General features: G+C 67.6%; 42 protein-coding genes and 1 pseudogene (1 of these 43 cut by a window edge). 23 read left to right on the top strand and 20 right to left on the bottom strand.

What is annotated here, in order from left to right; translation table 11 throughout:
• On the top strand, window positions 1–311 hold a 311-nt coding region (locus A5678_RS28255; RefSeq protein WP_304528367.1), incomplete at its 5' end, for a hypothetical protein.
• On the opposite strand, the gene A5678_RS14995 is transcribed toward A5678_RS28255, so the two are convergent.
• Window positions 303–1,475 (bottom strand): sulfotransferase, encoded by a 1,173-nt coding sequence (locus tag A5678_RS14995; RefSeq protein WP_068043580.1) that lies wholly within the window; start codon window positions 1,473–1,475, stop codon window positions 303–305. The two genes, A5678_RS28255 and A5678_RS14995, sit on opposite strands and share 9 nt — an antisense overlap.
• Complete coding sequence (locus tag A5678_RS14990; protein ID WP_068043578.1) at window positions 1,472–2,569, bottom strand: DUF1214 domain-containing protein; 1,098 nt, start codon at window positions 2,567–2,569, stop codon at window positions 1,472–1,474. The genes A5678_RS14995 and A5678_RS14990 overlap by 4 nt, the downstream gene beginning before the upstream one ends.
• A 58-nt stretch (window positions 2,570–2,627) precedes the next feature.
• On the opposite strand from A5678_RS14990, the gene A5678_RS14985 reads away from it, so the two are divergent.
• Complete coding sequence (locus A5678_RS14985; protein ID WP_068043576.1) at window positions 2,628–3,212, top strand: TetR family transcriptional regulator; 585 nt, start codon at window positions 2,628–2,630, stop codon at window positions 3,210–3,212.
• On the opposite strand, the gene A5678_RS14980 is transcribed toward A5678_RS14985, so the two are convergent.
• On the bottom strand, window positions 3,213–3,794 hold the full coding sequence (locus tag A5678_RS14980) for a TetR/AcrR family transcriptional regulator (protein ID WP_068043574.1): 582 nt from the start codon (window positions 3,792–3,794) through the stop codon (window positions 3,213–3,215).
• Between the two features lie 145 nt (window positions 3,795–3,939).
• Between A5678_RS14980 and A5678_RS14975 the strand changes: the two genes are divergently transcribed.
• The 9 genes from A5678_RS14975 (at window position 3,940) to A5678_RS14935 (ending at window position 14,284) form a co-directional block, all read left to right on the top strand.
• Window positions 3,940–6,165 (top strand): acyl-CoA dehydrogenase, encoded by a 2,226-nt coding sequence (locus A5678_RS14975; protein WP_068043572.1) that lies wholly within the window; start codon window positions 3,940–3,942, stop codon window positions 6,163–6,165.
• A gap of 8 nt (window positions 6,166–6,173) precedes the next feature.
• A complete protein-coding gene (locus A5678_RS14970; protein ID WP_068043569.1) occupies window positions 6,174–7,382 on the top strand; it encodes a thiolase family protein in 1,209 nt (402 codons plus the stop codon).
• A gap of 6 nt (window positions 7,383–7,388) precedes the next feature.
• A complete protein-coding gene (locus tag A5678_RS14965) occupies window positions 7,389–7,802 on the top strand; it encodes a Zn-ribbon domain-containing OB-fold protein (RefSeq protein WP_068043567.1) in 414 nt (137 codons plus the stop codon).
• 211 nt (window positions 7,803–8,013) lie between these two features.
• Complete coding sequence (locus A5678_RS14960; RefSeq protein WP_068043566.1) at window positions 8,014–9,351, top strand: amidohydrolase family protein; 1,338 nt, start codon at window positions 8,014–8,016, stop codon at window positions 9,349–9,351.
• Between the two features lie 2 nt (window positions 9,352–9,353).
• Window positions 9,354–11,681, top strand: coding sequence for a CoA transferase (locus A5678_RS14955; RefSeq protein WP_068043564.1), 2,328 nt, complete (start codon window positions 9,354–9,356; stop codon window positions 11,679–11,681).
• Between the two features lies 1 nt (window position 11,682).
• Window positions 11,683–12,024: a hypothetical protein gene (locus A5678_RS14950; RefSeq protein ID WP_068043562.1), complete on the top strand. Its 342-nt coding sequence runs from the start codon at window positions 11,683–11,685 to the stop codon at window positions 12,022–12,024.
• Window positions 12,025–12,040: 16 nt separating this feature from the next.
• On the top strand, window positions 12,041–13,204 hold the full coding sequence (locus A5678_RS14945) for a thiolase family protein (protein ID WP_068043559.1): 1,164 nt from the start codon (window positions 12,041–12,043) through the stop codon (window positions 13,202–13,204).
• Window positions 13,201–13,623, top strand: a complete 423-nt coding sequence (locus A5678_RS14940; RefSeq protein WP_068043557.1) for a Zn-ribbon domain-containing OB-fold protein — start codon at window positions 13,201–13,203, stop codon at window positions 13,621–13,623. Before A5678_RS14945 ends, A5678_RS14940 begins: the two co-directional genes overlap by 4 nt.
• A 7-nt stretch (window positions 13,624–13,630) precedes the next feature.
• Entirely contained in the window at window positions 13,631–14,284 is a 654-nt protein-coding gene (locus A5678_RS14935; RefSeq protein WP_068043555.1) for a MarR family transcriptional regulator, read from the top strand.
• Here A5678_RS14935 and fadD1 read toward each other — a convergent pair.
• From fadD1 to A5678_RS14920, 3 genes are all read right to left on the bottom strand, one after another.
• Window positions 14,223–15,866, bottom strand: a complete 1,644-nt coding sequence (fadD1, locus tag A5678_RS14930; RefSeq protein WP_068043552.1) for a fatty-acid--CoA ligase FadD1 — start codon at window positions 15,864–15,866, stop codon at window positions 14,223–14,225. The genes A5678_RS14935 and fadD1 overlap by 62 nt on opposite strands.
• 79 nt (window positions 15,867–15,945) lie before the next feature.
• The gene (locus A5678_RS14925; protein WP_068043550.1) at window positions 15,946–16,716 is read right to left on the bottom strand and encodes an SDR family NAD(P)-dependent oxidoreductase; all 771 of its coding nucleotides are present in this window, start codon (window positions 16,714–16,716) and stop codon (window positions 15,946–15,948) included.
• Between the two features lie 32 nt (window positions 16,717–16,748).
• Window positions 16,749–17,579: an alpha/beta fold hydrolase gene (locus A5678_RS14920; RefSeq protein ID WP_068043548.1), complete on the bottom strand. Its 831-nt coding sequence runs from the start codon at window positions 17,577–17,579 to the stop codon at window positions 16,749–16,751.
• A gap of 65 nt (window positions 17,580–17,644) precedes the next feature.
• Here A5678_RS14920 and A5678_RS14915 point away from each other — a divergent pair, with 65 nt between their 5' ends.
• Window positions 17,645–18,253 carry a TetR/AcrR family transcriptional regulator gene (locus A5678_RS14915; RefSeq protein ID WP_068043546.1) on the top strand — a complete coding sequence of 203 codons (609 nt, stop codon included), beginning with the start codon at window positions 17,645–17,647 and terminating at the stop codon, window positions 18,251–18,253.
• Here the strand turns inward: A5678_RS14915 and A5678_RS14910 are convergent.
• Window positions 18,215–21,190: an RND family transporter gene (locus A5678_RS14910; RefSeq protein ID WP_231983671.1), complete on the bottom strand. Its 2,976-nt coding sequence runs from the start codon at window positions 21,188–21,190 to the stop codon at window positions 18,215–18,217. The two genes, A5678_RS14915 and A5678_RS14910, sit on opposite strands and share 39 nt — an antisense overlap.
• A 220-nt stretch (window positions 21,191–21,410) precedes the next feature.
• Here A5678_RS14910 and A5678_RS14905 point away from each other — a divergent pair, with 220 nt between their 5' ends.
• The 3 genes and pseudogenes from A5678_RS14905 to A5678_RS14895 all read left to right on the top strand — a co-directional run bounded on the left by A5678_RS14905 (window position 21,411) and on the right by A5678_RS14895 (window position 22,864).
• Window positions 21,411–22,052: a TetR/AcrR family transcriptional regulator gene (locus A5678_RS14905; protein WP_068043542.1), complete on the top strand. Its 642-nt coding sequence runs from the start codon at window positions 21,411–21,413 to the stop codon at window positions 22,050–22,052.
• A 53-nt stretch (window positions 22,053–22,105) separates the two neighbouring features.
• Window positions 22,106–22,518: pseudogene (locus A5678_RS26560) on the top strand (MarR family winged helix-turn-helix transcriptional regulator).
• Window positions 22,519–22,594: 76 nt separating this feature from the next.
• Complete coding sequence (locus A5678_RS14895; protein WP_067209967.1) at window positions 22,595–22,864, top strand: DUF4242 domain-containing protein; 270 nt, start codon at window positions 22,595–22,597, stop codon at window positions 22,862–22,864.
• Between the two features lie 5 nt (window positions 22,865–22,869).
• Here the strand turns inward: A5678_RS14895 and A5678_RS28250 are convergent, their stop codons facing one another.
• Window positions 22,870–25,779, bottom strand: a complete 2,910-nt coding sequence (locus tag A5678_RS28250; RefSeq protein ID WP_068043538.1) for a helix-turn-helix transcriptional regulator — start codon at window positions 25,777–25,779, stop codon at window positions 22,870–22,872.
• Window positions 25,780–25,936: 157 nt separating this feature from the next.
• On the opposite strand from A5678_RS28250, the gene A5678_RS14885 reads away from it, so the two are divergent.
• Window positions 25,937–27,313: an FAD-binding oxidoreductase gene (locus A5678_RS14885; RefSeq protein ID WP_068043645.1), complete on the top strand. Its 1,377-nt coding sequence runs from the start codon at window positions 25,937–25,939 to the stop codon at window positions 27,311–27,313.
• Window positions 27,314–27,317: 4 nt separating this feature from the next.
• On the opposite strand, the gene A5678_RS14880 is transcribed toward A5678_RS14885, so the two are convergent.
• From A5678_RS14880 to A5678_RS14860, 5 genes are all read right to left on the bottom strand, one after another.
• Complete coding sequence (locus tag A5678_RS14880; RefSeq protein WP_068043536.1) at window positions 27,318–28,130, bottom strand: polysaccharide deacetylase family protein; 813 nt, start codon at window positions 28,128–28,130, stop codon at window positions 27,318–27,320.
• Window positions 28,131–28,336: 206 nt separating this feature from the next.
• Complete coding sequence (locus A5678_RS14875; protein ID WP_068043534.1) at window positions 28,337–29,728, bottom strand: alpha/beta hydrolase family protein; 1,392 nt, start codon at window positions 29,726–29,728, stop codon at window positions 28,337–28,339.
• A gap of 133 nt (window positions 29,729–29,861) precedes the next feature.
• Window positions 29,862–32,111: a cation-translocating P-type ATPase gene (locus A5678_RS14870; RefSeq protein WP_068043532.1), complete on the bottom strand. Its 2,250-nt coding sequence runs from the start codon at window positions 32,109–32,111 to the stop codon at window positions 29,862–29,864.
• Window positions 32,108–32,320 carry a heavy-metal-associated domain-containing protein gene (locus A5678_RS14865; RefSeq protein ID WP_068043530.1) on the bottom strand — a complete coding sequence of 71 codons (213 nt, stop codon included), beginning with the start codon at window positions 32,318–32,320 and terminating at the stop codon, window positions 32,108–32,110. The genes A5678_RS14870 and A5678_RS14865 overlap by 4 nt, the downstream gene beginning before the upstream one ends.
• A 193-nt stretch (window positions 32,321–32,513) precedes the next feature.
• Complete coding sequence (locus tag A5678_RS14860) at window positions 32,514–33,335, bottom strand: mycofactocin-coupled SDR family oxidoreductase (RefSeq protein WP_068043528.1); 822 nt, start codon at window positions 33,333–33,335, stop codon at window positions 32,514–32,516.
• Window positions 33,336–33,465: 130 nt separating this feature from the next.
• Between A5678_RS14860 and A5678_RS14855 the strand changes: the two genes are divergently transcribed.
• The 4 genes from A5678_RS14855 to A5678_RS14840 all read left to right on the top strand — a co-directional run bounded on the left by A5678_RS14855 (window position 33,466) and on the right by A5678_RS14840 (window position 36,196).
• A complete protein-coding gene (locus A5678_RS14855; protein WP_068043526.1) occupies window positions 33,466–33,939 on the top strand; it encodes an SRPBCC family protein in 474 nt (157 codons plus the stop codon).
• A 54-nt stretch (window positions 33,940–33,993) separates the two neighbouring features.
• Window positions 33,994–34,500: a DUF417 family protein gene (locus A5678_RS14850; RefSeq protein ID WP_231983675.1), complete on the top strand. Its 507-nt coding sequence runs from the start codon at window positions 33,994–33,996 to the stop codon at window positions 34,498–34,500.
• Between the two features lie 220 nt (window positions 34,501–34,720).
• The gene (locus A5678_RS14845; protein WP_068043525.1) at window positions 34,721–35,200 is read left to right on the top strand and encodes a hypothetical protein; all 480 of its coding nucleotides are present in this window, start codon (window positions 34,721–34,723) and stop codon (window positions 35,198–35,200) included.
• Between the two features lie 36 nt (window positions 35,201–35,236).
• Window positions 35,237–36,196: an alpha/beta hydrolase gene (locus A5678_RS14840; RefSeq protein ID WP_068043523.1), complete on the top strand. Its 960-nt coding sequence runs from the start codon at window positions 35,237–35,239 to the stop codon at window positions 36,194–36,196.
• Between the two features lie 15 nt (window positions 36,197–36,211).
• On the opposite strand, the gene A5678_RS14835 is transcribed toward A5678_RS14840, so the two are convergent.
• From A5678_RS14835 to A5678_RS14820, 4 genes are all read right to left on the bottom strand, one after another.
• A complete protein-coding gene (locus A5678_RS14835; protein WP_231983670.1) occupies window positions 36,212–37,741 on the bottom strand; it encodes an AMP-binding protein in 1,530 nt (509 codons plus the stop codon).
• Between the two features lie 92 nt (window positions 37,742–37,833).
• Complete coding sequence (locus A5678_RS14830) at window positions 37,834–39,093, bottom strand: cytochrome P450 (RefSeq protein ID WP_068043519.1); 1,260 nt, start codon at window positions 39,091–39,093, stop codon at window positions 37,834–37,836.
• 71 nt (window positions 39,094–39,164) lie between these two features.
• Window positions 39,165–39,800 (bottom strand): TetR/AcrR family transcriptional regulator, encoded by a 636-nt coding sequence (locus A5678_RS14825; RefSeq protein ID WP_068043517.1) that lies wholly within the window; start codon window positions 39,798–39,800, stop codon window positions 39,165–39,167.
• A gap of 109 nt (window positions 39,801–39,909) precedes the next feature.
• Entirely contained in the window at window positions 39,910–40,947 is a 1,038-nt protein-coding gene (locus tag A5678_RS14820) for an LLM class flavin-dependent oxidoreductase (protein ID WP_068043515.1), read from the bottom strand.
• 256 nt (window positions 40,948–41,203) lie between these two features.
• Between A5678_RS14820 and A5678_RS14815 the strand changes: the two genes are divergently transcribed.
• The 3 genes from A5678_RS14815 (at window position 41,204) to A5678_RS26555 (ending at window position 45,407) form a co-directional block, all read left to right on the top strand.
• Window positions 41,204–41,845, top strand: a complete 642-nt coding sequence (locus A5678_RS14815; RefSeq protein WP_068043513.1) for a TetR/AcrR family transcriptional regulator — start codon at window positions 41,204–41,206, stop codon at window positions 41,843–41,845.
• Between the two features lie 134 nt (window positions 41,846–41,979).
• Window positions 41,980–43,782 (top strand): NAD(P)/FAD-dependent oxidoreductase, encoded by a 1,803-nt coding sequence (locus tag A5678_RS14810; RefSeq protein WP_197502143.1) that lies wholly within the window; start codon window positions 41,980–41,982, stop codon window positions 43,780–43,782.
• Entirely contained in the window at window positions 43,779–45,407 is a 1,629-nt protein-coding gene (locus A5678_RS26555; RefSeq protein ID WP_082945567.1) for an NAD(P)/FAD-dependent oxidoreductase, read from the top strand. Before A5678_RS14810 ends, A5678_RS26555 begins: the two co-directional genes overlap by 4 nt.
• On the opposite strand, the gene A5678_RS14800 is transcribed toward A5678_RS26555, so the two are convergent.
• The 3 genes from A5678_RS14800 to A5678_RS14790 form a co-directional block, all read right to left on the bottom strand.
• Complete coding sequence (locus tag A5678_RS14800; RefSeq protein ID WP_068043639.1) at window positions 45,288–46,448, bottom strand: Zn-dependent alcohol dehydrogenase; 1,161 nt, start codon at window positions 46,446–46,448, stop codon at window positions 45,288–45,290. The two genes, A5678_RS26555 and A5678_RS14800, sit on opposite strands and share 120 nt — an antisense overlap.
• Before the next feature lie 62 nt (window positions 46,449–46,510).
• A complete protein-coding gene (locus tag A5678_RS14795; RefSeq protein WP_082945565.1) occupies window positions 46,511–47,350 on the bottom strand; it encodes an SDR family oxidoreductase in 840 nt (279 codons plus the stop codon).
• Between the two features lie 42 nt (window positions 47,351–47,392).
• On the bottom strand, window positions 47,393–50,360 hold the 3' portion of the coding sequence (locus tag A5678_RS14790) for an adenylate/guanylate cyclase domain-containing protein (RefSeq protein ID WP_068043506.1). Its footprint extends 194 nt past the window's final position; 2,968 of the gene's 3,162 nt are visible here — the last part of the coding sequence; its start codon lies beyond the right edge, outside the window; the stop codon is at window positions 47,393–47,395.

The following is a 50,360-nucleotide window of genomic DNA, read 5'->3' as shown; positions in this document are numbered from 1 at the left end:
TCCTCATCACCAGGATGCTGGTCCGCGAAGTGAGCACCACCAATACCGTTGCGCTGGGCCGCTTTTACGGGGCGCGCCCCCGCCGCAGCAGCCGCCACCCCCTGCGATTGGCCCTCAGCCGGGGGGAGCTGACGGCAGCGGCGGCGGTGGTGGCGCCGGCGGAACGGGCGGCACTGGTGGCGGTGGTGGCACCGCTGGTGGTGGTCCGGTGGAGCAGCCCCCGGCGCCACCTATGTCGCCCGGCTTTGTCAGGCTCGCACCGTGACACCGGAACCGCGATGGTCGGCCCACACCGACCGGAGTCACCTTAGGGTTTCGGCCGGTACCGCGTAGCGGTCCTGGTAGGCACGCACCCGCTCCCGCACCTCGCCCGCCGTGAGGCCGGTGTCCGACCAGGTGTAGCGGCCACGCCCACCGTCGCCGGGGTGGGCGGCAAGGAATTGACGCATCTTCTGCTCGGCGTCGGGCCGCAGCTCGCGGTCGAGCCGCTGGTAGATGTCCTTGATCGTGGTCCACGGGTCGTTGATGAAGTTGGTGTACTGCACGTCGATCACGCGGTCCGCCGGCACCGCCCCGCTGTCGCGCAGGGCCATCTCGCGCTCCAGTCCGACGACGATCTCCTCGTAGGATTGGGCCGCGCACTCGGCGATGCTGGACTCGTCGCTGCACATCCGGCGCAGGTGGTGGGTCAGGGCGGCGATCGACGAGATGACGTTGAGCGGGTCGCGATGGGTCTGGACGATCAACGCGTCGGGGTACTCGGCCAGCAGCGTGTCGAGCTGCCACAAATGCGCCGGAGACTTCAGCAACCACTGCCCGTCAACCCCGGATTGCAAGTGCTGCAGGAAGATTCGGTGGAATCGGTAGGCGCCCGCGTGGTCCGCCTCGTAGAGCAGCCAGCGATAGTAACTCGGCAGGCGGTACTGCACCGAAAAGATCATGCTGACGAACTCCGCGGCCGTGACGCGCACGCACTCCTGGCCGACGAGGGCGCCCATCGGATGAAACGCCAGAAACCCCGGCATGATCTGTTCGGACATGTCGATGGTGGCCTGCGTCTGCGCGATGCGCGGGTCGTCGTGATAGGTCTCCGGCTGCGGAACCGGACAGGGTTCGTCGACCTCCCAGGTCAGTGGTGGGCGCAACGCGGGGTCCTGGGCGAGCAGGTCGTACAGGATTGTTGTTCCGGTGCGCGGCTGGCCGACGATGAATATCGGCGCCGCAACAGGTTTCGTCGCGACCTCGGGATGCTGCTTGCGCCAGGCGATCACGCCCAGGCGATTTTTCAGGGCCCGCATGATGTCGAGGTGGGCGATCTCCACCCCGATGTCCGACAGCCGCGCGTCGTTGATCAGCCCGTCGGTGAGGCGGTGCAGCCCCGGCCGCCAGCCCTCGGCGCCGAAGTCGTCGGCTCCGATTTCCTCGCAGGCGGCGGCTATCAGCCGTTCGGGGGCGAAGCGGTCCTGCAGTGTCATGCCGGCTCCTCACATCGCTGCACCGCCACCTTCACGTCGGGAGGGCTGGGGTTGTCCAGCCAGCGCAGGACGACGAAGCCACGACGCCGGCCACCGGTGTCCAGCCAGTGGCCCACTCCGAAGTCCTTTGCGGAGACCGCGATCCGCACCCGGCCGTCCGCATCGGGTGCCACGCCACGGTTGGTCACCGAGCTGTGCCGGGCGCGCGGTTCCAGGCACTCGTGCCAGATGCTTTCCAGCGTGACGTTCCAATAGCGGGTATCGGGCGGAGCGATGTCGAGCACCAGGGCCTCGTTCGGTTCGAGCCGGTAGGTCCCGATCATGTACAGGTTGTCCGGGGTGGTGTCGGCGGCGCCCAGGTTGGCGGCCTCGGCGGTCAGCAACGTGTTGGGCGCGTCGAGCAGTTCGGGCTTGATGGTTCGGTGCAGCGTCGCGAGCTTCATCAACGACCACGCCATCGCGGTGAACTGATCGGCGAGCTCGCCGTCCGTCAGCGGCGCCAGTGGGCCGGAATCCAACGCCTCGATCCGCAGCGTGGCCAGCTCTTCGCGCGCGCGATCGCCGATGTACTCCCGGACCACCACCGAGGAGGCGTCCTCGGGAATCTTCACCCACTGTGCGCCGGCTAGGTCCGAGGGTTCGTTCGCCGACAGCACGAGCGCGAATTGGCCTGCGCGCAATGTCAAATCGACATCACTGACGTAACCCGCCATGCGGCGCGGGGTGAGCCCCGTCCCGGCCAGGATCTGCAGCCCGAGATAGGCGCTGGTGCCCCGGGATCCGGTGATCCGGTAGCTCCGGTCGCCACGAATCATCGCCAGGTAGTAGTTGCCGTCGGGATTGGGACCGCCGACCATGCGGTTCTCCGAACACATATCGAAGAAGGAGGGCCGCTTGGCATCTGCCTCGACGGACATCTGCGCGCACAGGGACGAGACGCGGGCGATCAAGCGCAGCCCTTCGAGCAGTTCCCGCTCGGACTCGGCGTCCTCGGTCACGACCTTGGTGATGTCCGCAAGCATCTGCTGGACGAACTGCCAGGCGGCCAGCGCCTTCGGGGCCGGCGGATCGGAGGAATCGGGATCGTGAGACATCGTCTCATGCTAAGACTATGTCTTACGATTTAGGTGTCGATTCGCGGAAAAGGTGGGAATGGCTGCCACGACGTCGTTGGCCGAACGCAAACGAACGGCGATGCGCCAACGCATCGCCGCCGCCGCGGCTCAGTTGGTCGCCGCGAGCGGTCTGGCGGGCACGACAGTGGACCGCATCGCCGAGGAGGCCGACATCGGGCGGGCAACATTTTTCCGCTACTTCAACTCCAAGGAAGACGCCGTCGCCGAGGGCATGACGGTCCACTGGCTCAACCGGATCACCACCGCGCTGGCGGCCCAGCCCGAGCACCTGAGCGCCACCGACGCCGTCATCGGCGCCTTCACGGACCTCGCCGGCGGGTTCGCCGACATCGAGGGGCGGATTCGCGAATTGGCCGTCCTGACGAGGTCTTCCGAGACATTGGATGCGTGGACGCTGCACATTTACGTGCGCTACGAGCTGGCTATCGCTGAGCTCATCGCTCCCCGGCTGCGGCGGTTGGCACCCCAAGACCCCACGCCGCGCCTGATCGGTGCGCTGGCCATGGCGACCGTGCGCATCGCCCTCGATGACTGGCTCAGCCGCGGGGGCTCCCTACCGGATCGGGTGCGTCAAGGGCTGGCCGCGATCACGATCAGGTGATCAGCCTTTGAGCGCCTCGACGATGAGCCGCGTCGTGCGTTCCGCCCGCCGCCGTGAGTAGGGCTGGGCGCCGGACAGGATCGGATACACCACACCGCCGACGATCGCGTCCGCGGCCGATTCGGCTGTGGCGGCGGCGATGCCCTCGGCGAGGAGCCGGGCCCGCACGCTCTCGTGCAGCGGCGCGCTGAACCCGGCGCGCAGCCGGACGGCAGTGTCCTCGTGTTCCATGCAGGCGACGGTCAGGGTTCGCAACATGGCGGAGCCGCGGGCGGTCGTCAGGCTGGTGACCAGCTTGCCGACCCAGCCCACCAGGTCGGCGGCCAGATCGTCGGTGTGATTCACCGACGCCAGCAGCCGGTCGGCGTCCTCGAGCATGACGTCGGCGACCAGGGCGGGGCGGCTCGGCCACCACCGGTAGATGGTCTGCTTGCCCACCCCGGCCCGGGCGGCGACCGCCTCGATGGTCAGACCGTCGAAGCCGCGCTCGAGAAGCAGCTCACGCGTCGCGGTGACGATTGCCGTGCGCGACTTCTCGCTGCGCCGCCTCGGCGGGCTCACCTGGGTGAGATCGCTTGGCATATGGTGATCCTCACTGCCGCCGGGGCCCGCTTTACATAGCCTGACTGCCCCCGGTAGTCTGCCACAAGACGAGACGGTCCGTCTTGTGAGTCTCGGAAGGATTTCAGTCCGTGCGGCCAGCCATAATCACCACTCGGCCGTCATCGTGACCCTGGGACTCAGCCCGGAGCAGCAGGATCTCAGCGATGCCGTCGGGCAGTTCGCCGGCCGCCACGCCCCCATCGCTGCCACTCGCGACAGTTTCGATGACCTCGCGGCGGGGCTGCGGCCCGGGTGGTGGGATGCCCTCGTCGGCAACGGCTTTCACGCGGTGCACTTGCCCGAAAGCCTGGGCGGCCAGGGCGGCCGGCTGATCGACGCGGCCTGCGTTCTGGAGGCGGCGGGGAAGGCGCTCTTGCCCGGACCGCTGCTGCCGACGGTCGCCGCGGGGGCCGTCGCCTTGCTGGCCGATCGCACACCGGCCGCCGAAGCGCTGCTGCGCGACCTGGCCGCCGGTGCCATCGCGGCCGTCGTGCTTCCCGACGACGGCGACTTCAGGGCGCACACCGATGGCAGAGGATGGCGGATCACCGGGGTTTCGGAAATCACCGCGGGTGTCTGCGCGGCGCGAACGGTCCTGGTCGCCGCCCGTTCGGAGGACAGCGGCGTGGTTTGGGCGGCCGTCGACAGCGAAAACCCCGCCATGACAGCGGAACCCGTCAACGGCACCGACCTGCTCGCGGACGCCGGCGTCTTGCGGCTCGACGACTACCGCGCCGCCGGCTCCGAAGTGCTCACCGGGATCGATCCCGAGCGTGCGCGGTGCATCACTATGGGCCTGCTGGCCAGCGCGATGGCCGGCATCGTGCGGTGGTGCGTCGAAGCGGTGACCGCGCACCTGCGGATCCGGGAACAGTTCGGCAAGGTGATTGGCACCTTCCAAGCGTTGCAGCACAACGCGGCGATGTTGCTGGTCAGCAGCGAGCTCGCCACCGCGGCGGCCTGGGATGCGGTGCGCGCCAACGACGAATCGCTCGACCAGCACCGCATGGCCGCCGCCGGCTCGGCGATGATCGCGATCGCGCCGGTGCCCGACCTCGTCCTCGACGCGTTGACCATGTTCGGCGCCATCGGTTTCACTTGGGAGCACGACCTGCACCTGTACTGGCGGCGGGCGATCAGTCTCGCGGCCTCGATCGGTCCGGCGAATCGCTGGGCCCGGCGCCTGGGCCGGCTGACCTGCACCCAGCAGCGCGACATGTCGGTCGACCTCGGCGACGCGGAATCGCAGTTCCGAGCGTGGGTGGCCGAGACCCTCGATGCCGCAATGCAATTGCGCAACGACAAGCCGGCACCGCACGGCGACTACCCGGACCAGGCCTCCGGGCCCCAGCGCACGTTGATGGCCGATGCCGGCCTGATGGCGCCGCACTGGCCGGCGCCGTGGGGCGTCGATGCGGGTCCCCTCAAACAGCTCATCGTCGACGAAGAGTTCGCCAAGCGACCAGGATTGGTCCGACCGTCGCTGAACATCGCCGAGTGGATCCTGCCCTCCGTGCTGGCCGCCGCACCAAAAGACTTGCAAGAAAAGCTGATTCCGCCGACCCAGCGCGGCGAGATTCATTGGTGCCAGTTGTTCAGTGAGCCAGGCGCCGGCTCCGACCTTGCGTCGCTGGCCACCCGGGCGACCAAGGTCGACGGTGGTTGGCGAATCAACGGCCACAAGATCTGGACGTCGTTGGCGCAGTACGCCGACCTTGGCGCCCTGCTGGCGCGCACCGACCCCGAAGCCGACAAGCATCGCGGCATCGGTTACTTCATCCTCGATATGCGCTCGCCCGGCATCGAAATCCAGCCGATCAAAACGGCCACCGGGCAGGCGCACTTCAACGAGGTGTTCCTCAACGACGTCTTCGTTCCCGACGAGATGTTGCTGGGAGCCCCCACCGACGGATGGAACCTCGCGATCGCGACCATGGCCGAAGAGCGCTCGGCCATCAGCGGCTACGTGAAGTTCGACCGGGCGGCAGCGCTGCGGCGGCTCGCGGCCGAACCGGGGCCCGACCGCGACGACGCGCTGCGCGCGCTGGGCGAATTGGACGCGTACGCCAACGCCATCAAGGCGCTGGGGGTACGGGAGACCATCCGGTTGCTCGACGGCCAGGCGTCGGGGCCCGCGTCCAGCATCGCCAAGGTGGCGATGAATGTGCTGCTGCGCCGAACCTTCGAGGCCACGCTGCGGTTGACCGGGCGCATGGCGATGGTTGCCGACTCCGACCCCGACGTCGTGGAGCGCTACCTGCACCTGCCCGCGGAGCTGATCGGCGGCGGAACCCGGGAGATCCAGCTGAACATCATCGCGCAGATGATCCTCGGACTCCCCCGAAAGTAGGATGGCCCATGGGATTACGTGGAGAAGCAGCGATCGTCGGCTATGTCGAGCTGCCGCCTGAGCGCCTCAACAAGGCCTCGCTCGCGCCGTTCGCGATCGAACAATGGGCGGAGCTCTCGGCGGCCGCGCTCGAGGACGCGGGGCTGCCCGGTGATGTCGTCGACGGGATCGTGGCGTCGCACCTGGCCGAGTCGGAGATCTTCGTGCCGTCCACCATCGCCGAATACCTCGGCGTGGGAGCGCGATTCGCCGAGCACGTCGACCTCGGCGGGGCCAGCGCGGCGGCCATGGTCTGGCGGGCGGCCGCGGCGATCGAGCTGGGCATCTGCGACGCGGTGTTGTGTGCGTTGCCGGCGCGCTACATCACCCCGTCATCGAAGAAGAAGCCCAGGCCGTTGGTGGACGCGATGTTCTTCGGCTCGTCGAGCAATCAATATGGCTCTCCCCAGGCGGAATTCGAGATTCCCTACGGCAACCTCGGCCAGAACGGCCCCTACGGTCAGGTGGCGCAGCGCTACGCGGCCGTCTATGGCTACGACGAGCGGGCGATGGCGAAGATCGTCGTGGACCAGCGGTTCAATGCCAACCACACCGAGGGAGCGATCTGGAAGGACAAGCCGCTCACGGTCGACGATGTCTTGGCCAGCCCGGTTATCGCCGATCCGCTGCACATGCTGGAGATCGTGATGCCCTGTGTAGGGGGCGCCGCGGTGGTGGTCGCCAACGCCGACCTTGCCAGGCGCGCGCGCCATCGGCCGGTGTGGGTCAAGGGATTCGGCGAACATGTGCCGTTCAAGACCCCGACCTACGCCAAGGACCTGTTGCACACCCCGATCGCGGAGGCCGCCGACACCGCGTTCGCCATGACGGAGCTGACCCGTGAGCAGATGGACATGGTGTCGATCTACGACTGCTACACCATCACCGTCCTGCTATCGCTCGAGGACGCGGGTTTCTGCGACAAGGGCAAGGGCATGGAGTTCGTCGCCAACCGCGACCTGACCTTCCGCGGCGACTTCCCGCTCAACACCGCGGGTGGGCAACTCGGCTTCGGCCAGGCCGGGCTGGCCGGCGGCATGCATCACGTCTGCGACGCCACCCGCCAGATCATGGGCCGCGCGGGTGCGGCGCAGGTCGCCGACTGTCACCGCGCATTCGTGTCGGGCAACGGCGGAATCCTGTCGGAACAGACCACGCTGATTCTCGAGGGAGATTGATCGGACATGGCCACCTTCGAGCGCCCGATGCCGGTCAAAACCCCGACCAGCGCACCGTTTTGGGACGCGCTGGCGCAGCATCGGATCGCCATCCAGTACTCGCCCTCGCTGGGAAGCTACGTGTTCTACCCGCGGGTGCGTGCGCCTCGCACCCTCGCCGACGACCTGGAATGGCGCGAGATCTCCGGCATGGGAACGCTGTATTCCTTCACCGTGGCGCGCCGGCCGGTCAGCCCGCACTTCGCCGACGCAGTTCCGCAACTGCTCGCCATCGTCGAATGGGACGAGGGGCCACGGTTTTCCACCGAGATGGTCAGCGTCGAACCCGAAGACCTGCGGGTCGGGATGCGGGTGAAGCCGGTGTTCTTCGACTACCCGGAGCACGACGTCACCATGCTGCGGTACGCGCCCGCCGACTGAGTCCGGGCGCGAAAATGCGGCCAGCCGCACGCTCGCCGTAGCGACTATTAGTCGCTACTTACCAACGGCTCGGCCGCAAAGCGTCGGGGGCCTCGACGGGTACCCGGTGTTGCAATACAACCGTTTAGCCGCGGCCGCGACCTGGCGGACCCGGTTGACACTGTGACGAGCACCATTATCTACTAGTCGCTAGATCAGCGAGGAGTGCGGCATGAACAAGGACGATTTGATCCTGATCAGCGTGGACGATCACATCGCCGAACCTGCCGACATGTTCGACGCGCACGTTCCCGCGAATTATAAGGACCGCGCCCCCCGAGTGGTCATCGAACCCGACGGCGTCCAGCAGTGGTACTACGGCGAGGTGCGCGGACGAAACATGGGCCTGAACGCCGTGGCGGGCAAGCCGCGCGAGATGTACAACATCGACGCCTCGCGCTACGACGAGATGCGGCCCGGTTGCTTCAACGTCGACGAGCGGGTCCGCGACATGAACGCTGGTGGCCAGCTGGCCGGCCTGAACTTCCCCAACTTCACCGGGTTCTCCGGGCAGGTCCTCAACCAGGGTCCCGACCGTGACGTCAACCTGGTAATGATCAAGGCTTACAACGACTGGCACATCGACGAGTGGTGCGCGGCCTACCCGGGCCGCTTCATTCCCTGCGGCATCCTGCCGCTTTTCGACGTGGCCGAGGCGGCGAAGGAAGTCGACCGCCTCGCTAAGAAGGGCTGCCACGCGGTGACGTTCTCGGAGAATCCAGAGGCGTTGCAGATGCCCAGCATTCACACCAAATACTGGTATCCATTGTTCGAGGCCGTCTGCGCGAACAAGACGGTGTTGTGCACGCATGTCGGCTCCGCGTCGCGCTCACCGCAGGTGTCGACGGATGCCCCGCCCAGTGTGCAGATGACGGCGTCGTCCATGATGAGCATGTTCACCTTCACCGAGCTGATCTGGGCGGAGTTCTGGGCCGACTTCCCGCAGCTGAAGTTCTCCCTCACCGAGGGCGACGTCGGCTGGATACCGTACTTCCTGTGGCGGGCCGAGCACGTCTACAACCGCCACTCGGGGTGGACGTTGGCCAAGTTCCCGCTCGGCTACAGCGGACCGGCCGACGTGTTCAAGCGGCACTTCTACACGTGCTTCATCAGCGACAAGGTCGGCGTGCGCAACATGGACTGGTTCAATGAGGACATGCTGTGCTGGGAGTCCGACTTTCCCCATTCCGACAGCAACTGGCCGTTCGCGCCCGAGGATGTCATCGAGACCATGGGGCATCTCGACGATTCGGTGATCAACAAGATCACGCACGAAAACGCCATGGCCGCCTACTCATTCGATCCGTTCCAGCACATCCCCAAGGAACACGCCCGCGCCGGGTATCTCCGCGCCCAGGCCACCGACGTCGACGTGGTGACGCATGTCGGGCGCCGGGCAAGCCAGCGCGACCGCGACGCGTGGACCCGAATGACCCAGTTCGCGCTCCAGGCGCAGGTGACGGCGGAAGCGGTCGGCATTGCGGGCCGGGCCACCACCCTGGGCAACTGAACGTGTCACCCCGGGCGCCGTTCGCGGACTGGCGCGTGCTGGAGCTGTCCAACGGAATCGCGGTGTCCTACTGCGGCAAGATGTTCGCCGACGCCGGCGCCGACGTCGTGAAAATCGAGTCCGCAGAGGGGGACTCGATTCGCGAGCGGTCGGCTGGCGGGTCACCCGGTGCGCTGTTCGGCTATCTGGCCGCGGGCAAGAAATCGGTGACCAACAGCGGCCAGGCGGAGATCGCCGCGTTGCTGGCCGGCGCCGACATCGTGATCACGGACCTGACCGACGGGTGGGCCCTCGACGAAATCACCGCCCACACGGGCGCTTCGGCCGTGGTGGTCGCCGTGACGCCATTCGGCGCAACGGGCCCCTACGTCGACGATCGGGTGGCAGCCAACGAGTTCATCCTGCAGGCCCTGTGCGGCTCGACCGCCGGCCGCGGCTGGCCGGAGGACGAACCGGTGCAGGCCGGCGGCCAACTCGGTGAGTGGTTGGCGGGCACCTTCGCCGCCGCGGTCGCCGCGGCGACCGCCCGGCATGCCGCGCGGAGCGGCCGCGGGGAGGTCATCGACGTGTCGACGTACGAGGCGATGGTCATCGCAATGGGCGGCCTGTCCGCCATGTCGGCCAGTGTGCTGGGCCCGGATTCCCTGTTGGGACAGCGCAGTTTGGAGCTGCCGTCGATCGTCCCAACGGCCGACGGCATGGTCGGGTTCTGCACCATCACCGCGCAGCAGTTCCAAGATTTCCTGGTGCTGATCGATCGGGCCGACCTCCTCGACGACGCCGAGCTGGCCTCGTTCGACGGCCGCGTCGCCCGCCGCGACGAGTTCCTTGGCATGGTCACGCAGTGGACGCAGTCCCGCACCACGCAAGAGATCGTCGACCTCGCCGTCGCCTTCCGGATCCCGGTCGCCCCGATCGCCACGCCCGAGATGTTGCCCACGATCGACCATTTCGTGGAGCGAGGCGTGTTCGCGGAATCCGGGGCGGGCCTGTTGCAGCCCCGGGTGCCGTATCGCGGCGACGCGATGGCGACCAAGCCGCCGGGCCGGGCCCCGCGCCTCGGCGCCGACAACGGGCGGGTTCGCTGGCCACCACGGCCGGCCACGCCCCCCGGCCCCGACACCCTCCCGTTGGCCGACACGCGGATCACCGATCTCACCGCCTTCTGGGCGGGACCGGTCGCCACCCAACTGCTGGGCTCGCTCGGCGCCGACGTGATCAAAGTCGAGGGCGTCCGCCGGCCCGACGGCATGCGGTTCTCCGCCGGCCGCCCGCCCAGCTGGGACCAGTGGTGGGAGTGGGGGCCGGTCTTCCTGTGCAGCAACAACAACAAGCGCGGCGTCAGCGTCGAGCTCAGCACCGGCGAGGGACGGGCCGTCGCGCTGGAGCTCATCGCCGCAAGCGACCTCGTCATCGAGAACTTCTCGCCCCGGGTGATGACGAACTTCGGTCTGGGCTGGGATGCCGTGCGCGCGGCCAACCCCCGCGCCATCATGGTGCGGATGCCCGCCTTCGGTCTGGACGGGCCCTGGCGCGACCGGGTGGGCTTCGCCCAGACGATGGAGCAGGCGACCGGCATGGCGTGGATGACCGGACACGCCGACGGCCCCCCGGTGATTCCGCGCGGCGTGTGCGACCCGATCGCCGGCCTGCACGCGGCCTTCGCCGCCGTGGCCGCGCTGGTGGTACGCGACCGCGACGGAACCGGGATGCACGTGGAATCCACCATGGTGGAGGCGGCGCTGAACGTGGCCGCCGAGATGCTGGTGGAGTACTCCCGCAACGGAATAGAAATGCGCCGCAACGGGAATCGCGGCCCCGGTGCCGCCCCGCAGGGGGTCTACCGCTGCCGCGGTGACGACGACTGGGTCGCGCTGGCCGCGATGGACGATGCCGCCCGCGCGTGCCTGGCCGCGCTGCTGGGTCAACCGGATCTTCGCGGCGGTGACTGGCTGGAGCACGCGGACGATATCGACAAACTCATCTCGGACTGGACCGCACGCCAGTCGGTGGCCGAAGCGGTCGAAGCGCTGCGCGACGCCGGGGTGGCCGCGGCGCGCGTCACGCCGGCCCCCGACCTCCTGCGCGACCCGCACCTGCACGCGCGGGGCTTCTGGGAAACCGTCGACCACCCCGTCGCCGGCACCTTTCTGTGCACCGGAATGCCTTTCGCGTTCCTCGGCAGACCGCGGCGCTGGATCCGGCGAGTGCCGCCGCTGTACGGGCAGCACACCGGCGAGGTGCTGACGGACCTGCTGGGGCGCAGCGAAGAAGAGTTGTCCGCGTTGCGGCGGTCGGGGACCATCAGCACCCGGCCGGCGGGCCTGTGACATGGCGGTGACCCTCTGCGTGCCGCCCCGCGCCGGCGAATTATGCGCACCGGTGCTCTTTTTGGTGCGCGAGGACTCGGTGGTGATGGAACTGACCGCCCGGCACCGCATCACCAGCGTCGAATGGGACGAGCACGAGCGCGCGGTGGCGATGGTCGTCGAGATCACCGACCCGCAGACGGCCCGACCCGTGGACGTGCGGATTGATGTCTTAAAAAGGGGAGCGGCTGCCGGCGCGGGGCCCACCGACGCCCGAACCAAAACGATTGGGACCATCACCCGCGACGGGCGACCCTACGACGTGATGGGCACCTACCTCGGTGTCGTGGCTGACGAAAACTAAACCCGAAGGATCGAGGATGGTGGCAGGCACTAAACGCACGGCGGCGATCGTCGGGGTGCACAACACCCGGCAGGGCCGCCGCCTGGACGGCGAGACCTCACGCAGCCTGGCGCTGGCGGCCATCCGCGGCGCGCTCGACGACGCGGGCCTCGGCCTGGACGACGTCGACGGGATCAGCGCCGGGCCGTTGTCCACCGCGCTCATCTACGACCTGCGCCTGGGCCCGGCCTGGCAGGGCCTCGCCTTCGGCGTCGGCATGATCACCGAGGCGGTCACCGCCATCGAACACGGCATGGCCGACGTGGTGGTGCTGGTGGCCGCGCAGGCCGGCGAGTACCGCGACCACGAGGCGACGGCGCCGTGGACCCGCCCCGAGAACGAATTCGTCGCGCCGTGGGGCATGTTCACGACCGCCGAGTTCGCACTCATCGCACGCCGGCACATGCACATTTACGGCACCACCCGCGAACAACTTTCGATCGTGGCGGCGACCATCCGCAACAACGGATCGCGCAACCCCGAAGCCGTGTACTACCAACGCGGGCCCTTCGCGCCCGACGACATCACCGCGTCCCGGCCCATCGCCGACCCGTTTCACCTCCTCGACTGCGCCACCACCTCCGAAGGCGGGTGCGCACTGGTCGTGGCGAACCTCGAAAAGACCCACGGCGCAAGCCAACCCGTCTACGTGCTGGGCAGCGGCGCCGACTTCCATGGCCCGTCCTACCAGCACCCGCCGGCTTGGGACCTCGCCGGGCGACGGGACGGACACGTCAACGGCGTGGTCGGTAGGCGCGCCGCCGAGCGCGCGTTCGACCACGCCGGGCTGCGGCCCGACGATGTCGACGTGCTGGAACTGTATGACCCGTTCTCCTTCGAAATCATCCGCCAGCTCGAGGCTTTCGGGTTCTGCGGCGAGGGTGAGGGCGGACCATTCGTCGCCGATGGCCACATCGCCATCGACGGGAGCCATCCGATCACGACCGACGGAGGGACCATGTCGTTCAGCCACGCGGGTTCCAATCCGCAAATGATGCAGCGCGCCATCCGGGCCGTCCAGCAGCTGCGCGGACAGGCGGGCGACCTTCAGGTTCCCGACGCGCACATCGCGTTGTGCAGCAACGGGGGAGCGGGCGCCTTGTTCACCACACTGCTGATTCTGGGGGACGAGCCGCTGTGACTTCCGATGCCTTGCGCCCACAAAGCGGCCCAGTGCCCCACGCGAGCAGCCACCTCAGCGTTCCCTTCTGGGAGGGTTGCCGGTCCGGCGAATTGCGGTATCAACGCTGCGCGGCGTGCGGCCTGGCGAACTTCCCGCCGACCGAGCACTGCCGCCAATGCCTTTCGGCGCAGGTGCATTGGGAGCTCAGCTCAGGGCTGGGCGAGGTTTACAGCTGGACGGTGGTTCATCGGCCGGTGACGGCGGAATTCGAACCGCCCTATGCGCCCGCGATCGTCACGCTGGACGAGGGCTACCAGATGTTGACCAACGTCGTCGGCGTCGCGCCGGAGGACTTGCGGATCGGCATGCGCGTGGGCGTGCAGTTCCACGCCGTCGGCCCCGATGTGATGCTGCCGTACTTCACCGGCCAGAAGTAGACGACCGATGAGCCCTCGCGGCACCAGCAACGGCCTCCCGGTAACCGCCTACCTGGTGTTGGGTGTGCTGGCCGCCAACGACGAGCAGCTCACCGCGGGCGAGATCAAGATGCGCGCCGAGTTGTCGGTGGGCCACTTCTACTGGTCCCCGTCGGTCAGTCACGTACGGCGCGAACTGAACCGCTTGCTGGCGCGCGGCATGGTGAGCGAAATCGGCGCCCAGTCCGGCAAGCGGTCGATCACGCTGTACGAGACCACCGACGCCGGGCTCGATGCACTGCGCCGGTGGGTGCAACACTTCCCGGGCGAGGACCAGGTCGTCATCAAGCACCCGGTCATCCTCAGAACCTGGCTGGCCCGTGGCGAGGACCCCGAACGCATCGTCGACACGCTGGACCGGCACCTCGAGGCGACGCGGGCGCGGCTGGACGAGGCGTTGTGGTCGCGGCAGCGGTCGCGGGAACTCGGCATCACCGACGACCCCGACCAGCGCTTCTCGTTCGCCGTGCTGGATTACGCGATCCGCGGCCTGTATGCGGAGCTGTCCAACATCGCGCAGTTGCGTGACGAGATCGCCACGGGCACACCGCGGGATCCGGTCAGGCGGGTGCGACGGTCGAAGGGCCAGATCCGCCGGCGGGCGCCCGGGAGTCCGAGCTAGGCGCCGCGACGGCATAAGCGGTCCCGCGTGGTTCGCGTACCCACAGCACTTCCCCCGCGACGACACCAGTGCCTTCCGCGATCAGTTGGCGCTTGAGCACCTTGTGGGTGGCGGTGCTGGGCAGGTCGGTGGCGATGCGGACGTAGCGCGGGCGGGCCTTGGGGGACAGGTCCGGCTGCGCGTCGAGGAACGCCTCGAAGGAGTCGGGATCGAGGGTGTGCCCTTCGTTGAGGACGACCGCGGCCATCACCTGGTCGCCGACGCGCTCGTCCGGAACGGCGTACACCGCGACGCGGTTGATCGAGCTGTGCCGCAACAAGATCCGCTCGATCGGGGCGGCGGCGAGGTTCTCCCCGTCCACCCGCATCCAGTCGGCGGTTCGGCCGGCCAGGTATATCCACCCATCGGAGTCGCGGTAGGCGAGGTCGCCGGACCAGTACATGCCGTGTCGCATGCGCTCGGCGTTGGCGTCCGGGTCGTTGTAGTAGCCGGTGAAGAAGCCCGAGCCGGCGGTGTTGACCAACTCGCCCACAGCTTCGTCGGCGTTGACCAGGGCGCCGTCGGCGTCGAAGCGGGCGACCGCGCACTCGGTGACGGTGTCGCTGTTGTAGATCGCCACCCCGTCGATGCCCTTGCCGATCGAGCCCCTCGGGGTGCCGGGTTCGCGTATCACGATGACGGCGTTCTCGGTCGAGCCGAAGCCGTCCTCGACCTGCACGCCGAAGCGCCGCCCGAACTCCTCGATGTCCTTGTCGTTGGCCTCGTTGCCGAACGCGACTCGCAGGGGATTGTCGGCGTCGTCGTCGCGTTCGGGGGTGGCCAGGATGTATGCGAGCGGCTTGCCCACGTAGTTCATGTATGTCGCGCCGTAGTGGCGGACATCGTCGAGAAAGCCGCTCGCCGAGAACTTCGCCGGAACGATCGCGGCGCCGGAGACCACCGCGGGCGCCCATCCCGCGACGACCGCGTTGGAATGGAACAGCGGCATCGACACGTAGCAGGTGTCCTGCTCGGAGAGCGCGAAGCGCTGAACCAGGTTGACACCGGCGAACGTCGCCATCAGGTGTGAAACCTGCACCGCCTTGGGGTTCCCGCTCGTTCCCGAAGTGAAGATCATCATGAACGGGTCCATCGCGGACACCGTGCGATGCGGCACGAGTTCGCCTGCGTCCTTGATGAATTCGGTCCACTGCGGCGTCGAGGTGTCGAGGATTTCGGTTCCTGCGAGGTCCAGCCCGTCCAGCAGCGGCCGATGTTCGGCGTCGGTGATGAGGAACTGGCAATGCGCGCGCCGCAGGTCGGCCGCGAGCGCCTCGCCGCGCCGGGTGGTGTTCAGGCCGCAGAGGACGTAGCCGCCGAGGCCGGCCGCCGCCATCTGGCACAGCATCTCGGGGTTGTTTCCCAGCAGGGCGCCCACGTGCATCGGCCGGTCGGGGTCGGCGGCGGATATCAGGGCGGCCGCCCGCGCCGCCGAACCCGCCAGGTACTGACTCCAACTCCACTGCAGGGCACGGTGTTTGACCGCGACCCCCGGATCGGATAAGCGCTTCCGCAGCAGCGCCTGAATCGTGTCCTCAGTCATCGGTCGGAATCACCTTCACTCTCAGTCCTGCGAGACGAGACGGTCCGTCTTATGGTAGCGACGGCGCGGCGGCGCGTCGCTATCCGCCCACCATCATCAAGCCGCCATCGACCGCCAGCAGCTGCCCGGTGATGAACCCGGACCCGGAACCGGCCAGAAAGACGAGCATCGGGCCGAGATCCCGCGCGGGATCGCCCAGCTTCCCGCCGAGGGGAATCATCATCTGCATCTGTTGATCAATAAACGCACTCGCGTCTGGGCCGAGGAACTCGCGCAGCCGGTCGGCGCCGGCCGTCTGCACCGCCGGCGCCAAAGCGTTGACGGTGATTTTGTCCCCCGCCCAGGCCTTAGCGGCTGATCGCGTCCACGCCTGCACCGCGCCCTTGGTGGCGGCGTAGACCGCCGAGATCGGGCTGCCCATCACGGCTTCCGACGAGCCGAAGTTGATGATCCTGCCCCCCTTGGGGTCCTGGTCCTTCATCACGGCGTAGGCGGCCTGATTGGTTAGGATGGTCGCCTTCACGTTGGTGTCCAACAGGAAGGAGATCTCGTCGACGCCGATGTAACCGGGAATTCCGGCCTGCCACAACCCCGCGGCGTTGACTAGCACGTCGAGCCCGCCCAAGCGCTCGGCGGCTTGTCGCACCATCGCCGAGACGGCGTCGGCGTCGCGCACGTCGCACTGCAGCCAGGTGGCCGGGAGGCCGTCCGGCGGCGGGGTCCGGTGATAGGTGGCGACGACGTCGGCGCCCGCCTCGGTGAGTGCTCCCACGGCGGCCGCCCCGATACCGGTCGCTCCGCCGGTGACCAGGATCCGCCGGCCCCGCAGCGGTGGCGTCGCATCCGACATGAGCAAGACGCTACCGCCGGGGGCGCCGGCGGTTACGTGCGCACCGCGATCGTCGACAACAGGTCGGCCAGCCGGTCCGGTTGGTCGATCATCGAGAAGGTCCTGGCGCCGCCGATGACCTCGAGGCGGGCGTTCGGGATCGCGGCGGCCAGGCGGGCCCCGTCCTGCTGCTCGAAGAACACGTCGTCGGCCGACCACGCGATGAGGGTGGGTTTGTCGAACTCGGGCAGCCGGGCGGCCACGCCCGTCGTCACCTCCGTGCGCATCGACAGCGTGAACTGGCGCAGGTCTTCGGCGATGCGGGGATCGGATAGCCCCGGGCGCACCCACGCCTCGGTGAGGTCGTCGATGTTGCGGTGCGCCAATCCGTCGAACGCGCGCTTGCGCGCAGCCGGCACCCGCATGGCCTGGGAAACGGCCCGGAACGTCGTCTTCGACTTGGCCGCAAGGATCACCGGCTTGAGGATCGGCGGCGGAAAGTGTTCGAACGCATCGCAACTCGTGAGCACCAGCGCACCGAGCCGCTCGGGGTAGTGCACGGCGACAAGTTGGGTGATGACCCCGCCAGTGTCGTTGCCCACCAGCACCACGTCCTCGAAGTCGAGCGCGGTCAGCACCTCGGCGACCATCCCCGCGACACCCGTGATGGTTCGATCGGCGCCGAGCCGCAACGGCTCCGGGTGCGCTCCGAGCGGCCAGGTCGGCGCGATGCACCGCAGCCCGAGGTCGGCCAGTCGTTGGCTGACCTGGCGCCATAGCTGGCCGCTCATCATGTACCCGTGTACGAAGACGACCGGCCTGCCGCTTTCGGGTCCTATTGCTTCGTAATGGATGGTTCCGGCACTAATGTCGATCGTCGACATAAGAACTCCTAGCTCGGGATACACTTACAAACAGGCTGCCTGTTCGTAAGTTACCAACAGACTGTATGGAAAGCAAGAGACGGACACAGGAAGAGCGCTCCGCGGCGACCCGCGACGCGTTGATCGCGGCTGCCCGCAAGCTGTGGGGACTCCGTGGCTACGCGGAGGTCGGAACGCCGGAGATCGCGGCCGCGGCGGGGGTGACGCGCGGCGCGATGTACCACCAATTCGCTGACAAGGCAGCGCTTTTCCGCGAGGTGGTCGAGGCGGTGGAGCAGGACGTGATGGCGCGGATGGGCACCTTGGTGGCCGAGTCGGGGGCGACGACGCCGGCGGATGCGATCCGCGCGGCGGTCGACGCGTGGCTGGAGGTTTCCGGTGATCCGGAGGTGCGTCAGCTGATGTTGCTCGATGCCCCGAGCGTGCTGGGCTGGGCGGGTTTTCGTGACGTCGCGCAGCGGTACAGCCTGGGCATGACCGAGCAGTTGATCACCGAGGCGATCCGGGCCGGCCAGTTGGCCAAGCAACCGGTGCGGCCCTTGGCGCACGTGCTGATCGGCGCGCTCGACGAGGCGGCCATGCTCATCGCGACCGCCGAGGATCCGAAACGCATGCGCCGCGAGACCCGGCAGGTGCTACACCGGCTGATCGACGGCATGCTGGCGGGGTCGTGAGGCGCTGGTTCGATGGGGCCACCAACTCTGTTCCCGCAGCAGGGTCGCGATCGCGGGAACGGTGAGCGTGCGGACGACGAATGTGTCCAGCAGCAGCCCGCAGCCGATGACGAATCCGGCCTGAATCATCATGTCGAGCGACCCGATCATGAGTCCGAACATGCTGGCGGCGAAGATCAGTCCTGCCGAGGTGATCACGGAGCCGGTGCTGATCACGGTGCGTAGCACGCCGACCCGCATGTTGCCGGCGGACTCCTCGCGCAAGCGGGAGATCACCAGCATGTTGTAGTCGGCGCCGACCGCGATCAACAGAATGAACGCCAGGAGCGGGACGGGCCATGCGATCGCGTGGCCGAAACCGTACTCGAAGACCAGCACTCCGAGGCCCAAGGCGGCGAAATAGTTCAGCACGACGGTGCCCAGCAGGTAGAGCGGTGCGACAACGGCACGCAGCAGCAGGATCAGAACCACGCCGACGACCACCAGGGTTGCGGTGGCCAGGCGGGTGAAGTCAGCGGACAGCAAGTGCTGGAGGTCGGAATTGACGGCGGTGAATCCGGCCATGGAGACGGCGGCGCCGGCCAGCGACGTGTTCGGCCGGGCGGCGTTCGCCGTGTCGACGATCTTATGGTTCAGGGCCATCGCTTCAGCGGAGTAAGGGTCATATGCGGATGTGACGGCGAATCGGGCGGTGCGCCCGTCCGCGGAAATGAAGTGCCTTGCCAGGTCGCTGAATTGGCGATTCTCGAATGTCGTCGAAGGTAGGTAGAAGCCGGAGGCCGCATCCGATCCCGCGGTGGCGCGCGCGGCATTCTGCAGCTGGTCGGCGATCTGGCTCATGCCGGCGAGCAGTCGAATGTTGCTGTCGGCGAGGGTATGTACCCCGCCGGCCAATGCCTGGGCGCCCGAGGCGAGTCGGCTGACGCCGCCTTGCAGACGATGGATGTTGCCGACGAGGTCTGCGGGGTTGCCGGTCGCGCCGACCGCCTGCTGCATTGTGGTGGCGGCGTTTTGGATATCGGTGAGTGTGCCGGCGAGGGTGGTGGTTTGGCTGAACTGATCGCTGAGTCCCGCCACGTGGTCGAAGAATCCACCGTTGCGCAACGTGACGAGTACGCGGGTTTCGTCGCGCAGTTGCACGCACTGTGGCGTGGTGGCGCACCAGGGTGAGGCATTGAGGCCTTCGACGAGTGGTTCGATCGCCGCAATGGCGGCGGCGGCTTGTTGGGCCAGGGGCCGCAGTCCCGCACCGGTGTGCACCGCCTGATCCACCGCGGGTGCGGTGGCGTTGAGTTGTTGCAGCAGGGGCCGCGCGCCCTGCAGCTGTTGACCTCTGCTTCCGGCCTGGTCCAAGAGATCGGTCAACGGTGTGAGCGCGCGCCGCAGTGTGGTGTCGAGTTGGCCCAGGCCGGCCGCGAGCTGGTCGGCACCGTTGGTGAGTTTGGCGAGGTCGTCCTTATGGGCTTCCCCATCGGCGACGGCACCGGCCATCTTGTCGCCGATTTGCCCGTTCTGCCAAGATAATTGCGCTTGATCGAGCCGGTTCCCGGTCGGGCGGGTGACACCGGAGACCCGGGTGACCCCGGGTAGCTGGGCCACCCGCGAGGCAAGCGCGTCGAGGTCGGCGAGGCCTTTGGCGGTCCGCATGTCGGTGCGGGATTGCACAAGCAGAAATTCGTTGATGACGGTGTCTTTGGGGAAGTGCCGATCCAACAGCTGGTAGCCCTGATTGCTGGCGGTGCTCGCGGGTTGTCCTGTGCGGTCGTCGTAGCTGATCGTCATGGTGGCCACCACGCCTGCCAGCGCCAGCAAGACCACCAGGCTCGCGGCCAGCACCGGCGTTGGTCGTCGTACCACCATGACGGCGATCCGGTTCCAGTACTGGCGGGATAGGTCGGCGCGGGGCTCGGCGATACCGCGCCTGGCCGCCAGCGCCAATAGCGGCGGGAGCAGCGTGACGGTGGCCAGAAATCCGATCAGCACGGCAATGGCACATGCGGGGCCAACACCCTGGAAGGCACTCAGGCGAGCGAACATCATGGAGGCCAGCGCCAAAGCGACCGTGGCCGCTGAAGCCAAGATGACGCGCCCGATGCTGCCGCACGCATGAATGATGGCCTGTTCGGGGGCGTTTCCACGCCGTCGTTGTTCGTGATAGCGGCTGAGCAGGAACACGCTGTAGTCGGTGCCGGCGCCCAGAAGAACCGCGGTCATGAACGCGATGGTGAATTGTGAGACGGGAACGCCGAATTCACCGAGTGCCGACAGAACGCCTCGGCCGACGGCCACGCTCGCGCCGATGACCAAAAGCGGCAGCAGGGCGGTGGCCACCGACCGATATACCAGCAGCAGGATGAGCCCAATGAGGGCGGCGGTCGCGACCGAGATGAGGAGCAGCTCGTGCTCGCCGGAGCCGATCTGATCACGGAACGTCGCGGCCGGGCCGGTGACGAAGGCTTTGGTCGATGACCCGCTGACGACGGAGGAGACGTGCGCGCGCACAGCGTCGACCGACTCGGCTGCCGTGGGGTCGCCCAGTGTGCCGGCGATCCCGACGGGCAGGAACCACGCCTTTCCGTCTTTGCTTATTGCGCGGCTTCTGGTGGTGGGCTCGGCAAGTAGATCCTGCACCAGCAGCACGTGAGTCTTGTCGGCGCGCAGCGCGGCCACGAGGGCGTCGTAGCGTTGCCGCGCCGGTGGGGTCAGCCCGGCGGGGTCTTCCATCGCGATGACGATCGAGGTCTTCGCGCCCCGCTCGTCGAAGGCCGCCGCCATGCGATCAAGCGCTTGGAACGACGCCACGTCACCGGGCAAGAGCTGGACCGACTGCTGACGCACGACCGTCTCGAGCTGCGGGAAGGCGATGGCGAGGATCGCCGCCACGCCGATCCATGTGCCGATCACCCATGCTTTGCGCCGGACGGCAAGTCCGCCCAACGCGGCAAGGTGCGCACTGTATTCACCCGTGCGCTCAACCCTGGGCTCGGCCCGCCGCGGCGCGCCAACAGAACCCGCTCCCGAAAAGATCCCCCGTGGCACCGCTCCCCCTATGATTGGTTGGTGAAGCAGTTCACCAAACCATGTTGGTGAGATCCTTCACCAAACTGGGGTACGGGCGCAAGTCCGCGAGCCGGACGACAATTGGAGTGAAGCCTGAATGGCAGTGCACCGTGGCCTAACCGCTGATCAGCGGCGTGAACAGCGCCGCGGGCAGCTCATCGAGGCAGCCTTCGACACGATCGCCGAGCATGGGGTGAACAATCTTCGGGTACGGGCCGTCAGCGCAAGTGCGGGGCTCAACGACCGCTACTTCTATGAGAGCTTCCGCGACTGCCACGAGTTGCTGATCGCGACTTTCGAAGACCAGTTCAGTCGCGCATTGACAGGGATCATGGCAGCGGTCGCGGAGTCACCGCACGAACTCGAGGCCCGCGCCCGCGCCGTCATCGAGTTCGCTTTCGGCTTCATAGACGAGGATCCGCGGCGCTCGCGGCTGCTGATCGAGCTGCAAACGGCCGAAGCGCTGGCCGGCCGTCGGGACGAGGTGATCGACGTCCTCACCCAGGTCATGGTCGGGCAGGTACGGGCATTGCTCGGTGCAGCCGCCGGCACCGACGACAACATCATGCTGACCGCGTTGACGGTGGTCGGCGGCCTGCTGGAGCTCATCACCCAGTGGTACCGACGCCAAATCAATGTCAGTCGAGCTCAACTCATCGAGTTCATGACCGCCCTCGTCGTGGCCACCACGGACATCACCGGCGCGCTCGAACGCCGGCTCACCGCGGAAGATCATTAGTCACCGCGAACGGCGGCGACGCCCGCGATGACCCCCCGGATGAGCCGGTCGAGATGGTGAACCTGGTGGCCGCGTCGGGGGTGTCGCGGTTGCGCGCGGCGTTTGCCGCGGCGGGACTCGACGGGATCCGCCCGGTGCAAGCGGTCGCGCTCGTGCCGTTGGCGGCCGGTGGGCTGCACGCGTCGGATCTGGGCGATCGGCTGCAGGTGGGCCGGCAGGCGGTCGCCCAGGCGATCACCGGGCTGGAGCGGCGTGGCTCCGTCACCTGGGCTCCCAATCCCCTCGACGCGCGAGCCGGGATCATCGAACTGACGCCGCGCGGCCGGCAGGTGCTCCGCGTAATGCGTTCGAACGCAGTCGAATTGGAGCAGCGCTGGGAACAGGTGCTGGGACGGGAGCGATTGGCCGATTGCGCGAGACGCTACAGATGTTGCTCGCCGACCAGAGCGCGGAGACGGGGGAGTAGCCGCCGCCGGAAATTCCCATGTCTTCAACGCCGCCGACGGCCTAGGCTCGACCCAAGACAGTGAACAGGAGTCGCCGTGCCCATCTTCATGGTCGAGCGCAACTTTGCCGAGGAACTGGAGCCCGGCCTCGAGGTTGCCGACGGTATCAATCGAATCAACGACCTGGAGGGCGTTCGCTGGATGTACTCGTTCCTGTCGGCGGACAAGCGGAAGACGTACTGCCTGTATGAGGCGCCCTCGCCGGAGGCCATCAGATCCGCGGCCGCGCGGGCCGGCCTGCCCGCCGACTCCGTCGTGGAAGTGAAAGAGCGCCTGATGCCGGACGGGGCGCTGTCCGACATCTGAGGGCGCTAGCCGAGCAGTTCGTGGTCGGCCGCGTACATCGCCGCCTGTGTGCGGTTCGCGGCGCCGGTTTTGATCAGGATGTTGCGCACGTGGTTCGCGGCGGTGTTGGTGCTGATGAAGAGGCGCTCGCCGATCGCGCGATTGCTCAACCCCTCGGCGAGCAACCGCAGCACCTCCACCTCCCGTTCGGTCAGGCCGTCCGGACCCACGGGTCCCGCGGCCAGCACCGAATCCGCCAGGTCGACGACGCGGGTCTGCCCGATCCCGGCGGCGATGGTACGGGCCTCGTCGGCCAGGCGCCGGGCGTCCTCGATGCGACCACATGACACCGCGAACAACGCGTGCCGGGCCAGCGTCTCGCTGATATGCACCACCGAACCCATTCGGCGGTCCATCTCGATCGCCACGGCGAAGTGCCGCTCGGCCGCGGCGCCGTCGCCGCAGAGCGCCGCCATCCGGGCCAGGTATCGGTCGGCGCTGCCGAACAGCGCGACGAACTGGCCGGCCACCAAGTTCTTTCCGGCATAACGGGAGACGAATGGCCGCAACGCGTGGACCGCTTCGCGGTGGGCAAGCGCCAACGCCGCCTCGACCATGAACACCAACTCCATCGGCCACTGCGCATCCTCGAGGCGGTCGTCGAGGTTGCGGTTCAGCAGTTGATTGAGCGCACGGGTCATGCCGCGGTCGCACTGCAGCTCGGTGTACAGCGCGAGCAGCCCGGGCACCCAACGGCCGGCGAACGTTTCACTGCCGTCGATGAACCCGCCGAACCTTTTCAGGTCGCCGGTTTCGCGGCGGATCATGAACATCTGGACGCCGTTCGAGCCCTCGGTGTCGTCGGTGCCGAACAGATCGCCTGTGCGCAAGGCGATGTCGGCCCATCGTTCGGCGCCGGTGAAGTCGCCGCGCAGGTAGGCCAGCGCTTGTTCGATGCACGCGCCGACGAAGCCGAAGGCGGGTTGTCCGCAGCTCTGGGCCGCGCGCCGCATGTCGGCGGTCGCGGCGGCCAGGCCGTCGGGCCGGCCGGCCAGGTAGCTGACCATGGCGTGGAAGTGTGACGCCGCACCCAGTGACTCGTAGTCCCGGCGCGATAGCGCCATGTTCGACACCTCGGCGGCACGCTCCGCCTGGATTTCGCTCATCTCCGGGGTGAGGCCTTGCCACAGGCTGGTTTTCAACGCGTGCAGCAACACCGCCTCGTCGCCGACGGCCCGCGCGCGCTCGATCGCGTCGGCGCCGACCTCGCGGGCCCGCGCCGCCTCTCCGGCGAAGGCCAGCGCCCGCCCGAAGCTGCCGAGCGCCTGCACATAGCGTGGGTCATCCGCTCGCAGCCCGCACGATTCCAACGCCGACGCCAGCAGGTCGGCCGCCTTCGAAGTCGACTGTCCGGGGCGCCAATTCGCCTCCTCGTAGCCGACGGCGGCCTCCAGCCGCATCAGCGGGTCGTCCATCGCGCCGATGCGTTCGTAGATGGTTCGCGCCCGCAGGAAGAAGCCCGCACGCACGTGGTTGGCGGCCGCGTCGAGGTGCAGCCTTGCCCGTTCCGCGAGGCCGAGCTCGGGGAGCGACGCGGCCCGCTCGAACCACTTGGCCGCGTCCTCATACGCCAGGCTGTGCTCGGCCATCCGGGCCGCCCGGCGCGCGTAGCGGAGCGCCTGCTCGTGGTAGCCCAGCACGTGCGCCATCAGGAAGTGGTTGGCCAGGCGGGGAACGAGCGACGGGTCGGCGCGTCCCTCGAGGGCCTCGGCGGCGCGCGCGTGCATGATCCGCAGCCGCGATGCGGCCATCCCGCCGAGCACCGATTCCCGGGTGAGCGCGTGCACGAACGCGAACTCGCCGTCAGAGTCGTGCACCGCGCGCACCAGCCCGACGGCCTCGGCTGAATCGATCGCCGCCAGCGTCGCGCCGACCTCCGTCTCGCAGGTCGAGATGAGGGCCGGCAGGTCGAACGTCTGGCCCAGCACCGCCGCCTGCTCGATGACCGCACGCACGCCGGTCCCCAGCCCGGTGAGGCGGCGGGCGATCGCGTCTCCGATGGATCCGGGGACGGTCTGCTGCGTGCCCAATGTGGCCAACCCGCCGCGGATTTCGAGGTCGTTGACCAGTTCGGTCAGGAAGAACGGGTTGCCGCCGGTCCGCTCGCGCAGCAGGGCGGCGGCCGTGCGCACGGACGCCGGGGCCAGTTGCTGCGTTCGCGCGACGAACTCGGCGATCGCCTCGGTGTCCAGGCCCGCCAGGTCCAGGCGCCGCACCCCGTCGAACCGGTGCAGCTCGGCCAGCCGGGTGGCCAGCTCGTCGGACCGGTCGGGCTCGGTCGTGCGGAACGTGACGACCACCAACACGCGCACATCGGCGCAGCCGATCAGCACGTGCTCGAGCAGCGCGAGGGTGGGAAGCTGCGCCCAGTGCAGGTCGTCGAGGATCAGCGCGACCGGGCGATCGACGGCGAGACGCCGCAGGAAGCCGGTCAACGCGTCGAAGAGGGCCTGGCGCGCCGGCCCGACGTCCGGGGCCGGGCCTCCGTCGGGCAAATGCCGAACCACTTCCGGTGAGAGCCGCCGCAGCTGCGGGCCCGCGTCGCTCAACGGTTCCGCCATCGAACCCGGCGGGCCGGCGACCATCAGCCGGTCGAGCGCTTCGGCGAAGGGCGCGTAGGGTAGGTCCTCGTCGGCGGTCGAACTTCCCACCAGCACCGCGACGCCGTGGTCGAACAGGGTTCCGGCCACCTCCGCGGCCAGGCGAGTCTTGCCGGCCCCGGGCTCGCCGCCGATGAAAACCGCCTGGCGATTCCCCCGCTCGACCCGCTCCCAGGCCTGCTCGAACACCGCAAGCTCCGCGTCGCGACCCACGAGCGGGCCGCGGCGACGAGCGATCAGTTCGGCCGGGAGCGGGGGCGGCACCCACTGCGCCATGCAAACAAGGTAGCCGTGCCGGTGTTGGTCGGTCGATAGTCAGAAGTGACTATCGTGGAATGCCTCGGAAATGCTCGGTTGTGGTCATGACGCGCGGTTCACCGGCCTCGTAACGTCGTCGCATCAGGACCTGCGAGCAAACAAGGAGGTGCGGGCCATGAGCCTCACAACCGCGACCGATGAATTACGCGCCAGGCTCGGCTCGCAGGTGATCCTGCCCGACGACCCGCGATACGAGGAGGCGCGGGCCGTTCACAACGGCATGATCGACAAGCGGCCCGCGGTAATCGCCCGCTGCGGTTCGGCCGCGGATATCGCGGCCGCCCTGGAATTCGCGCGTGACCGCAACCTCGTCGTTGCCGTGCGCGGCGGCGGTCACAACGGCCCCGGCTTCGGCACCATCGAGGGCGGTCTGGTCATCGACCTGTCGCCGATGAACCGGATCGACGTGGACGCCGACGGCCGCACCGCCCGGGTCGAAGGCGGGGCGACGTGGGCACACGTGGACGGCGCGACGCACGCATACGGTTTGGCGGCGCCATCGGGCATCATCTCCTCCACCGGAGTCGGCGGCCTGACCCTGGGCGGCGGCCACGGCTACCTGTCGCGCAAGTACGGCCTGACCATCGACAACCTGCTGGAGGCCGAGCTGGTGCTGGCCGACGGGCGGGTGGTGCGGGCGTCCGAATCCGAGCATTCCGACCTGTTCTGGGCGCTGCGCGGCGGTGGGGGAAACTTCGGCGTGGCAACGTCATTCACGTTCCGGCTGCATCCCGTGCACACCGTGACCTGCGGCCCCACCGCCTGGCCCGCCTCGGCCACCGCCGACATCCTCACGTGGTACCGGGACTTCATGCCCGCTCAGGACGAGGACCTGTACGGATTCTTCGCGGCGATGACCGTCCCGCCGGCCGCGCCGTTCCCCGAGGCATTCCACCTGCAGAAGGCGTGCGCCGTCGTCTGGTGCTACACGGGCGATCCCGCCGGCGCCGAGGAAGCGTTCGCGCCCGTCCGGCAGATGGAACCCGCCTTCGACGGATTGGGCACCGCGCCCTTCCCCGCGCTGCAGTCCACCTTCGACGCCCTGTATCCCAAAGGGCTGCAATGGTATTGGCGAGGAGATTTCTTCCGGACGGTGCCCGACGGCGCGGTGGCGGCCCATGGCCGCTTCGCCCAGGAACTGCCGACCATGCATTCCACGATGCACCTCTACCCGATCGACGGTGCGGTCCATCAGGTCGGCCAATCCGAGACCGCGTGGGCGTACCGGGACGTCAACTTCTCGCAAGTGATCGCGGGCGTGGACCCGGACCCGGCGAACGCGGAGTTGTTGAAACGCTGGGCCGTTGACTACTGGGATGCCACCCACCCGTATTCGGCCGGCGGTGCCTACGTGAACTTCATGATGGACGAGGGCCAGGAGCGGGTCCGGGCGACCTACGGCCCGAACTACCGGCGGCTCACCGAGGTCAAGGCGCAATACGATCCGGGCAACGTTTTCCGGATCAACCAGAACATCCTGCCCGCGGGCTGAAACGCTAAGGCGTTTTGAGGAAGACGTCGTTGAGCGTGACGGTGCGCAGGTTGCGATCCCTGATGGTGTCCACGAGCTGCGGGTAGACGTGCGTCACGGGCAGGTGATTGAGGTGTCCGATGACGATGGCCTGCGGCGTGAAGTACTGATCGGCCATCTGCACGATGTATTCCTCGGTGATCAACGTCGAATCCGACAGCGACCCCGACCATAACGTCGGAACGGTGTAGCCCAGGTCGGCGGCGACGGCGTCTACGACGGCGTTGCGCTTCGCGTACGGCGGACGCCAGTACGGCTTTGCGCCGATGCCGTACGTCTTCTTCAGGAATTCGTCGTTGCGGCTGAGCTGTTGCGCGACTTGCTCTTTGGACAGCGTTGTCAGGTCCGGGTGTGACCACGTGTGGTTGCCGAGTTGAATCTGTCCGCTGTCGACCAATGGCCGCAGCATCTCCTTGTTCTCGGTCCAGGAGTCGTAGGTGCCGTTGACGAAGTAGGTCAGGCGCACGCCGGTGTCTTTGGCGAACTGCGTGTACGCGCGCACCACCTCGCTGTTGACGCCGTCGTCGACGGTCAGCGCGAGCAGGTCACCCTCGCCGGGGATCTTCATCAGCGCACCCCCGCCGGGCAGCGGGATGCGGGCGCCGGGCGGCGGCGGCGGCAACAGGGCCGACGGGGCGGTCGGACCCGAGGTCGCCACGCCGGAAGGCGCCGGCGCCTGGGCGAACGTTCGCGGCTGCGGGTCCACGATGAGCCGGGCCGCACCCACGCCGGCGACGACAGACGCGGCGAGCGAACCGAGGAACTGACGGCGATTCATCGCGGGCAGGCGAAGGCCTGGAGCAAACGCCGGACGGGGCGACCTGGACTGGGCGCGGTGTTGGCTGCGCCGCGGCGCGCTCCGAGCCGACCCCCGGAGGGGCCGCCCGTCGTACACAAAATCGCCAGCCATCAGCAGCGAACCGTACCACTACCAGCAACATTATGTCGGATGCGTTACGGGAGGGTCAGCTGTGAATTTCGTGATCAGTGTGGTTGCCCGCCGCCGCGTTGGGGTAGCTGCACCGGCTCGGCGGCCGGTGTCCCCAGCGTCGAGGCCAGCCACGGCAGCGCCGCCTCAAACGCTCCGGCTGCAAACGGCCAGTCATGCTTGCCCGGCTGACTGACCACGGCGCAGTTAATGCCGTTGGCGCTGGCCGCGGCGCACAACGCGTTGGCGGCGGCGTCCTGGCCTTCCGGATTGGCGGCCGGGTCGGTGCTGGGAGCGCTCGCGGTGGGGTTGGCTTCCTCGGCGACGTTGCGCGGCTCCGACGACCCCGGAACGTCGAACCAGCCCGACAAGCCGGTATAGCGACCATGCCGCGCGATCACGGTGAGCGGGTCGAACGAGGCCCAGGCGGTGTGGTCGCCGCCGAACAGCTTGGCGATCGTCTGATCCTTGGGGCCGACGTTCGGGCTGCGGTCACCGGCGATGTCCACGAACGCGGCGAACAGCTCCGGATGCATGACGGCCAGGTCGACCGCGCAGGTACCGCCCATCGACCATCCGGCGACACCCCAGTTGGCCCGGTCGGCGCTGACGCCGAAGTTCGACACCATGAACGGCACGACGTCTTTGGACAGGTGATCGGCCGCGTTGCCCCGGGGGCCGTTGACGCACTCGGTGTCGTTGTCGAACGAACCCGTGGGATCGACGAACACCAGCACCGGGGAGAAGCCGTGATGCGCGGCGGCGAAGTTGTCGATGGCGGTGAAAGCGCCACCAGGGCCGAGCCAGTCGGCCGGGGTGTTGAATGCCGAGCTGATCATCATGACCGCCGGCAGCCGGGGCGGCGGATTGCTGTTGAACCATGCGGGCGGCAGATAGACCAATTCCCGGCGGTGGCGAAAGTGGGAGGCGTTGTCGTCGATGTCCACCGGCACCACCACGCCCTTGGTCGGCCTGGTCCCGGCGACCTGCATCTCGGTGACCCGCAGCCGGTCGATCTGATCCGGCAACGGCACCGAGGTCAGTTGGTTCCACGCGGCCAGCGCCGTCGGGAAGTAGCCCACCCAGCCGTTCAACGCCATCCCCGCGCACAAGACGCACAGCGGTATGGCCACCACGGCCGCCCCGCGACGCCACCAGCGGGCGCCCCGCCAGCCCACCAGGAAGACCGCGGCGGCCAGGCCGCTCATCGCGATCCACAGCCACAGCGTCGCCGGCGCCGGGTCCCCGGCCACGCCGAGCGACGTGATGTACCAATACGCGAGGGCGGTCACCGCGGCGGCCGCGATCACGGCCACCGGCAGCACACGCTTGAGCCAGCGCGCCGCGCGCCACTGGATCGCGATGATCAGCACCAGCAGCGTCAGTCCCTGCACGGTCGGCGGAAACCAGCCGTGCAGCAGGGACAGCCGTCCGAAGAATTGGTCCAACGGTCGTTGCCTTTGCTGAGTCGATCGCTGCGCGGGACGGACCCGTGGTCTTTTCGAACGCAGGGGGTCGCAACAACTATCCCACACCCACCCCACCCGTCCGCCTGTCCGCGTGGCGTGTGGGCGTGGTGATCTAGGCGGCCGTGACGCTGGTGAACGCGCGCAGGCGCAGGCTGTTGGCGACCACGAAAACGCTGGAAAAGGCCATCGCGGCGCCCGCGAGCATCGGGTTGAGCATGCCGAGCGCGGCGAGGGGGATCGCGGCGATGTTGTAGCCGAACGCCCAGACCAGGTTGGCCCTGATCGTGGTCAGCGTGCGCCGGGACAGCCGGATCGCGTCGACGACGGCGCGCAGGTCCCCGCGGGTGACGGTGAGGTCGGCGGCTTCGATCGCGACGTCGGTGCCGGTGCCCATCGCCACCCCGAGATCGGCGGTGGCCAGGGCAGCGGCGTCGTTGACGCCGTCACCGACCATCGCGACGACCTTGCCTTCGGACTGCAACCGCTGGATCGCGGCGACCTTGTCGGCGGGCAGCGTTTCGGAGATGACCTGCGTGATACCCACCTGGCCGGCGATCTGATTCGCGACGGTCCCGTTGTCGCCGGTCAGCAGGATCGGAGTCAGCCCCAGCCGCTTGAACTGCCGCACCGCTTCGGCGCTGGTCGGTTTGACGGTGTCGGCTACCACCAGGACGCCGCGGGCCCGGCCGCCCCAGCCGACGGCGACCGCCGTTTTGCCCTCGCCCTCGGCGCGGGCCTTGCCCGCCGACAGCGCGGCGTCCAGCGGCTGGCCCCGGTCGGCCAGCAGACGCGCCCGCCCAACGATCACGGCGTGGCCGCCGACCTCTCCCAGCACGCCGTTGCCTTCCAGGTTGGCGAAGCGCTCGGCGGCGGGTAGGGCGCCCAGCTGGGCTCGGGCGGCCCTCGCGATGGCCTGCGCGATGGGATGTTCGGACGCATCCTCGAGCGCACCGGCATAGCGCAGCAGCGTTTGGCGGTCGGTCCCCGGCGCGCTGATCACCTCGACGAGGGTCATCTTCCCGGTGGTGACGGTGCCGGTCTTGTCGAGCACGATCGTGTCGACGTTGCGGGTGGACTCCAGGACTTCCGGCCCCTTGATCAGCACGCCCAGCTGAGCCGCGCGGCCGGTGCCGACCAACAGGGCGGTCGGGGTCGCCAGGCCAAGCGCGCACGGGCAGGCGATGATCAGCACCGCGACGGCCGCGGTCAGGGCCGCGGTGAGCGGAAACCCGAGCGCGAGCCATGCACCGAGGGTCACCACAGCGATGCCGATCACGACGGGGACGAACACGCCGGAGATGCGGTCGGCGAGCCGCCGCACCTCGGCCTTGCCCGATTGGGCCTCCTCGACCAGCTTGGCCATGTGCGCCAGCTGCGTGTCGTCGCCGACCCGGGTGGCGCGCACGACGAGACGCCCGCCGGCGTTGACGGTGGCGCCGGTGACGGCGTCGCCCTCGCCGACTTCGACGGGGACGGACTCGCCGGTGAGCATCGAGGCGTCCACGGCGGAGGAACCCGATACCACGATGCCGTCGGTGGCGACCTTCTCTCCGGGCCGGACCACGAAACAGTCACCGACGGCCAGGCCGTCCACGGGGATGCGAGTCTCGGCACCGTCTCGCAGCACCGCGACATCCTTGGCCCCGAGCTCCAGCAGCGCGCGCAGCGCTGCGCCCGCCGTCCGCTTCGAACGCTTCTCGAAGTACCGCCCGGCCAGCACGAACAGGGTCACACCCGCGGCGACTTCGAGGTAGATGTTGCCGGCGCCGTCGGACGGGTGGACGGTCAGCTCGAAGCCGCCGCGCATCCCCGGTTCGCCGGCCGTACCGACGAACAGCGCATACAGCGACCACACGAACGCCGCCAGGGTGCCCATCGAGACGAGGGTGTCCATGGTGGCCGCGCCGTGCTTGAGGTTCGCCCAGGCGGCGGCGTGGATGGGGCGGCCGGCCCACACGACCACCGGTGCGGCCAGGACCAGCGACGCCCATTGCCAATAGCGGAACTGCAACGCAGGAACCATCGCCATGGCGATGACCGGGCCGGCGAGCACGGCCGCGGTGATGAGGCGGGTGCGCAGCGCGCTCAGCTCGTGGCCATCACCCGGCTCAGCCGCCTCAAGGGCCGGCTTCTCCCGACTAGGCGGCAGGGCGGCGGTGTAGCCGGCCTGCTCGACGGCGGCGATCAGCAACCGGGGGTCGTACCCCGCGGGGACCGTGAGCGCGGCCTTTTCGGTGGCGTAGTTGACGGTGGCGGCTACGCCGTCGAGCCGGTTCAGCTTCTTCTCGACCCGGGCGGCGCAGGACGCGCACGTCATCCCCGCGATGTTCAGCTCGATATGGCTCACCGGGGCCGCGCTCATGCCACCAGGACGGCCTCGTAGCCGGCCTCGTCCACCGCGCCGAGGATGGTGGCCGCGTCGATGGGGACGGAACTCGTGACCACCAGCCTGCCCGTGTCGGCGCTGACGTCCACCCGCTCCACGCCCGGGAGGCGGCCGACCTCATCCTTGACGGCCGCCTCGCAGTGGCCACAGCTCATCCCGTCGACCCGGTATTCGCTCGTGGTCATGATCTCCCTTCCTGATACCCCGCTGGGGTATGCCCACCTGCAACGTCCTTGCCCCCCGAGGTATTCCCCCGCCTAGCCGTTGGCGCAACCGGGCGCCAGGAGAGAAACCTGGGTCCGAGCACGGCGACGAGGGCACCATCATTCTGCCTGGTGGAAGCGCCGAGACCGCGGCCGGGACCGACCCGCGCGGGGATCAGACATACCCGACGCCGATATCGACCGAGAGCTGGGTCGCGGTGACCAGCCGGGACTGGTCGGAGGCAAGCCAGGCGACGGCGTCGGCGATGTCCTCCGGCTGGGCGATCCCCTCGGGCAGCAGCGGCTTGTGCAGGCCCCGCAAATGCGGGTAGGTGTCAGCGGCGGCGTGCAGCGCTTCGCGCATGCGTCCGGTACCCATCGGTGTGGACACCGCTCCGGGGTTGAGGCTGTTGACGCGGATGTTGTGCCGGCCGAGCTCGGCGGCGAACGCGCGGGCCATCCCGACGACCGCGTGCTTGCTCGCCGTGTAGTGGATCATGAACGACTGCATGTTGATGCCGGCGGCCGACCCGATGAGGATGATCGACCCGCCGCGGCCGCCGTCGATGATGTGCTGAGCGCCGGCCATCACCGTGTTCCAGGTGCCGGTCACGTTCGTGTCGATGGTGTCCCGGAACGCTTCCGCAGTGATCTGATCCCAGGGAGCGGGACTGCAGATCCCGGCGTTGGCGACGATGATGTCGAGGCGGCCGAGTTCGGCCACCGCCCGGTCGACCGCACCCTTGAGTGCGTCGAGGTCACGGATGTCGACGGCTGCGGTGATGACCCGTTTGTCGTTGGCGCTCACCAGTCGTGCCGTCTCGGCCAGGTCCTCGGGTGTCGCCGAGTCATAGGGAACGCTCGGCGGCAGCTGCCCGGCGATGTCGACCGCGATGATGTCGGCGCCTTCGGCGGCCAGGCGCACGGCGTGCGCCCGGCCCTGTCCCCGCGCGGCGCCGGTGATCAGGGCCACCTTTCCCGAAATGGATTGACTCATTGCTTCTTTCGGCTCCTCTCGGCGCGGGCGTCCCGTCGCGGCCGGACGGGGCGGGATGTCTGCTGTTCTGAATTGGACTCGGCGAGCGTAGCGTCGAGCTGACGCTGCCGGACAGCCGAAAGGAAAGATCATGACCGTCACCGTTATCGACGCGGGCCCGCGGCAGGTAAGCCGGTCGGTCGAAGTGGCGGCACCCGCCGCCGAGCTGTACGCGATGGCCGCCGACCCCCGGCGACACAGCGAACTGGACGGGTCGGGCACCGTGCGTGACAACATCAAGGCGCCCGCGGAACTGACTGTGGGGTCCAAGTTTTCGACCAAGATGAAGATGTATGGCGTGCCGTACCGCATCACCAGCACGGTGACCGCCCTGAAACCGGACGAACTCGTCGAATGGCGTCACCCGGTGGGGCACCGTTGGCGGTGGCAATTCGAGGCGCTCTCGCCGACCCGAACGCGGGTCACCGAAACGTTCGACTATCACGACGCCGGCGCGGTCAAGAACGCGCTGAAGTACTACGAGTTGATGGGTGCGACCAAGGCCAATGCCGCCGGCATCGAAGCGACGCTGGCCAAGCTGCGTGATCGCTACGCGGAGCGATGACGCCCCATCGCTGAACGGGAGCGGCGCGCCAATCGTGGTTGCTCTGTGAACGAAATCGAGTCGCTCGCCACGGTAGCGACACCGCACCCCTTGGCGGGGCCGCTGACCCGGTCGGGACAGCTCGTCGGCCGTTACGGACTGATCATCGTTTTGGCCTGGATCGGGTTCGGGAAGTACGTGAAGATGGAATCCCGCGTGCTCATCGAACACAGCCCGCTGCTGAGCTGGATCTATGACGTGTTCAGCGTGGCAACCGTCGCGCGCGGCCTGGGAACGATGGAAATCGTTGCCGCTCTTCTCATCGCGCTTCGTCCCGCGTGGCCGCGCGCATCCGCGGCCGGCAGCGCGATGGCCGTGGTGCTCTTCCTGGGAACGCTGAGCTTCCTCTTCACCACACCGGGGGTGGTCGCGACGCATGCCGGCGGTCTCCCTGTGCTGTCGGCGCTGCCGGGCCAGTTTCTGCTCAAGGATCTGGTGCTGATCGGGGTCGCGCTGTGGACGCTCGGCGATTCGCTCGCCGCCGGCAGCGCCATGTTCGCCAGGCAACGCCCTGGCACGTAAACGAAAACCCGAAAAGCGTTCTCGTGCCTGACTGGGAGCGTCCGTTACGTTCGGATGCCCTGCTGAGATCGTTCCGACCATCGTGATGTGATCAAACGGTTGATTACATCACTGCGCGTGATTAGGCTCTGCAGCAACTGGTGATTGGGCCAAGGCGGTAGCGCGGTATGCACCGCCACCAGACGGTTACGGGCCCTGAGCCGTGCAGTCAGGAGGGCGGATGATCAACGGCGTGTTCGACCCGTCCCGCTACCGCTGGAAGGCGGTGACCGGACGGCCCGGCTCGAAGTACAAGATCCAGCACGACTACACGATCCTCGGCTACGACCGTGACGTCCCCACCCTCGACATGGTCGTACGGTGGCAAGGTGACGGCGGCCACTGTCCGATCCACCGCCACGCCGCGGTTACCAGCGTCATCGTCCTGGACGGCGAGCAACACCTATGGGACGTCGAAGAAGACGGGTCGCTCAGCAACCACCGGTTCCGCCGAGCCGGTGACTACGCCCTGACCGGAAACGACCAAAAGCCACACCTTGAGCGGGGTGGGGCAACCGGCGGCCTGGTCTACTTCGGCGCGCGACCGGACTCGCCGACGGGCCTGCTGTACGAGATCTACGACGCCGACATGAACGTCGTCGCCCAGATCACCATCGACTCGCTGGTCGCCGACTTCGACGCCGAGCAGGTCCCCGCGTGAGGCGGTGGGCTCCCACGCGATCACCGCTGAGCGCAAGTGGCGCTACAGATTGATCCCGAGGTCGCGGCAGCACTGGCCGTGCTGGCACCCGCGACGCCTGCCGAACGGCCTCCGGTCGGCGACATCGCAACCCGAAGGGTGACCGCCCGCCAGATGTTCGAGCGCGCGGCCGCTTTCCTCCCAGCGGTCGGGGGCATCGAAGTAAGGCGATACACGATGCGCACAGACGACGGCGCGACGATCCCGCTGACCTGGTATCGGCGCGCCGGCGCGCAGCGACCGGGCAGTGCGGCGCTTTATCTGCACGGCGGCGGGATGATCCTCGGCCTCGATGAATTGGGCACGTTGTACGACACGGCGGTGTCCCACTACGTCGCCGCTTCCGGGGTGCCGATACTGGTCGCGGACTACCGCATCGCGCCCGAACACCCTCACCCGGCTCCGGTCAACGACTGCTATGCGGCGCTGCTATGGCTGGCCGACCACGCGGCGGAACTGGAGGTCGACCCGGCGCGACTGGCCGTCGTGGGCGACAGCGCCGGCGGAGGGCTCGCCGCCGCCGTGTGCCTGCTGGCGCGCGATCGCGCCGGACCGCCGATCGCCGCGCAACTGCTGTTCTATCCGATGCTCGACGACCGCACCACCGCGTCCGACCCGGCCCTGGAGCAGCTCGCGACGTGGACCTACGACGACAACCGCACGGGCTGGGAGGCGTTGTTTGGTACGCGCCACGGTGAGCCTGAGGTAAGCGAATACGCTGCACCAGCACGGGCCGCCGACCTGTCTCGCCTGCCCCCGGCCTACGTCGACGTCGGGGACCTCGACATCTTCCGGGACGAAGTCATCGAGTACGCGCGCCGGTTGGCGGGTGCCGGCGTGCCAACGGAGATGCACGTGCATCCGGGCTGTCCGCATGCGTTCGAATGGCTTGCGCCGCAAGCAAAAGTCTCGCAGCGGGCCATCTCCGACCGAGTCCGCCGCCTGCGCTCGGTGTAGCGTCCGGCGCGAGGGCTACCCCGGTCCCTCGAGGAGGCGCTTGACGACCTTGCCGGTGGGATTGCGGGGCAACGCATCGACGAAGCGCACGTCGCGCGGCACCTTGAAGCGTGCGAGCCGTTGCCGCACATGGTTTTTGACTTCAGATTCGGTCAGAGTGGCCCCGCGGTGCAGCACGATGACACTGCGCAGCCGCTGTCCATACTGGTCGTCGGCCACAGCGACAACCGCGGCCTCACGGATGGCGGGATGGGAGGCCAGTACATCCTCGACCTCCGCGGGAAAGACATTCTCGGCGCCGGAGACGATCATGTCGTCCTCGCGACCGTCGACGAACAGTCTGCCGCCGGCGTCGAAATGGCCGATGTCGCCGGTGGCCAGCAGGCCGTCGAGGGATTCCTTATTGCCGCCGCCGGTGTAGCCGTCGAACGCAATGTCATTGCCGACGAAGATCCTGCCCCGTGACCCGTCCGGTACGGATTGGCCACGGTTGTCGTAGAGCTTGACGGCGGCGCCGGGCACCACCCGGCCGACGCAGCCGGGCTCGACCGCCAGATCCACCGGTGTGGCGAGCGTGGCGTAGGCGACCTCGGTGGACCCGTACATGTTGTAGACGACTGGGCCGAAAACGTTCATGGCCTCCTGGCGCAGCGCGGCGCCAAGCTGCGAGCCTGCGACGAACACGATCCGCAGCGCAGAAAGATCCTTGCTCGAGAAGGCCTGCGGCCCTTGGTCGATGAGTCGACGCAGCATGATCGGAACCACGATCATCGCCGTCGCGCGGTTTTCGGCGGCGCTTCGCAGGGTCCGGCCCGCGTCGAAGCGGCGGCGGACGATGAGGGTGGAACCCATCAGTAGAGAGAGCATCAGATGCCCGAAGCCCAGCGCGTGAAACAGCGGAACGCAGCACTCGGTGGCTTCACCCGCCCGAAACGGCGCCTTGCTCAACAGGCCTCCCGCCGGCAGCAGTGATCGCGGCTCAGTGCGGGGGGCTCCCTTCGGGGTCCCCGTGGTTCCGCTGGTTAAAATGACCAGCCGGGCTCTGGTTGCCGAGGGCGGCGGTGGTGACGCATCGCCGTGCTCGATCAGGCCGTCGAGGCTCTCCGCCGTCGGCGATTCGTTCCACGCAATGACACACCCCAGCCGCATGTCTATCCCCGTGACCGCATCCAGGTACTCGGCGTCGTGCACCAGCAGGTCGACGCCCTCCCGCGCCAATACTTCCCGCAGCTGGTCGGGGCCAAAGTCGGTGTTGAGGAACACGATTCGTGCCCCGCATTTGGCAGCGGCGAACAGCGCGTCGACGAAGCCACGGTGATTGCGGGTCAGAATGGCCACGCCGTCACCGCCGCGCAGCCCGCGTTCACGCCACACATTGGCCAGCGCGTTGGAGCGGCTGTCCAGCTCGGCGAAGCTCAGCGCGCCGCGTTCGTCGATCAGCGCGGCCCGATCGCCGAAACGCAGGGCCGCAGTGCGCACCGCCCCGCCCGTCGGTCCGTAGTCGCGCATGGCCCGGGACATTTCGGGCAGTCGGCGCAGCGGCATCGGCCGCAACGCTCCGGCACGGCCGACCTGATAGAGGGCCCAGGTCTCCTTTCGGATACGTGCCAGAGCGCCGGCGACGCGGCTCGCCGGCCTCACTGCGCCGGGGCGTGCGCGGCTCCGGCGCCGGTGTAGTCGACCTGCCAGTGCTTGATGCCGTTGAGCCATCCCGATCGCAGCCGCTCCGGCGGCGCCAGCGGTCGCAGATTGGGCATCTGGTCGGCGATGGCATTGAAGATGAGATTGATGGTCATCCGCGCTAGGTTCGCGCCGATGCAGTAGTGCGCACCCGTGCCGCCAAAGCCCAACTGCGGGTTGGGGCTTCGCATAACGTTGAATGTGTAGGGGTCATCGAAAACCTCGTCGTCAAAGTTGGCCGAGCGATAGAACAGCACCACTCGCTGGCCCTTCTTGATCTGCACGCCGGAAAGCTCGGTGTCCTCGAGCGCCGTGCGCTGAAATGCCGTTATGGGAGTTGCCCAGCGCACAATCTCATCTGCCGCTGTCTCGGGCCGCAGGCGCTTGTACACGTCCCACTGGTCCGGAAACTCGCTGAACGCCATCATGCCCTGGGTAATGGAGTGACGCGTCGTCTCATTTCCGGCCACTGCCAGCGTGAGAACGAAGAAGCCGAATTCAGCTTCCGACAGCTTCTCCCCGTCAATGTCTGCCTGCACCAGTGTGGTGACAATGTCGTCGCTCGGATCCTTCGTCTTGATGTCGGCCATCTCCATGGCGTAGGTCAGCACGTGAACTGACGACGCTTGGCCGTCGCTGTCGGCATACTCAGGGTCCTCGCTGCCGGTCATCTCGTCCGCCCACCGGAACAATTTCGTACGGTCCTCCAACGGCACACCGAGCAGCCCGGCGATTGCCTGCAGCGGCAGGTCGTGGGCCACTTGCTCGACGAAGTCCCCGGACCCTTGAGCCGCTGCGGCTTTCACGATGGCCCTTGCGCGCTCGTTGAGTTCGTCGCGCAAGCGTCCGACGGCTCGCGGGGTGAAGGCGCGGGAGATGATCTTGCGTAGCCGGGTGTGGTGGGGAGCATCCATGTTCAGAATGGACGCGCGCGCCGCGTCGATGTTCTCTCGCTCCACGTCATCCGGGTATCGCGGGAGGGCGGTGTTCTCGTGGGTGGAGAAGATGTCGTTGCGCAGCGAAACCTCTCTGACGTCTTTGTGTTTGGTCACCACCCAAAAGCCGCCGTCGTTGAATCCGCCCTTGCCGATCGGCTGCTCGTTCCACCAGATCGGCGCCGTCCGTCGCAGCGCGGCGAGTTCGTCGACTGGGAGACGCTGCGCGTAGATGTCCGGATCGGTGAAATCGAAACCGGGGGGAATGTTCGGATCGGCCATCTGTGGCTTCCTTCGTATAGCGGCAGCGGATTCGGTTGATACGGCCGACGATGTCAACGGCGCCGCGCGGCTTAGCGCTTGGCGTCGGGCGCGAACAGTGTTCCTCGGATCAGTTGTCTGGCCGCGCTGAGCGTGGCGCGGTAGGCGGGTGGCGTCAGGTGGGCCGCCTGTTCGGTCAGGCCGCGGGTCAACGCGTAGATCGCGTCGATGGTTCCTGCGGCATCGATGCCGGCGGCCAACGCACCCTGCGCGCGGGCGTCTTCGATGATGTCGCTGATGATGCCCCGCAAGGGTTTGAACCCGGTGCGGTCGGGGTCTCCGCTGCGCAGGTACGCGGCGCTTTCGGCGCGGATGGCGCGTTCGAACGCGGCCAGGTAGGGATATTCGCGCATCAACCGGTCGGACTCGTCGAGCACCGCTTCGAGGCGGTCGACGACGCCCCCGTCACGGGCGGCGGCCTCGCCGAGCCGCGGGAACACCAGTTCCTCGATTTCTTTGACCGTCGCCTTAAGTAGTTCCGCCTTATTAGGGAAGTAGTGATACAGGCTCCCACTGGTCATGCCGGCGGCACGGGCGATCTCACGGATGCTTGCCTGTGCGTATCCGGCCTCGGCCACGCAGCGCATGGTTGCGGTGATGATCCGCCGACGCGTTTCCTCGCCGTTGGCACCCACCGGCCGGCCGAGCTGTGACGACGCGACGGTCATGATCGGGGTTCCCCGGAGCCCCCAGAGACGGAAAACTCCGCTAGCTGATTTGGCTCGACGTACATCGCCTGCACTTCCTCTGGCGCATCGCGCCCAAACTATTAATCGATCAGTTGATTATATCACTGGCGCCGGGCTGCCGGGTAGTGCTCGATCCACTGACCGGCGCCTCGACCGCAGGCAATACTTTCTCGGTGAGCAGGTGCAGGCTTGCCCAGGCTTCTTCGAGCGGCAGCCCGCCGATGAGGGGGTTCATCACGACTTCCCTTCTGCCATCGGCGATCTGACTGAGCAGCTGCTCGGGGGAGAGGATCTCCACGATGTTGCGCCTGCGCACGTCTTCGACCGATTGCGCCGCCACGTCGTGGGGACGGGTGACGCCCGGACGTTTCCACCGGCTGTATTCCCTCACTTCGTTGATGATGCAGTGTCCGTAGGTGCTCCACATGGCGTCTGGGTCGCAGCTCAACAACGTCACGGTGCTGCCGTTCTCCGGGCGGTAGACAAAACCGCGGCGGCCGCGTTTTTGGAGTTCTTCGGTGTAAACCGCTTCCACGTCGGGCATGGCCATGGGCGGCGCGAACGGTAACCCGAAGCGCGCCGCGCGCCGCGCAGCAGCAGCGCTCATGCCGCCGATGAAAAAGAACGGCCGAGGGCGGGTGTGTGGCTTGGGGGTGACATTGACGGTTCGCCCGTTGTACTCGAAAGGATCGTCGCCCCACGCGTCGAGCAGCACCTCGATGCAGCGATCCATCAACTCGCCGCGCCGCGTCCAGTCTTTGCCGACCGCCGCGTATTCCTCGGGCCGATAACCCATGCCCGCAACGAAACTGAATCTGCCGTTGGAAATGTTGTCCAGTACCGCGATGTCTTCAGCCAGCCGCACCGGGTCGTAGAGAGTGATCAGCAGGGCGTTGATGCTGATGCGCACCCGAGTGGTCCGGCCCGCCAGGGCGGCGGCCATGATCAGCGGCGAGGGCAGCCACCCGGTTGCCGCCAGATGATGTTCCTCGCAACTGATACCGGTGAAGCCGTGTTGGTCAGCGTATGCGGCCATATCCAGGGCGGCCTGGTAGCGATCCCCGTGCCGTCCCGCGGGATCGGCGACGTTGGTCATGTTGAAGCGCAATGCGGTCATCAAACCCATGGATCACTCTTTCAGTGGTCATTCGACGGCAGCACCTCCGGCGGAAGGGCGCAACGCCAATCGCAACGCCGGCGCCGTCACAACATATTAAGCGATCGATTGTTTAATTATCAGCGTGCCGACAACCTGCTCGCACAAGTGTGCGCGCCACCTAATATGGCCTACAGTCGCACAGCGCTCCGCCGGCCGGCTGACGCTCCGGCCGATGACCGTGTTGCAATCCAGGAGGAGTGGCTGACGAGAATTGGCTGGAGACATGATCACGACGACAAATCAGCTGGGCCGTCCTGTCGGCGCAAGCGGCGAGCGGACGCGTCAGCGCATCATCGCCGCCACGATGCGGTGTGTGGCCGAGAGGGGTTATTCGCGGGCAACGATTCGCGAAATCGCGCGAACGGCCAACGTCACCAGTGCCAGCCTCTACAACTACTTCCCGAACAAGACCGAGCTGATCAACGCGGCCATCGCGGCGAGGACCGAAGTCGCGCTGCCCCGGTTGCGCCGGGCCGCCGAACAGCCGGGGAGCGCGGTGGACCGGATAGAGGCCGTCTTGGATGAGTCCAGTCGGCTGATGCGTGAGTATCCCGACCTGGCGGCTTTCGAGTGGGCGATCCGCGCCCAGGGGGCCGTCGGCCTTTCGCCGGCGACCGGTGGCGATACCGAACTGCACGCACTGCGCGAAATCATCGAGGGCGTGATCCACGATGCGTATCGCCACCGGCGCTCGGGCGGCCGCGCGCAGGCACGAGCCACCGTCGACGCGATCTATGCGCTGCTGTATGGCCTGACCGAACTGGCCGCAACGGCCTCGCCCAAGGCGTACCAGCGTGCACTTTCGGCGGCGAAGCCGCTGATCAGAGGCGCACTGTTCTCGACGGGTCGCGCACCTCGGCGTTGAGCCGAGCGATCACGGGCGCGGGGAGGGACGATTGATATGATCAATCGATTGATTATATGCTCGCGGTGTACGCCTGACGCGTACGTGCCCTGGGCGACGCGGTTCGCCCAGCGAGCCGGCAGAAGGGGTCGTAGATGGTGACGACAACGGACGGTCTGCCATTCGACGAAGAGGCGTTACGACGAAAGTACGACCGGGAGCGGCGGCGACGGCTACGGCCTGACGGCATCCAACAATACGTAGAAGTGGCGGGCCGGTTCGCTTCCTTCGCCGAGGATCCATGGGCCGATCCGCACCGGACCCGCGAGCCGCTTACCGACACGGTCGACGTGGCGGTCATCGGAGCCGGCTTCGGCGGGCTGCTGACCGGTGCACGGTTGCGCGAACAGGGCGTGGACAGTGTGCGACTGATCGACAAGGCGGCCGACGTCGGCGGCACCTGGTATTGGAATCGCTACCCGGGGATAGCTTGTGACGTCGAGTCGTACGTGTACATGCCTCTACTCGAGGAGCTCGGCTACATCCCAACCGAGAAGTACGCCAAGGGTGCGGAGATCTTCGCGCACTGCCAGCGCATCGCCGAGCACTATGACCTCTACCGCGACGCATGCCTGCAGACCGAGGTGCGGGAGATCCGTTGGGAACCCGAGGATTCTGTGTGGGTCATCACCACCGATCTCGGCGACGCCATGCGGGCCAAGTTCATCTCGATGGCTAACGGCTACTTGAACAAGCCGAAGCTGCCCGGCATACCGGGAATCGCGTCATTTCGCGGCCACATGTTCCACACCAGCCGCTGGGATTACGCTTTCACCGGCAACGATCTTGAACATCTGGCCGACAAGCGCGTCGGCATCATCGGCACCGGCGCTACGGCGATCCAGTGTGTGCCACACCTGGCACGAAAGAGTCGGCACCTCAGCGTCTTTCAGCGCACGCCCTCGTCGGTCAATGTGCGGGCGGATGCGCCGACCGACCCGCAGTGGGTGCAAACCCTGTCACCCGGCTGGCAGCAGCGCCGCATCGAAAACTTCCAGATTCTCACCGCCGGAGGCTATGCCGATGAAGACCTGGTCGCAGACGCCTGGACCAGTATCACGCGCAAGCTGCCGGTGATGCGCCACGACGCCGGCAATGGGTCCGACCCACTGCAGCGGGTCCGCGAAGTTGAACTGGCCGACTTCGCCCAGATGGAAGAGATCCGTGCCCGCGTGGATGCCCTCGTGGCCGACCGCGCGACCGCTGAGGCGCTCAAGCCGTGGTATGGCTACTTCTGCAAACGGCCCTGCTTTCACGACGAATACCTACAGGCCTTCAACCGCGACAATGTCACTCTCGTCGACACCCACGGCCGCGGGGTCGAGCGCATCACCGAGGCCGGCGTCGTCGTCGACGGAATCGAATACGAGTTGGACTGTTTGATCTTCGCCACCGGGTTCGAGGTGGGCACCGACTACAGCCGCCGCACCGGCTTCGAAGTGATCGGGCGGGACGGCCTCACGCTGACGGATGCCTGGCGCGACGGGATCCGAACCTTCCACGGCCTCAGCGTGCACGGCTTCCCGAACTGTTTCATCGAAAGCATCGCGCAGTCCGGACTCACCGTGAATTTCCCTTACCTCCTTGACGTGCAGGCCCGCCATGTCGCCTGGATCATCGCCCGCGGCCTCGAGCAAGGCGTCACCGAGATCGAGGCGTCCCGCGACGCCGAGGCCGCGTGGGTTGACACCGTGCTGGCCCGCTCCGCTCTCACCGCCGAGCGGGCGAAGACCTGCACTCCCGGTTATTACAATCGGGAGGGGCAGGCCGACGTCAAAACCCGGCAGGGCAGCTTTTTCTTCGGGACCCCAACGGAATACGCCGACATCCTCGCGGAATGGCGTGCTGGCGGTGCGCTGGAGGGACTGGTTTTGCGAACCCACCAGGTCGCACCGTGACGAGCCGCGCGGCCAGTCGCCGGTATTCGCTTGGTCGGCTGCGGGCGGCGACACGCCGGCGCGCCCAGCCCAGAGTCGCGATCATCGGGGCGGGTTTCGGCGGTATAGCCGCGGCAGTCGCGCTACGCCGGGCCGGCATCGACGATCTGGTGATCATCGAGGGCGGCGACGGCGTCGGCGGGACGTGGCGGCGCAACACCTATCCCGGCGCCGCGTGCGACGTGCAAAGCCACCTGTACTCGTTCTCGTTCGCGCCCAACAAATCCTGGAGCCGCACCTACGCGCGCCAGCCCGAGATCTTGGCCTACCTCGAATCTGTGGCCGACGACTTCGACCTGCGCGGCCACCTGACCTTGCGGACTTACGTACGGCACGCGCGATGGGACGAGGGCAGTGGGCAGTGGGAATTGCAGCTGCAGCAAGCGAATAGCGACACCGTCACCACCATGCGGGCCGACGTGGTGGTCAGCGCTGTCGGCCTGTTCGGCGCTCCCAGGCTGCCAGACATCGAGGGCCTCACCGGCTACCGCGGCCACTTGATGCACACGTCGGCGTGGGATCCGGGCGTGGACCTGGCCGGCCGGAAGGTCGCGGTGATCGGCACGGGCGCCAGCGCCGTGCAGGTGGTCCCGGAACTCGCTCGAATCGCCTCGGGTGTAACCGTGTTTCAGCGAACGCCGCCCTGGATGGTTCCCAAGGATGACCGTCCGTTCAGTGACAGGGAACTGGCAAGGTTTCGCCGACAGCCGTGGGCGGCTCGCAGGGAACGGTGGCGAATCTGGAAGCAGTTCCACGACTTTGCCGGAAACGCAGTCGAAGACCCACAGGTGGCACATCGCTCACGGGTCGCGACATCGTTCCTGGAGCGCACTGTCGCCGACGAGCGGCTGCGCCGGGCGCTGACGCCCGACTATCCATTCCGCTGCAAGCGGGTGCTACTCGGCGATGACTACTATCTGGCGCTACAAAAGGACCAGGTCGATCTGGTAACCGAACCGATCGCACGCGTAACCGAGACGGCGATCGCGACTGTCAGCGGCAAAATGGTGGACGCCGACGCCATCGTGTGCGCGACCGGGTTCCAGACCAGCCGCTATCTCGCCGGGATCGAGGTGATCGGACGGGGCGGCCAAAGCCTGCACGAGCGGTGGGGTGATGACCCGAGCGCCTACCTGGGCGTCGCGGTGAGCGGCTTCCCGAACTTCTTCATGCTCTACGGCCCCAACACCAACCAGGGTGGCAACTCGATCGTCTACATCCTGGAGGCCGGTGCGCGTCTGGTTGCCAGCGCGGTCAGCCGGGTGGCGCGCAGGGGTGGCTACATCGACGTCCGGCCGGAAGCCGAAAAGCGCTATAACGACCAGCTTTCCGCGGACCTGGAGCGCACCATCTGGACCCGGTGCGACAGCTACTTCCGTTCACCCACCGGACGCATCGTCACCCAGTGGCCTTACACCGAGCTGGAGTACGCCCGCCGGACCTGGCGGCTCCGGCCGCGAGACTGGCTAGTGGCCCAGGCCGAAGTCGATGACCCCGCGGATCAGGCGGCCGCCCACCAGGTCGGCGTAGGCGTCGTTGATGTCGTCGAGCCGGTAGCGCTTGGTGATCATCTCGTCGAGGAGTAGCTGACCGGACTCGTACAGCGTGGCCAGCAGCGCGATGTCGCTCTTGGGATTGCACGAGCCGAACACCGTGCCGCACAACGTCTTGTTCATCAGGATGAAGTCCTGCAGCGCGACGTCGATCGATGCCGTCGCGGGCGCCGGCAGCCCGGTCAGCACGCACGTGCCGCCCTTGCGGGTGAGCGCCAGCGCCGTCCCGACGTCGGCCTCGCCGATCATGGCGGGGGAGACCACGACCGCATCCGCCATCACGCCGCGGGTCAGGTCGCGCACCAGCTCGAGCGCGTCGGTCGCCGTCGCGGCGGCGTGCGTCGCACCGAAAGCCATTGCGGAGCTGCGCTTGAAGTCGCTCACGTCGACCGCGACGATCCGCGCGGCGCCGCTGATGCGGGCGCCCTGAACCGCCGCGGTTCCGATTCCGCCGGTGCCGATCACCACCACCGTGTCACCGCCCCGTACCCCGGCGCGGCGGGCCGCCGACCCGTACCCTGTGGGCACCGCGCACGCCAGCAGCGCGGCGGGCACCAGCGGAAAGACCGGGTCGATCTTGACCAGCGAATTCGCCGCCACCACAGTGTGTTCGGCGAACGCGCCGATCTTGGACACGTGGCCGAGGTCTCGGCCGTCGACGGTGTGATGGCGGAAGGTGCCGTCGGTCGGCATGCCCGGCGCCAGGGTCCCGGCCCCCTTGTCGCAGAGGTACTCCATCCCCGAGGCGCACCAGCGGCATTGGCCGCAGACCGCGACGAAGGACGTCACCACGTGGTCGCCCGGCGCGAAACCGGCTACACCGTCCCCGACCTCGATGACCACGCCGGAGCCCTCGTGTCCGCCGATCGTCGGCGACATGGCGGGTAATCCGAGGGCGCGCAACGTTTCCGGCGGCGCGGCCAGCTTCCCCTGCCGGATGTGCTCGTCGGAGTGGCAGAGTCCGGTGGCGGCCAGGCGCACCAACACCTCGCCCGCCTTCGGCGAGTCCAGCTCGAATTCCTCGACGGTCCACGGACCGCCGTATTCGTAGACGATGGCCGCGCGGCTTCGCATCGACTCGTGCACCTTTCTGCCGGGCAATTCGATGGCACAATGCCTGGTTCGTCGCAGCCGACTCAACCGGTGGCGGCGGCCACCCTGGCGCGCTCGGTCATCGAGGCGATAACGCCGCCGTCATTGAGGATGTCGGTGCCGGTCAGGTAGCCCGCCTTATCGCTGGCGCAGAACGCGAGCAGCTCGGCCATCTCCTCGGGCTTGCCCCATCGCGGGACCGCGGCGTTGGTGACCATCGCGCCCGCGCCGGCCTGCTCCTCGAGCCGGCCCATCTCGGTGTCGATCGACCCCGGCGAGACCGACACGATGCGCAATCCGCGCGCGTTGAATCTTTCCGCCTGTGACTGGCTGTACCACTTCACGAAGCTCTTGCTGACGGCGTAAGCGAGGCCGGACCTAGCCTCCTCGGGCACGATGTTGCAGGTCGTCATCAGGGCCTCCAGGAAGGCGTCGGCGTCCCGCAGCGCCAGCGGGAACTGGTCCACCGGAACCATTTCCGCGGGCAGAATGTGGGCCGCCATCGACGCCACGTTGACGATCACGGCGCCCTCGCCTGCCGCGGCGTAAAACGCCTCGTTGACGTTGAGCGTGCCGAGCGCGTTGGTCCGCATGACGTAGTCGGCGGGGCCCATGCTCGGGCTCACTCCCGCGGTATGGATGACCGAGGCGAGCGTCCCGAGGCCCTTCGCCGTTTCGAGCAGCTCAGTCACTGCCCCCGGGTCGGTGACGTCACAGTCGACGGCCGTGGGCCTCATCCCGAGCCCTTCCAGTGCTGCGGCCGCCGCCTTCAGCCGGTCCTGGCGGACGTCGCAGAGGACCACGGCGTGGTCGCGGCCGACGATCTTGGCCGTGGCCAGACCCATGCCACCCGCGCCGCCCGTGATTACCGAAACTCGATTCATACCGTGGACCGTATACGCAGCGGGATTCCGTGCGGAGTCGGGTTAGGCCATTTCCTCGGCCCAAGCGATATGCCCTTCGAAGCCAAGCGAATTCGCCATCGCGCGATAGCGGCCACGGTAGTCGCGATATGCGAGTTCGTCGCCGCGTGCTTGGGCCTCGAGCGCCCGCATCCGCAGCAGCCAGATTTCGTTCATGACGAATCCCGGTTCGGTCGGCACCGCCGCCAATCGCTCGATGGCCGCTTGGGCTTCCCGAAGGTCGGTCGGGCCGCTCCTGCGCAGAAGCGCTTCCACCAGAGTCGCAGTGGCCGCCGCCAGGTCAATCATGTCGCCCGAAGAGTATTCCGCCTCGACGGCAGCGCGGGACAGTTCAACCGCGCCGTCGAGATCGCCGGCCTGAACCTTCTCCCTGGCGAAAATCATGTCGACGAATGTGGCCGCCAAGAGGGTGAAGCGTTCTTGCAGAGCGGCTTCCCGGGCCGCCGCGAAAAGGGCGAATGCGTCGTCGCGTTGCGGACCGCCGTGGCTCAGGAGCGCGCGAGCGTGCACGTATTGGGCGCAGGCCAGCGTGAGATCATCACCTGACCGCTGGGCGGCCTCCAGCACCTCGGCGGTCTCTCGGACGTCCGCCGCCTCCGGTACCCACACCCCGTTGCCGGCCAGCAGGTACTTGAACAGCAGCATTATCGCTCGCAACGTGGGATCGAATGCGCGGACCATTATCGCGGCCTCCTCGACATCGGCCCTCCCTCCGGGGTCGCCGAGCAGACACCGTGCACACCCTCCTAGCATCTTCGCGCCAACCAACGGAGAGCCGACGACGATATTTCCCTTGGTGGCGTCACCGTCGGCCAAGTCGATCATCCGATGCGCCAGCTGAACGACTTCCGTTGCCTCCCCGCGCTCGAGCTTGGCGGCGAGCGCAGCGTAGCCCAACCCGAGAGTCAGCGTCGGGTCGCCGATCGACTCGAGCAGGCTGATGAGTTCCGAGGCCAAACGCGATGCTTCCAAGAATCGCGCATGAACGATCAGAGCCGGCAGCCATCCGCCCATCGCCATCGCCAGCGACACCTTGTCGCCGGCGGCGGTGGCAAGGTCGTGCAGTTCATCGAAGCCGGTGTCAGCCAGGCTGCCGCCGGCCAGCCAGGCGCTCGCGCACAGCAGGGTTCGCGGAGCGATCCGCATGGCGGCGCTGTCGGCATCATCATCGGGCAGTCGGTCGGCGACGTCGCGCGCCTGGCGCCAACTCGCACGCGCCGCCGCGAGGTTGCGGTGAGTCAGCCACGTCCCTGCCCGCATGTACCAGTCGAAGGCAGTATGCAAATCACCCGCCGCTTTGAGGTGTTCTGCGATCAGCGCGGCGTTTTCGTCGGCTGATGCCGGGTCGCGCTGCTCGATCAGGGCGGCCAGCCGACGGTGCAGCTCGTCGCGATCCGATTTCAACTGCGATTCGTAGGCCACGTAGCGGATCAGTGGATGCCGGAACGCGTATTCGACCTTCGGGGTGAAGGCGACCTGGTCGATCAGCTCGCCCTTGACTAGTTCGTCCAGTACCGGTTCCACACCCAACGCGCTGACCAGGTCCGGGCTGAACCGTGTCCCGATGACCGCGGCCGCGCACAGAGCGCGTTTGGCCGGGAAGCTCAGGCGGTCGATGCGGGCCGCGATGACGGCGTGCAAGGTCGGCGGAGCGGTGATATCGGCGATCTCACCGTGGAGCAGGTAGGAACCGCGTTCGCCGTGAATCGAGCCCCGCTCCGCGAGGTCGCGCACGATCTCCTCGGCGAAAAAGGGGTTGCCGCAGGCACGTTCGGAGATGACTTCTGCGAGCTCCTGCACCGACGCGTCGGTGCCGAGCAATTCGCCGATCAGCGCTACGGTTTGGGTGCTGTTCAGTGGGCGCAACGCGATCGTCTGGGCGCCCGGGATAGCGGCCAGCGCGCCTTGGTACTCGGGCCGATAGGTGATCAGCATCATCGAGCGGGTTTGCCGGATCACCGTCAGAAAGTCAGCGAGCATCGACTCGCTGACCTCGTCGATCCAATGGGCATCCTCGATCACATACAGGGCGGAACCCCGGCGATTCACCCATGCGGCAGTCACGAGCGCCGTGAGGCGCCGTCGCCGGGCATCACCCTCGATGTCGGGCGCCTCGACGGCGGGATCCGCAATGCCGAGCAGATCGTCGACCAGCCAGAGATCCTCCCCATCGGCGTTCGGAAATCGGGCTTCCAGCTGCGCCCGTGCGGCCGCGTCGTCCAGCCCCTCGACCCCGAGGGCGGCGCGCAATAGTCCCGTCACCGCGTGGAAAGGAATATCACTGGTATGGGACTCGCAGTACACGGTGATGACATCCATGCCGCGGGTTTTCGCCAATGCCGCCGATTCGCGAACGGTACGGCTTTTGCCGATGCCCGGCGGTCCAACGACACCGATGACGCATCCAGCCCCGCCGACCGCCTCATCGAGGATGCCGGCGATGGTGTTGAGTTCCCACGTGCGCCCGACCAACTGCGGGTCTTTCCGACGGCTGTGATGGCTGGAGGCTGCGATCAGGCGGCGAGCGGGGACCGGCGCGTTGGCGCCCTTGATGTACACCATTTCGGGGTCCGCAAGCGTCGCGGCATCGTCGACCAGGCGAGCGGTCGACTCGCTGAGCATCACCCCGCCCGGGGGTGCGACCGACTCCATCCGCTGGGCCATTCCTACCTGCTCGCCGATGGCCGTGTAACCCAAGGCACCAGATCCGATCTCGCCTGCGATCACCTGACCCGAATTCAGCCCCACTCGCAGCCGCAGCTCGACCTTGTCTCGGCGCGCGACCTCACCAGCCACGCGTCCGGCTTCGTCCTGGATACCCAGGGCCGCCAGACAGGCGCGAAAAGCGTGATCCTCCAAGGCGATTGGCGCACCGAACACGGCCATGATCCCGTCGCCGGTGAACTTGTCCACCCTGCCGCCGAATCTCTGCACCACCGTCGCCGCGCGCTCGATGAGTTCGCCCATGATC

It is taken from the genome of Mycobacterium sp. E2733 (assembly GCF_001667585.1).
GTDB lineage: Bacteria > Actinomycetota > Actinomycetes > Mycobacteriales > Mycobacteriaceae > Mycobacterium.
Note: the sequence above shows the minus strand (reverse complement) of the source record. Positions and strands in the feature narration are given on the sequence as shown.

Coding starts and splice junctions, on each gene's coding strand:
- A5678_RS14995 (WP_068043580.1), bottom strand. CDS start 1,475: ATGACACTGCAGGACCGCTTCGCCCCCGAACGGCTGATAGCCGCCGCC.
- A5678_RS14990 (WP_068043578.1), bottom strand. CDS start 2,569: ATGTCTCACGATCCCGATTCCTCCGATCCGCCGGCCCCGAAGGCGCTG.
- A5678_RS14985 (WP_068043576.1), top strand. CDS start 2,628: ATGGCTGCCACGACGTCGTTGGCCGAACGCAAACGAACGGCGATGCGC.
- A5678_RS14980 (WP_068043574.1), bottom strand. CDS start 3,794: ATGCCAAGCGATCTCACCCAGGTGAGCCCGCCGAGGCGGCGCAGCGAG.
- A5678_RS14970 (WP_068043569.1), top strand. CDS start 6,174: ATGGGATTACGTGGAGAAGCAGCGATCGTCGGCTATGTCGAGCTGCCG.
- A5678_RS14965 (WP_068043567.1), top strand. CDS start 7,389: ATGGCCACCTTCGAGCGCCCGATGCCGGTCAAAACCCCGACCAGCGCA.
- A5678_RS14960 (WP_068043566.1), top strand. CDS start 8,014: ATGAACAAGGACGATTTGATCCTGATCAGCGTGGACGATCACATCGCC.
- A5678_RS14950 (WP_068043562.1), top strand. CDS start 11,683: ATGGCGGTGACCCTCTGCGTGCCGCCCCGCGCCGGCGAATTATGCGCA.
- A5678_RS14945 (WP_068043559.1), top strand. CDS start 12,041: ATGGTGGCAGGCACTAAACGCACGGCGGCGATCGTCGGGGTGCACAAC.
- A5678_RS14935 (WP_068043555.1), top strand. CDS start 13,631: ATGAGCCCTCGCGGCACCAGCAACGGCCTCCCGGTAACCGCCTACCTG.
- fadD1 (WP_068043552.1), bottom strand. CDS start 15,866: ATGACTGAGGACACGATTCAGGCGCTGCTGCGGAAGCGCTTATCCGAT.
- A5678_RS14925 (WP_068043550.1), bottom strand. CDS start 16,716: ATGTCGGATGCGACGCCACCGCTGCGGGGCCGGCGGATCCTGGTCACC.
- A5678_RS14920 (WP_068043548.1), bottom strand. CDS start 17,579: ATGTCGACGATCGACATTAGTGCCGGAACCATCCATTACGAAGCAATA.
- A5678_RS14915 (WP_068043546.1), top strand. CDS start 17,645: ATGGAAAGCAAGAGACGGACACAGGAAGAGCGCTCCGCGGCGACCCGC.
- A5678_RS14905 (WP_068043542.1), top strand. CDS start 21,411: ATGGCAGTGCACCGTGGCCTAACCGCTGATCAGCGGCGTGAACAGCGC.
- A5678_RS28250 (WP_068043538.1), bottom strand. CDS start 25,779: ATGGCGCAGTGGGTGCCGCCCCCGCTCCCGGCCGAACTGATCGCTCGT.
- A5678_RS14885 (WP_068043645.1), top strand. CDS start 25,937: ATGAGCCTCACAACCGCGACCGATGAATTACGCGCCAGGCTCGGCTCG.
- A5678_RS14880 (WP_068043536.1), bottom strand. CDS start 28,130: ATGAATCGCCGTCAGTTCCTCGGTTCGCTCGCCGCGTCTGTCGTCGCC.
- A5678_RS14870 (WP_068043532.1), bottom strand. CDS start 32,111: ATGAGCGCGGCCCCGGTGAGCCATATCGAGCTGAACATCGCGGGGATG.
- A5678_RS14865 (WP_068043530.1), bottom strand. CDS start 32,320: ATGACCACGAGCGAATACCGGGTCGACGGGATGAGCTGTGGCCACTGC.
- A5678_RS14860 (WP_068043528.1), bottom strand. CDS start 33,335: ATGAGTCAATCCATTTCGGGAAAGGTGGCCCTGATCACCGGCGCCGCG.
- A5678_RS14855 (WP_068043526.1), top strand. CDS start 33,466: ATGACCGTCACCGTTATCGACGCGGGCCCGCGGCAGGTAAGCCGGTCG.
- A5678_RS14845 (WP_068043525.1), top strand. CDS start 34,721: ATGATCAACGGCGTGTTCGACCCGTCCCGCTACCGCTGGAAGGCGGTG.
- A5678_RS14835 (WP_231983670.1), bottom strand. CDS start 37,741: ATGCCGCTGCGCCGACTGCCCGAAATGTCCCGGGCCATGCGCGACTAC.
- A5678_RS14830 (WP_068043519.1), bottom strand. CDS start 39,093: ATGGCCGATCCGAACATTCCCCCCGGTTTCGATTTCACCGATCCGGAC.
- A5678_RS14825 (WP_068043517.1), bottom strand. CDS start 39,800: ATGACCGTCGCGTCGTCACAGCTCGGCCGGCCGGTGGGTGCCAACGGC.
- A5678_RS14820 (WP_068043515.1), bottom strand. CDS start 40,947: ATGGGTTTGATGACCGCATTGCGCTTCAACATGACCAACGTCGCCGAT.
- A5678_RS14815 (WP_068043513.1), top strand. CDS start 41,204: ATGATCACGACGACAAATCAGCTGGGCCGTCCTGTCGGCGCAAGCGGC.
- A5678_RS14810 (WP_197502143.1), top strand. CDS start 41,980: ATGGTGACGACAACGGACGGTCTGCCATTCGACGAAGAGGCGTTACGA.
- A5678_RS14800 (WP_068043639.1), bottom strand. CDS start 46,448: ATGCGAAGCCGCGCGGCCATCGTCTACGAATACGGCGGTCCGTGGACC.
- A5678_RS14795 (WP_082945565.1), bottom strand. CDS start 47,350: ATGAATCGAGTTTCGGTAATCACGGGCGGCGCGGGTGGCATGGGTCTG.